The organism is Burkholderia sp. 572 (genome assembly GCF_040545135.1).
Classification (GTDB): Bacteria; Pseudomonadota; Gammaproteobacteria; order Burkholderiales; family Burkholderiaceae; genus Burkholderia; species Burkholderia cepacia.
The window spans coordinates 1-56590 of record NZ_JBEPLH010000035.1 but is presented as its reverse complement, the minus strand read 5'-3'; the positions used below and the strand labels follow the sequence as shown (position 1 = coordinate 56590).

52 protein-coding genes and 1 pseudogene (1 of these 53 cut by a window edge) are annotated in these 56590 nt (G+C 60.2%); 22 read left to right on the top strand and 31 right to left on the bottom strand.

Annotated features, from left to right (window positions below; all coding sequences use genetic code 11):
- On the bottom strand, nt 1–1216 hold the 5' portion of the coding sequence (locus ABIC51_RS37825) for a glycoside hydrolase family 28 protein (protein ID WP_146254969.1). Its footprint begins 161 nt before the window's first position; only the first 1216 of its 1377 coding nucleotides appear in the window; it begins with the start codon at nt 1214–1216; the stop codon falls past the left edge of the window.
- A 971-nt stretch (nt 1217–2187) separates the two neighbouring features.
- Between ABIC51_RS37825 and ABIC51_RS37820 the strand changes: the two genes are divergently transcribed.
- The 4 genes from ABIC51_RS37820 (at nt 2188) to ABIC51_RS37805 (ending at nt 6943) form a co-directional block, all read left to right on the top strand.
- Nucleotides 2188–3195, top strand: a complete 1008-nt coding sequence (locus ABIC51_RS37820) for a helix-turn-helix domain-containing protein (RefSeq protein ID WP_011548510.1) — start codon at nt 2188–2190, stop codon at nt 3193–3195.
- Between the two features lie 78 nt (nt 3196–3273).
- Nucleotides 3274–4212 carry a SphA family protein gene (locus ABIC51_RS37815; RefSeq protein ID WP_011695176.1) on the top strand — a complete coding sequence of 313 codons (939 nt, stop codon included), beginning with the start codon at nt 3274–3276 and terminating at the stop codon, nt 4210–4212.
- 22 nt (nt 4213–4234) lie between these two features.
- The gene (locus ABIC51_RS37810) at nt 4235–5464 is read left to right on the top strand and encodes an MFS transporter (RefSeq protein WP_124675962.1); all 1230 of its coding nucleotides are present in this window, start codon (nt 4235–4237) and stop codon (nt 5462–5464) included.
- Between the two features lie 36 nt (nt 5465–5500).
- Complete coding sequence (locus ABIC51_RS37805; RefSeq protein ID WP_146254968.1) at nt 5501–6943, top strand: amidase; 1443 nt, start codon at nt 5501–5503, stop codon at nt 6941–6943.
- Between the two features lie 503 nt (nt 6944–7446).
- Here the strand turns inward: ABIC51_RS37805 and ABIC51_RS37800 are convergent.
- The 3 genes from ABIC51_RS37800 to ABIC51_RS37790 form a co-directional block, all read right to left on the bottom strand.
- Entirely contained in the window at nt 7447–8319 is an 873-nt protein-coding gene (locus tag ABIC51_RS37800) for a fumarylacetoacetate hydrolase family protein (RefSeq protein WP_354007000.1), read from the bottom strand.
- A gap of 144 nt (nt 8320–8463) precedes the next feature.
- On the bottom strand, nt 8464–9234 hold the full coding sequence (locus tag ABIC51_RS37795) for an SDR family NAD(P)-dependent oxidoreductase (RefSeq protein WP_146254966.1): 771 nt from the start codon (nt 9232–9234) through the stop codon (nt 8464–8466).
- A gap of 145 nt (nt 9235–9379) precedes the next feature.
- Nucleotides 9380–9934 carry an OsmC family protein gene (locus ABIC51_RS37790; RefSeq protein WP_011695172.1) on the bottom strand — a complete coding sequence of 185 codons (555 nt, stop codon included), beginning with the start codon at nt 9932–9934 and terminating at the stop codon, nt 9380–9382.
- A gap of 358 nt (nt 9935–10292) precedes the next feature.
- On the opposite strand from ABIC51_RS37790, the gene ABIC51_RS37785 reads away from it, so the two are divergent.
- From ABIC51_RS37785 to ABIC51_RS37760, 6 genes are all read left to right on the top strand, one after another.
- Nucleotides 10293–10856 (top strand): TetR/AcrR family transcriptional regulator, encoded by a 564-nt coding sequence (locus ABIC51_RS37785; RefSeq protein ID WP_011695171.1) that lies wholly within the window; start codon nt 10293–10295, stop codon nt 10854–10856.
- Between the two features lie 126 nt (nt 10857–10982).
- The gene (locus ABIC51_RS37780) at nt 10983–11324 is read left to right on the top strand and encodes a carboxymuconolactone decarboxylase family protein (RefSeq protein WP_011548518.1); all 342 of its coding nucleotides are present in this window, start codon (nt 10983–10985) and stop codon (nt 11322–11324) included.
- Between the two features lie 69 nt (nt 11325–11393).
- Nucleotides 11394–12074, top strand: a complete 681-nt coding sequence (locus ABIC51_RS37775) for a DsbA family oxidoreductase (RefSeq protein ID WP_146254965.1) — start codon at nt 11394–11396, stop codon at nt 12072–12074.
- 152 nt (nt 12075–12226) lie between these two features.
- Nucleotides 12227–13336 (top strand): alkene reductase, encoded by a 1110-nt coding sequence (locus ABIC51_RS37770; RefSeq protein ID WP_146254964.1) that lies wholly within the window; start codon nt 12227–12229, stop codon nt 13334–13336.
- Between the two features lie 380 nt (nt 13337–13716).
- A complete protein-coding gene (locus ABIC51_RS37765) occupies nt 13717–14925 on the top strand; it encodes a MalY/PatB family protein (RefSeq protein WP_354006999.1) in 1209 nt (402 codons plus the stop codon).
- A 58-nt stretch (nt 14926–14983) separates the two neighbouring features.
- Nucleotides 14984–15202, top strand: coding sequence for a tautomerase family protein (locus tag ABIC51_RS37760; RefSeq protein WP_047902686.1), 219 nt, complete (start codon nt 14984–14986; stop codon nt 15200–15202).
- A gap of 86 nt (nt 15203–15288) precedes the next feature.
- On the opposite strand, the gene ABIC51_RS37755 is transcribed toward ABIC51_RS37760, so the two are convergent.
- The 6 genes from ABIC51_RS37755 to ABIC51_RS37730 form a co-directional block, all read right to left on the bottom strand.
- The gene (locus ABIC51_RS37755) at nt 15289–15474 is read right to left on the bottom strand and encodes a hypothetical protein (protein WP_354006998.1); all 186 of its coding nucleotides are present in this window, start codon (nt 15472–15474) and stop codon (nt 15289–15291) included.
- 230 nt (nt 15475–15704) lie between these two features.
- Nucleotides 15705–16598: a TraB/GumN family protein gene (locus tag ABIC51_RS37750; protein ID WP_165940678.1), complete on the bottom strand. Its 894-nt coding sequence runs from the start codon at nt 16596–16598 to the stop codon at nt 15705–15707.
- A gap of 53 nt (nt 16599–16651) precedes the next feature.
- Nucleotides 16652–17308: a GAD-like domain-containing protein gene (locus ABIC51_RS37745; RefSeq protein ID WP_234044167.1), complete on the bottom strand. Its 657-nt coding sequence runs from the start codon at nt 17306–17308 to the stop codon at nt 16652–16654.
- Between the two features lie 24 nt (nt 17309–17332).
- The gene (locus ABIC51_RS37740; RefSeq protein ID WP_354006997.1) at nt 17333–18718 is read right to left on the bottom strand and encodes a polymorphic toxin type 15 domain-containing protein; all 1386 of its coding nucleotides are present in this window, start codon (nt 18716–18718) and stop codon (nt 17333–17335) included.
- A complete protein-coding gene (locus tag ABIC51_RS37735) occupies nt 18711–20132 on the bottom strand; it encodes a DUF2169 family type VI secretion system accessory protein (RefSeq protein WP_354006996.1) in 1422 nt (473 codons plus the stop codon). Before ABIC51_RS37735 ends, ABIC51_RS37740 begins: the two co-directional genes overlap by 8 nt.
- A gap of 4 nt (nt 20133–20136) precedes the next feature.
- On the bottom strand, nt 20137–22248 hold the full coding sequence (locus ABIC51_RS37730) for a type VI secretion system Vgr family protein (RefSeq protein WP_354006995.1): 2112 nt from the start codon (nt 22246–22248) through the stop codon (nt 20137–20139).
- A gap of 133 nt (nt 22249–22381) precedes the next feature.
- Here ABIC51_RS37730 and tssF point away from each other — a divergent pair, with 133 nt between their 5' ends.
- Complete coding sequence (tssF, locus tag ABIC51_RS37725; protein ID WP_354006994.1) at nt 22382–24259, top strand: type VI secretion system baseplate subunit TssF; 1878 nt, start codon at nt 22382–22384, stop codon at nt 24257–24259.
- On the opposite strand, the gene ABIC51_RS37720 is transcribed toward tssF, so the two are convergent.
- From ABIC51_RS37720 to ABIC51_RS37635, 18 genes are all read right to left on the bottom strand, one after another.
- Nucleotides 24260–24832, bottom strand: coding sequence for a hypothetical protein (locus tag ABIC51_RS37720; RefSeq protein WP_323632168.1), 573 nt, complete (start codon nt 24830–24832; stop codon nt 24260–24262).
- 20 nt (nt 24833–24852) lie between these two features.
- Entirely contained in the window at nt 24853–25230 is a 378-nt protein-coding gene (locus tag ABIC51_RS37715) for a DUF3592 domain-containing protein (protein WP_323632169.1), read from the bottom strand.
- Between the two features lie 300 nt (nt 25231–25530).
- Complete coding sequence (locus ABIC51_RS37710; protein WP_354006993.1) at nt 25531–26388, bottom strand: DUF4238 domain-containing protein; 858 nt, start codon at nt 26386–26388, stop codon at nt 25531–25533.
- 111 nt (nt 26389–26499) lie between these two features.
- Nucleotides 26500–27192, bottom strand: coding sequence for an AlbA family DNA-binding domain-containing protein (locus tag ABIC51_RS37705; protein ID WP_354006992.1), 693 nt, complete (start codon nt 27190–27192; stop codon nt 26500–26502).
- Entirely contained in the window at nt 27189–29045 is a 1857-nt protein-coding gene (locus tag ABIC51_RS37700; protein WP_354006991.1) for a site-specific integrase, read from the bottom strand. Before ABIC51_RS37700 ends, ABIC51_RS37705 begins: the two co-directional genes overlap by 4 nt.
- A 3-nt stretch (nt 29046–29048) precedes the next feature.
- Nucleotides 29049–29477 (bottom strand): hypothetical protein, encoded by a 429-nt coding sequence (locus ABIC51_RS37695; RefSeq protein WP_354006990.1) that lies wholly within the window; start codon nt 29475–29477, stop codon nt 29049–29051.
- 24 nt (nt 29478–29501) lie between these two features.
- Nucleotides 29502–29837, bottom strand: a complete 336-nt coding sequence (locus ABIC51_RS37690; protein ID WP_354006989.1) for a hypothetical protein — start codon at nt 29835–29837, stop codon at nt 29502–29504.
- Between the two features lie 37 nt (nt 29838–29874).
- Nucleotides 29875–30561, bottom strand: a complete 687-nt coding sequence (locus tag ABIC51_RS37685) for a hypothetical protein (protein ID WP_354006988.1) — start codon at nt 30559–30561, stop codon at nt 29875–29877.
- Between the two features lie 9 nt (nt 30562–30570).
- On the bottom strand, nt 30571–30825 hold the full coding sequence (locus ABIC51_RS37680; protein ID WP_354006987.1) for a hypothetical protein: 255 nt from the start codon (nt 30823–30825) through the stop codon (nt 30571–30573).
- A 118-nt stretch (nt 30826–30943) separates the two neighbouring features.
- Nucleotides 30944–31321: a hypothetical protein gene (locus ABIC51_RS37675; protein ID WP_354006986.1), complete on the bottom strand. Its 378-nt coding sequence runs from the start codon at nt 31319–31321 to the stop codon at nt 30944–30946.
- Nucleotides 31318–32058, bottom strand: a complete 741-nt coding sequence (locus ABIC51_RS37670; protein WP_354006985.1) for a hypothetical protein — start codon at nt 32056–32058, stop codon at nt 31318–31320. Before ABIC51_RS37670 ends, ABIC51_RS37675 begins: the two co-directional genes overlap by 4 nt.
- A 14-nt stretch (nt 32059–32072) precedes the next feature.
- Nucleotides 32073–33158: a hypothetical protein gene (locus ABIC51_RS37665; RefSeq protein WP_354006984.1), complete on the bottom strand. Its 1086-nt coding sequence runs from the start codon at nt 33156–33158 to the stop codon at nt 32073–32075.
- A 27-nt stretch (nt 33159–33185) separates the two neighbouring features.
- Nucleotides 33186–33527, bottom strand: a complete 342-nt coding sequence (locus tag ABIC51_RS37660; RefSeq protein WP_354006983.1) for a hypothetical protein — start codon at nt 33525–33527, stop codon at nt 33186–33188.
- 264 nt (nt 33528–33791) lie between these two features.
- Entirely contained in the window at nt 33792–34313 is a 522-nt protein-coding gene (locus ABIC51_RS37655; protein WP_354006982.1) for a hypothetical protein, read from the bottom strand.
- Between the two features lie 23 nt (nt 34314–34336).
- On the bottom strand, nt 34337–34543 hold the full coding sequence (locus ABIC51_RS37650; protein WP_354006981.1) for a hypothetical protein: 207 nt from the start codon (nt 34541–34543) through the stop codon (nt 34337–34339).
- Between the two features lie 26 nt (nt 34544–34569).
- On the bottom strand, nt 34570–35277 hold the full coding sequence (locus ABIC51_RS37645; protein WP_481193001.1) for a hypothetical protein: 708 nt from the start codon (nt 35275–35277) through the stop codon (nt 34570–34572).
- A 207-nt stretch (nt 35278–35484) separates the two neighbouring features.
- Nucleotides 35485–35973, bottom strand: a complete 489-nt coding sequence (locus tag ABIC51_RS37640) for a GNAT family N-acetyltransferase (RefSeq protein WP_354006979.1) — start codon at nt 35971–35973, stop codon at nt 35485–35487.
- On the bottom strand, nt 35970–36239 hold the full coding sequence (locus tag ABIC51_RS37635; RefSeq protein ID WP_354006978.1) for a type II toxin-antitoxin system TacA family antitoxin: 270 nt from the start codon (nt 36237–36239) through the stop codon (nt 35970–35972). Before ABIC51_RS37635 ends, ABIC51_RS37640 begins: the two co-directional genes overlap by 4 nt.
- Before the next feature lie 334 nt (nt 36240–36573).
- Between ABIC51_RS37635 and ABIC51_RS37630 the strand changes: the two genes are divergently transcribed.
- Together ABIC51_RS37630 and ABIC51_RS37625 are read left to right on the top strand one after the other, a co-directional pair.
- Nucleotides 36574–37029: a hypothetical protein gene (locus ABIC51_RS37630; protein WP_354006977.1), complete on the top strand. Its 456-nt coding sequence runs from the start codon at nt 36574–36576 to the stop codon at nt 37027–37029.
- Between the two features lie 48 nt (nt 37030–37077).
- Nucleotides 37078–37497, top strand: coding sequence for a type II toxin-antitoxin system VapC family toxin (locus ABIC51_RS37625; protein WP_354006976.1), 420 nt, complete (start codon nt 37078–37080; stop codon nt 37495–37497).
- A gap of 1021 nt (nt 37498–38518) precedes the next feature.
- Here ABIC51_RS37625 and ABIC51_RS37620 read toward each other — a convergent pair.
- Together ABIC51_RS37620 and ABIC51_RS37615 are read right to left on the bottom strand one after the other, a co-directional pair.
- Entirely contained in the window at nt 38519–39487 is a 969-nt protein-coding gene (locus tag ABIC51_RS37620; protein WP_354006975.1) for a ParB/RepB/Spo0J family partition protein, read from the bottom strand.
- Nucleotides 39484–40692: a ParA family protein gene (locus ABIC51_RS37615; protein ID WP_060280506.1), complete on the bottom strand. Its 1209-nt coding sequence runs from the start codon at nt 40690–40692 to the stop codon at nt 39484–39486. The genes ABIC51_RS37620 and ABIC51_RS37615 overlap by 4 nt, the downstream gene beginning before the upstream one ends.
- Before the next feature lie 823 nt (nt 40693–41515).
- Here ABIC51_RS37615 and ABIC51_RS37610 point away from each other — a divergent pair.
- Complete coding sequence (locus tag ABIC51_RS37610; protein WP_354006974.1) at nt 41516–42898, top strand: replication initiation protein; 1383 nt, start codon at nt 41516–41518, stop codon at nt 42896–42898.
- Nucleotides 42899–43146: 248 nt separating this feature from the next.
- Here the strand turns inward: ABIC51_RS37610 and ABIC51_RS37605 are convergent, their stop codons facing one another.
- Nucleotides 43147–45282: a site-specific integrase gene (locus ABIC51_RS37605; RefSeq protein ID WP_354006973.1), complete on the bottom strand. Its 2136-nt coding sequence runs from the start codon at nt 45280–45282 to the stop codon at nt 43147–43149.
- A gap of 688 nt (nt 45283–45970) precedes the next feature.
- On the opposite strand from ABIC51_RS37605, the gene ABIC51_RS37600 reads away from it, so the two are divergent.
- From ABIC51_RS37600 to ABIC51_RS37565, 8 genes and pseudogenes are all read left to right on the top strand, one after another.
- The gene (locus ABIC51_RS37600) at nt 45971–46249 is read left to right on the top strand and encodes an HU family DNA-binding protein (RefSeq protein WP_027791979.1); all 279 of its coding nucleotides are present in this window, start codon (nt 45971–45973) and stop codon (nt 46247–46249) included.
- Entirely contained in the window at nt 46246–47400 is a 1155-nt protein-coding gene (locus tag ABIC51_RS37595) for a PDDEXK nuclease domain-containing protein (RefSeq protein ID WP_027791978.1), read from the top strand. Before ABIC51_RS37600 ends, ABIC51_RS37595 begins: the two co-directional genes overlap by 4 nt.
- A 103-nt stretch (nt 47401–47503) precedes the next feature.
- Nucleotides 47504–47932 carry a hypothetical protein gene (locus ABIC51_RS37590; RefSeq protein ID WP_080982102.1) on the top strand — a complete coding sequence of 143 codons (429 nt, stop codon included), beginning with the start codon at nt 47504–47506 and terminating at the stop codon, nt 47930–47932.
- A 279-nt stretch (nt 47933–48211) separates the two neighbouring features.
- Nucleotides 48212–49063, top strand: coding sequence for an FRG domain-containing protein (locus ABIC51_RS37585; RefSeq protein ID WP_049098169.1), 852 nt, complete (start codon nt 48212–48214; stop codon nt 49061–49063).
- A 14-nt stretch (nt 49064–49077) separates the two neighbouring features.
- Nucleotides 49078–49303 (top strand): annotated as a pseudogene (locus tag ABIC51_RS37580) (integrase); the annotation flags it as partial.
- Nucleotides 49304–49399: 96 nt separating this feature from the next.
- On the top strand, nt 49400–53179 hold the full coding sequence (locus ABIC51_RS37575; RefSeq protein ID WP_334054298.1) for a tetratricopeptide repeat protein: 3780 nt from the start codon (nt 49400–49402) through the stop codon (nt 53177–53179).
- Between the two features lie 1265 nt (nt 53180–54444).
- The gene (locus tag ABIC51_RS37570; RefSeq protein ID WP_124919379.1) at nt 54445–55050 is read left to right on the top strand and encodes a hypothetical protein; all 606 of its coding nucleotides are present in this window, start codon (nt 54445–54447) and stop codon (nt 55048–55050) included.
- Between the two features lie 11 nt (nt 55051–55061).
- Nucleotides 55062–56590, top strand: a 1529-nt coding sequence (locus ABIC51_RS37565) for a hypothetical protein (protein ID WP_354006972.1), incomplete at its 3' end; no start/stop codon positions are given.

Sequence of the window (56590 nt, the reverse complement as noted above, 5' to 3'; positions counted from 1 at the left end):
TGATCTGGCTATTGGTGATGCGGATTCCCGTGTCGCCCGATTTTGGCACGCCCATCAGGCTGTTCGAGAGCCCGATGATGGCGCCTTGCTGCTTGGTGGCGGTGGCGATCACGTTGTCGATGGTGACGTTGGCGATGATCGGCAGGGCGCCGCCGGTGCCTGAGGCGTAGGCGTAGGTGAACAGGAAGGGCTGCTGGACGTTGCGCATGCAGGTGTTCCGGTAGGTCACGCCGGTGGTGGCACCGCTGTCCTTGGCGGTCTGGTCGGTCTTGATCCGGTAGCCGTAGTCGGTGCCGCTGAACTGCATCGTGTCGACCGTCACCTGCGAGACGCCGGGCTTGGCGAGCGTGGTGCCGGCCGCCTCCTGGCCGCCGATCGAGATGCCATGACCACCGCCCACCACGCAATGGCTGACGTTGACGCTCGAGGTGGCCGCCCCGCCCGCGTTTGACTTGATGGCGATATCGTCGTCGCCGGTGTCGAGCAGACAGTTCTTGATGGTCGCCGTCTGGGTGCCGATGATGTCGATCGCGTCGGTGTTCGGCGCGAGATCGTCACCGCTGGCATTGCGGTTCGGATTCGCGTAGATCCACACGCCGTCGATCGTGACGTTCTTCGAGCCCGATTCAATCACCAGTTGCTCCTTCGGCGAGTTGCGGATGATCAGTGCGCTGCCGGTAGCATTGGACGAACTCGGGAAGGCCACGATCGACTGCGATTTGCCGGCATCGGTGAAGTTCGAGCCAATCTGCAGGTTTGAGCCGGTGATGGCGATCAGTTTGGGCCGGGCCGTATTGTTCTGCCCGACTGCGGCAGGCCAGTAGTCCTGTCCGTCGCCGTCGATCGCGCCGGTGCCGGTAATGGTCAGGTTGCTCAGATTGCTGCCGGTCAGCATTGCGCCGCTCGAGGGCTGCGCGGGCGAGCCCTTCAGCGTGAAGCCCTTCTCCAACTTCAGCACGATATTGCTGGCGAGATTCACGCTGGTGATGACCGCCGTCGAGATGCCGTTGTTGCTGGCCAGGTCGACCAGGCCCGGACTGCTGCTGGTGCCGCTGGCGGCGCACTGTTGGATGGCGTTCTGCAGATTCGTGGTGTTGGTGCTGGCCGAACTGCTCCACTGCGGCGTGCAGGTGGCCGCTTGCGCGGACGCTTGCACGGCGAGCGCGGCCAAGGCGGAGAGCATTAGGACGAGGCGCGTGCTGCTTTTGCCTTTCATTGGTTTTCCTTGTATTTAAAATAAGAGAGCGAAATAGGTGCAGCCGGCAAGCAGTGGGGGGGGTAACCTATGAGTCGCAATTCGCCGCCGGACGAACCTCGGCCGGGACACAACACGTATCCCAGGATACTGCTCAGGGCCTCGGATTTTTCTCGAATCCCTGCGCACTAACACGGATCGGTGACCATAATGATCCTCAGTTGAGAACGTCGGCAAAGTGATGGCACTGACGGGAGTGCGAGCAGCAATCACAATGGCGCCTCTGTTTATGCGATAACCAGGCGTCAAACAAGTTGCATCTCCCGGCGGCCCCTCATGTACAAAGCAATTTATGACATATGGCTTTCAAATTCACTTAATTATACGCTGCATAGTCATTGACGTGCATCCAGCAACCGCAGATTTTTGATCAAACAATAAATAAAAGATGCAATAGCTCTAAATCAAATATCGACTCTCCAGTCGCGCCCTCATTCTCGCCGCACTAGCAAAATTCCGGAGTTCTTTTTGAAATTCATCGATCAAACTCTTACGCGAATATTAATATTCGTCGTTTTTTGTAATTATTTTGAAAATTTAGGTCTCTCTTCTGTATGCACTAGTAATAACTGCATAGACATACGATCGGTTATGTCGTCAGCCCGAGACTCTCCCGGTACTCAATCTCACTGAGTGCGCCATGCGAGAACTTGACCGAACCAAGGTGATGCTGATCGCCGAGATGGGTTGGAAACCCGGGCGTGCAGCGTAACGGATCGGTCTGAGCGTTCGCCAAGTCAACCCGCTGATGCGGCGCTATCAGGAAGTCGATGACGGAGGCTGGCTCGTGAATTCGCCGCCGACGTCGTCAGCCGAAGGTCTGCCAGCCGCGAGCGCGTCGGGCACGTCCGGCCTCGGGGTAAAGACGCATTGTCACCGATTTATGGTGTGCGCACTGTCAGCACTGGTCTTCGTCCATCGCCCAACCTGCCATGCCGTACACCCCGTTGCCGCCCGCGACAACCGGCGACTCTTCGACCGACGGGATGCCGTTCATCCGGCGCTTCACCTGCAATGACGTCGACAGCCTCGCCGAATGCACGCACGGCTGGTCGATCCACCTCGATCAGCTCTCGCCTGGGCCTTTCCAGGGTACCGTCCATGCGATCCGCCTCGACGAGATGCAGCTCCTGAGGGAACGCGTGAATCGCTCGCTGCTGAAACGCGGCGACCAGTGCGCCGGTAGCACGTCGTTCAGCATCCCGCTGGAAACCTCAGGCACCGGATACTGCGGCGGCTCACCGCTGCGCGACAAAGCGCTGCTTGTCTCCAGCGGCACATCGCTGCCGGAGTTGCGCACCCCGGACCACCAGGACGTCGTATTGCTGACTGTCCCAACCGATACGCTTCGCAGGCTGGTATGGCTCGGCGATAACGATGGCGAAGCCGGCGGAACGCCGTCTAGCGAAACCAGCATCGCGCGCGTGCCGGTGGCCCGCTACGAAGCGTTGAAATCCTTGCTGGTAGCGGGTTTCAGCGCTGCAGACACGTCGGAGCAGCGCCTTGCGCGTCTGCAGACGCGCAAGGCGCTGCGCGACACTATTCTGATCGAACTCGTCGACGCGCTTGAAGCGGCCGGCCGACCCGTTCGGCTCGATCCATCCGCGCGGCGTCGCATCGTCGACCGCGTGCGCGAGCTCGTGATCTCGCAGCCCGGCGTTCCACTGACCGTGCTCGACGTATGCCGTGCGGTGGGCGCGAGCCGGCGCAAGCTGCAGTACTGCTTCGAGGAAATCCTCGGCACGCATCCTGCGTGGTACTTGCGTGTGGTACGGCTCAACGCGGTGCGTCGCGAACTGCGCGAACATTCCCCGGCGAGCGCTTCGGTCAGCGACGTCGCGTGCCGCTGGGGCTTCTGGCACCTGAGCCGATTCGCGTCGCACTACCGGGAACTGTTCGGCGAACTGCCGTCCGATACGCTCAAACGCCCCCCACGATAATTACCAAAAGCGGATAACGCGCCGGATTTTGACGTTCCTAGACTCCGTACACATTTCAACTGTACGGGAAACGGCACGATGAAAGTCCTCAGACGCCCGCATGGCGTGCGGCACTGTCGCACACGCACCACCGTCGTCGCGATCGGCACATTGGCGGCAACGCTCGCATGTCAGAGCGCTGGCGCGCTTGAAAACGACGGCCCGATCACGCCGTTCGGCGTGTTCGATTTCGGCGCAGGGATGACGCCGCCGCCCACGCCCAACGGCACGCTCGCCACACGCTTCGCGTACTATTCGACGCACACGATGCGCAACGGCGGCAATGCCGACTTCTCATTAACAGCCGCGTCGTGGAGCCTCGCATACATCAGAATGACAAACGCGAGGCTGTTCGGCGCGAACGTCGGCTTCGGCGCGATCGTGCCGTTCCTGAATCTGAACGGGCACGTGAACGTACCGACGCCCGCGGGAACGCTCGCAATGTCGGCCGATCCGACCAATATCGGCGATGCGGATTTCCAGCCGCTGATTCTCGCGTGGACTTTGCCTAATCTGTTCGTCAACGTCGCACTCCAAGTGCAGGCGCCAACGGGAGCCTATCGGTCCACTCGACTTTTCAATCCTGGCGTCAACCACTGGACCTTCTCGCCGATCATCGGCGCAACGTACATCACCGACAGCGGATTCGAAATCTCGACCAGCATCGAGGTCGATCAGAACACGACGAACCGTGCAACGAACTATCGAAGCGGCACCGGGTTCCGCCAGGAATTCGCGCTCGGACAGCACATCGGCCCGTTCACCGCCGGCCTCGGCGGCTACATCGAGCGGCAACTGAGCAACGACCACGGCCCGAATGTCGACGGCAACCGCGCGCACGTGAACGCGCTGGGCCCCGCGATCAGCTATGTCGAACCGGGAAAGCCGGCGGTATGGCTGCACGTTTACAAGGAATTCGGTGCGCAAAACCACGCGCAGGGGTACCAAATCGCGCTGCGTGCCGCGCTGTCGTTCTGATGTTCTGATTCGGGAGCAGTCGATGAATCCGCTTTCTTCCACGCATACCGCGCCATATTCACGTGCCGCTAGGCAAGCCGGCGCCAGCCAGGGTGCTGTGCTGCTGCTCGGCAGCAGTCTCACCGTAATGGGCGCAGTCATGATCGCGCCGATCCTGCCGAAACTCGCGGCGGACTTCGTGCCAGCCAACCCGCGCCTCGCCGCACTCGTGCCGCTCGTCGCGACGGGCCCCGCCCTTGCGATCGCGCTGTGTGCGCCGCTCGCCGGCTGGCTTGCCGATCGCGTCGGACGCAAGATGCTGCTTTTGCTAGCAACGCTCGTGTACGGGCTGGTCGGCGCTGCGCCGGCATGGCTCGACAGTTTCACCGCGATCCTCGTCTGCCGGTTCGCGCTCGGCGCCGCGGAAGCGTGCGTGATGACGTGCTGCACGACGTTAATCGGCGACTACTGGCACGGTGAACAACGGGTGCGCTACGTGAACCGGCAGGTCGTCACGATCGGTGTCGTCGGCACGATTTTTTTCGTGCTTGGCGGCGCGGCCGGCGAGCACGCATGGCGCTATCCGTTCTATCTTTACCTGCTGCCGATCCTGCTCATACCTGCGATTGCCGCCCTGCTGTGGGAGCCGCTGCGTCATGGTCGGCCCGCCGAGCCGGGCGACGGCGGCACGCCACTGTCCGGCGGCAAGCTCGCGTCGACGCTCGCCATTGGCTATCTGCTGATCTGCGTCGGAATGGTCAGTTCCTTCGTGGTCCCGGTGCAGATGCCGCAGCTGATGATCGACATCGGGCAGCACTCGTCGACGATGATCGGTGCGGTCTCGGGTATCGGTTTGCTATCGACGCTGGCCGGCTCCATCGCATGGCCATGGTTGCGCGACGCGCTCGGCCGGCGCTTCGTCAATGTCGCGCTCCTTGTGCTGCTTGCTGTGGGTCTGTATCTGCTTGCGAGCGCCAATACGGTGCCGGCCATCGTCGTGGCGGTCGTGATTCACGGCTTCGGCGGCGGCATGCTGGTCCCAAACGCAATCCTGCCGCTGATGCGCAGGCTATCGCTCGCGATTCGTGGCCGCGCCCTGGGCGGTTTCACAGCCGCGCTCTATTTGGGCCAGTTCCTCAGCCCGTTGGTCGTGCTCGGATGTGCACAGGCGTTCGGCGGACTGCGTCCCGCAATCGTCTCCATCGCGTCCGGTACAGCCGCCACGGCACTGCTGTGGTTGCTGCCGGCATTTCGTAGCCGCGGCGACGATTGATCCACTCCCATTGTCTTGTTCTCGAACGATAGACCTATGAAAGATTTCCAAACGCTCATCGCCACGCATGATGGCATCGCGCTCGCGGCGCTCGTTCGCGAGAAAGAAGTAACGCCGACGGAACTGCTGGACGCCGTCCTCGCCAGACTCGACGCGATCAACCCCTCGCTGAATGCCGTCGCAGAGCGCCTCGACGAAACGGCCAGACTAGCCGCATCGACCATCACTGGCCACGAGAGCGTACTTGCCGGTGTCCCGACACTCATCAAGGACCTTTTCATGCCGGTGCGCGGCGCACGCATGGCGAACGGATCGTTCCTGTTCGGCGACTACCGGCCCGACTTCGACGGCGAACTCGTGGGGCGCCTACGGCGCGCGGGCATACCGATCGCTGGAACCTCGCTGTCGCCCGAACTGGGCACGTCGTTTTGCACCTCGTCAGCGCGTTTCGGCGTCACACGCAATCCGTGGAATCCGCATGTGAGCGCCGGCGGATCGAGCGGCGCCGCGGCAGCGCTTGTCGCCGCACGCGTGCTGCCGTTCGCGCACGGCAACGACGGCGGTGGCTCGCTGAGGGTGCCCGCGTCCTGCTGCGGCGTGTTCGGATTGAAGCCGACACGCGGTCGAACGCCGAATGGCCCGATGATCGGCGAAGGATGGGCCGGCATGGCCATCAACCACGCGATCACGCGCTCGGTTCGCGACAGCGCCGCCCTGCTGGACCTGACTGCGGGCGCCGATACCGGCGCGCCCTATGCGGCGCCATGCCAACCGGAGACGTTTCTCGCGGCCACGCAGCGCGATCCGCGGCCGCTAAAAATCGCCGTGATCGAGCAAGCGCCACCGTGGCCGCTTCATCCGGCCTGCCGACCCGCACTCGCACATACCGTCGCGTTGCTGCGCTCGCTCGGACACCACGTCGAGCCGCTCGATAGTCCGGTCGATTCGGAGGCGTTCTATGACCGTGTATTCACGATCATCGGCGCACAAACGCGTGCGCTGGTCGACATGATAGGCAACCAGCGCGGACTTCCGGTGCGCGACGGCGAAATCGAGGCCCGCACCCGTATCATCCTGCGGGAGAAAGGCAATGCAAGCGGCGCCGAATACGCGAGCGCCGTCGACTGGATCCATGCATTGGGCCGGACGTTCGGCCGGTTGATGGAGCGCTACGACGTGCTGCTAACGCCGACGCTCGCAATGCCGCCGCTTGCGCCGGCCGAACTTGCGACCGCGGACGACACGCAGTCGTTGAGCGAAGTCATCGATCGAGCGCATCGGTTTTCTCCGTTCACGGCATGGTTCAACGCGACCGGTCAGCCCGCGATGTCGGTGCCGCTTTACTGGGACGAGCAAGGCCTGCCGATCGGCAGCCATTTCGCGGGGGCGTTCGGCGCAGAGTCGCTGCTGTTCTCGCTCGCCGCGCAGCTTGAGCGCGCTGCACCGTGGGCGGATCGGATCCCCCCGCTTAGCGTTTGACTGACGGTCCGGTGAACTTCCTGGCTGCAGGCGACTGAGCGCACGGGCGCGTTTGACCAGAGAGGAAGCAGACACCCCGAACGTCGTGTCGGGGTGTCCCGATATTCAATGTTGTACGCGCAGGCTTTCGCGTTTCCAGTTCTTGAACGTATAGAGTGTCATCGTCGCATTCTGGAGATCGCCCTTGGAATCAAATCGCGTTTTACCGATCAAGCTCTTGTAGTCGATCTTTCAGATACGGGAGGCACTTCGCCAAGCCGGACGAGCCAGCAGACTTCTTTGCGTCGACGGGTAATCATCCTTCGCCTGCGACTAAATCACCAGCATAACCGCATCGGACGTCCCACTTAAAATCTCAGAAGACTGTCCGAACGTGACAGGCACCTCTATCTGTTGTCACGCTCACGATCACGGCACCCTACGCGTGCGTCCGCCTCTCCTCGCATGTAGAGAACCTGCCTGACAACGCCTGCGAGCCGGGCGCAGGGCACCATGCTCGTCAGTCAAGCGTCGCGCCGGACCATCCCCACGTACGCGACCGGGTTGCGCAACACGCCGAGCCGCTCGATCTCGACTTCGCACACGTCTCCGGCTTTCATCCAGAGCTGCGGTTCGCGCGCCATCCCGATACCGGCAGGCGTGCCCGTGACGATCACATCGCCGGCCTGCAGCGTCATCACGTCACTCAGCAGCACGACCAGCGTCTCGACATCGAAAATCATGTCCGACGTCGATGCCTCCTGCACGACCGCACCGTTCAAGCGCGTCTGGATCTTCAGCCCCTTGCAGCCGCGCGGCAGTTCGTCGGCCGTGACGAACCACGGCCCGAATGCCCCCGTCCCGTCGAAGTTCTTACCCATCGTCCATTGCGGCGTGCGGAACTGGTAATCACGCAGCGTGGCGTCGTTGAAAATCGAATAGCCGGCAACATGATCGAGCGCCCGCTCGCGCACGATGCTGCGTCCGCCCTTGCCGATCACCGCCACTAGTTCGCCCTCGTAGTCGAGTTGGGACGATTGCGCCGGCAGCGCGATCGGGTCGCCATGGCCGATCAGGCTCGACGCAAACCGCGCGAACACGGTCGGATAGGCCTGCTTCGCAAACCCGGTCTCGGTCGAGTGGTCGAGGTAGTTCAATCCGACACAGACGATCTTGCCGGACCGTCCGAACGGCGGCAGCAAGCGCACCGCCTCGAGATCGACCGGCGCGCCGCGCGCGAGAAGCGCGCCCACTTCGGCAAGATCAGCGCCGTGCGCCAGCAACGCATCCAGATCGCCCGGATAGGCGGTGTCCTCGGCGGTCAGCCCGAACCATCGCCCGCCGTGCTCCACCGCGATGCCGCGGTGCCCACCCTTTTTATAGACTGCAAATCGCATCGCACACTCCTTGCTCGCCGTCCATGAAGTCGTCGACTACGCCTTCAATGTCCTGTTGGACCACCGCTGGAGGCAGCGGTAGCCCCTCCTTCATCACGTTTCCGTCGCCCATGTACTGCTAGCGCGCGCACATCCAAACAGCCATCATTTGCGCACCGCAATCACCCCCGCATCCACATTCCAGATGGCACCGGTTACCCACGAGGTCTTGTCTGAAAGAAGGAAGACGATCGTGTTTGCAACGTCTTCGGGCGTACCAACGCGTCCGAGCGGATGAAACGACTCCAGCGCTTTCATCGCACCGGCAATGTCTTCCTTCGCCATGAAGCCTTCATAAATCGACGTCTGTACGATCGCCGGCGAGACAGCATTCACTCGGATACCCGCATCGGCAAGTTCAATCGCGAGATTGCGCGTGAGCGCGTGCAGACCTGCTTTTGCCATGGAATACGCCGATGCCGCGGAGTCGCCCAGCGCTACCTGGGCTCCGATCGACCCGACGTTCACGATAGCGCCTTGGAGCTTCGCAGCGAGCATGTTCCTGACCACGTCCCGCGTAATGAAGAAAGTGGCACGATTGAGCGACAGGTACATGTCGTAATCAGATTCTTCGTGGTCGATGAAGGCCTTCGGAGCAAAGATGCCCGCAGAATTCACCAGAAGCGAAATATCTTTGTGATTCGCGTTGATCTCCGAGCGAATGGCGTTCATGCCTTCCTCTGTCATGAGGTTCGCCGCAATCACGGAGACCGGACCGAGCCCGCTCAGTTCGGCACGGACCGCTTCAGCTTTGTCTTTCCTGTTTCCCGTCAAGACGACGCTACCGCCGCTTTTCAGCACTTGTTTGGCCGTTGCGAGCCCGATACCGCTGGTGCCACCGACGACAAGAAGTTTCTTACCGGAAAAATCGTTCATTTTGGCTTCCTTAATTTAAATGTCTGGATCAGTTCCGCATGCGCGGCCGCGCCAACGCGGACATTACTCGTCTTGCCGCGTCCATGAATCAGCTCGCCTCGCGGAGAACGCAGAACGCGGCCGGTATCGCAAGCACCTCCGCTGGTTAGCCTTCGCGGACTTCGAGAGTCGAGACCATGCGGATCGCCTTCGAGAAATTCGCGAGGTTGACCGAAGTTTTCGTCACGACCCGGTGCAACTCCTCGACACGCTCGCGCGAAGCGTCCGTGTGCAGGCGAACGACATAGCTCACTTCGTCGTATCCCGGGTTCACGCTCTCGTCGAGCCCGAGGAAACCGCGCAAGTCCAGCTCACCATCGGTCTCGATTTCCAGACTGTGGACAGTGATCCCCATCGCGGCGGCGTTGACCACGTATCCGACCGTCAAACAAGCGTTGAGCGCGGCCATGAGCAGCTCTTGCGGATTAGGCGCGCTATTCATGCCCAAAAGCTGGGTGGGTTCGTCCGCTGCGATTTCGAAATGCCGCTGGTGAGTCACCCCGCCCAGCTCATAGTGGCTGACAGTCGCCACGGAACGCGTCTGGTGTTCCCATTTCGTCTTGACGTTGAAGCGCGCGTTTCGCTTCGTGGGGTCCGTGGCGACTTCTTGCGCGAATTGCTGCAAAGCCGGCACATCGATTCCGTTCGGGTGGGTAGTCATCTGCTGGTCCTCCTAGGAGCGCTCTCGCGCAGGGAAAAGTTCAAACACGCGGCAAGCCTACCATCTAGTTGGTAGCTTCACAAGGGCATTTCTCGTCCTTGTAGTCGTGACGCTCCTTCGAGATTGATCGGACGAATTTGCGGCGCTGCCCGCTCAATGAAAAAATGCACGAGGTCGGTTAGTGCAATTGGGGACACGTTCCTCTACCATCTGCTTGCGGGGCGTCCCTGCAAGGTTGGCCCGCTGCGAAGACGAGATGCGCCGTCATGCTTGACAAAAAACCAACTAGTAGGTAGATTGCGCTTGCAGTGATTCGCTGGGTTCGTTCAATTGAAGATGGCAGTGTGCCGGAGGATGCATGGCAGTAGGTACGCGCGACGCGTTGGTTCAAGCTGCAGAAGGCCTGATGCGCTCGAGGGGTTATGCCGCCTTCAGTTATGCGGATCTGGCCGAAACCGTTGGCATCCGGAAGGCAAGCATTCACCATCACTTCCCGACGAAGGAAGATCTGGGCGTTGCGATTGTGGAAGCCTATGTCGCGAGAGTGGTGGAAGCGTTCGAGCGAATCGACCGCGAGAATGAGGACTTCTGGGGCCGCTTGAACGGATTTTTCGATACCTTTCGCGCCAGCAGTGATGGAAGCCTGCTCCCGCTCTGCGGTGCGCTTGCCGCCGAGATGGCTGCTTTGCCGCCCGAACTGCAGAAGCTCACGCACCGGTTTTTCGAGCTGCAACTGCGCTGGCTGACCAGGGTCATCGACAAGGGCATCAGCGACGGCGAGATCCCCGCCGGTGTGGGGAGCTGCCAGAAGGCGTATCAGGTATTGAGCGTTCTAGAGGGAGCCAGCTTTGTCGAGTGGGCCATGAAGAACGGCGAAACGCTCGACCGCGGCATCATTCGACTCATCGTCTCCGCAGCATAAAAAGAGGATCGCTTCCCCAAACGATTCATCGTTGCACCCAGCGCCAGAGCCGTTTTCCGCGTGAACATGGCTCTTTTATTTGAGTATTTACCCTACCAACTAGTTGGTTGTTATTTGGAGAAAACCATGGAAAACTGGACTGAAACAATCGGCGCCGTCACCCGTCGCGTGCATGAACTCGCACGGTACACCCCGGACACGCTCAAAGGCGTTGGTTTGCTCGGTGCCGCCGGCGCCAAGACAAATCATCTCGACGCAAAGACGCGAGAGCTGATTGCGTTGGCAGTCGCTGTCACAACACGCTGCGACGGCTGCATCGCTTTTCACGCGGCAGAAGCCAACAAGCTTGGTGTGACGAAGGAAGAAGTCGCAGAAGCACTTGGTGTCGCCATCAATCTCAATGCCGGCGCCGCTGTGGTCTATAGCACTCATGTCCTCGACGCGCTGGACCATCTCGGTCGCGAGTAAATGTCCTACCCGGCGCTGCCGCTGCGAGCGGAGCGCCACGAGGCAGCAATTTCTAGCTGAGGATGAAACATGAAGCGGGTCAATGTAGAAGTGTGGTCGGACTTTGTCTGCCCCTGGTGCTGGATCGCAAAACGACGCCTGGAAAAAGCGATAGAAGGCGTGACGCAGCACGTCGACGTGGTCGTGACACACAAGTCCTACCGTCTTGCGCGAGGCATGGTTCCGACCGGCTTTACAGACGCGCTTTATGCCAAGTTCGGAAACGCGACAGCAGCGCAAAGAATGATGGATGCGGTGTGCTCGGCCGGAGCCCAGGAAGGTCTGAACTACCGATTCGAGACCATGCGCTTTGGCGATACGAGCGACGCGCACCTACTCGTCAAAAGTGTCCAAACGTCCGAAGACAAACAACGGATGATCGAAGCGATCTACCGGGCCGCGACGACCGACGGGATTGACATCTTCGATAGAGCCGCGCTCATCGACCTTGCGAAGAGCATCGGCATTTCTGCTGCGTCGCTCTCCTTCGACGATCGCGAGATGGTGTCCGAAATCGCGCGAGATGAAGCAGAGGCAAATCGAATCGCAAATGGCGTTCCGCTGTTTGTCTTCAACAACCGAACGTACCTCTCGGGCGCACGTGAAGTCGCCGTGTTCGAAAAAGCGTTGTTCGACTCCGCCGAGAACGTACTGGACGAAAGCGAAGACACCGGAGGCATGAGCTGCAGCATTGACGGGTGCGCTCACTAGGCAGGCAGCCCCCCATTCACAAGGTATCGATTCTTTCCGGACTGACCGAAATGCGCGTGAAGCAGATTCCCGGCTGTTAGATAGCCATCCGTTTCATTTCGCATTTAACCCGACACTCACCAGCGCCCTGGCGCACCTACATTTTGAGCAACATGATGAGTAAATTGTTTACGCCCTACGATCTCTCCGGGACGCAGCTCGCCAACCGCGTCGTCATGGCACCGATGACGCGCACGCGTACGCCCGATAACATTCCCAACGATCTCACCGCGCTCTACTACGCGCAGCGTGCTTCCGCCGGCTTGATCATCACCGAAGGTCTTCCGGTGTCCGAAGAGGGCCGAGGCTATCTGTATACGCCGGGTCTGTACACCGACGAGCAGACGGAAGGATGGCGGAAGGTCACCGACGCCGTGCACAAAAAGGGCGGCAAAATCTTTGCCCAGCTCTGGCACGTTGGCCGGCTGTCCCACGTTTCCATCCAGCCTGGCAATGCGGCTCCGGTGTCGTCGGGCGAAGTGCCGGCGACCACGACCATGGTCTACGCGTGGGTAGAACCCGGCAAGGAGGGCCCGGTCTTCCCGAGTGTGCCGCGTGCGCTGACCACGGACGAAGTGCAACGTGTCACTCAGGACTTCGTTGCATCCGCGCGTCGGGCGATGGACGCAGGCTTCGACGGCGTGGAAGTGATGGCGGCCAATGCCTTCCTGTTCGACCAGTTCCTGAGCAGCGCGCTGAACACCCGCACCGACCAATATGGCGGTTCCATCGCTAATCGTCAGCGCTTTTTGCTGGAGACGATCGACGCCCTGGCGGACGCCATTGGCGGTGAAAAGGTGGGCGTGCGGGTCTCGCCGTTCGGGCGCATCTACGATATGGAGGCCTTCGAAGGGGAAGCGGATGCGTGGGCGAGCATGGCCTCTGCCTTGAACGAAAGGAAGCTGGCGTTCGTGCACCTGAACTATCAGACGACCATTTCGGCAGCAGGTACTCCGGATGGCTTTGGTGCGGCCTTCCGCAAGGCCTACCAAGGCACGCTGATCGGCGCCGGCGGCTTCACGCAAGAGCTCGCCGAAGCCGAACTGGCGAAGGGAGAACTTGACCTGATCGCGTTCGGCACGGCCTTCATTTCCAACCCCGATTTGGTGGAGCGGATGAAGAACGGTTGGCCGCTCACGGAGCCCGATCGGTCGACCTTCTATGGCGTCATTGGTGCCAAGGGCTACACCGATTATCCGAATTTCGAGCAAGAAACCGCGTAATCGGACTGAAATGCCGACGCATCATTCCGGTCCCCGACATAAACGCGAGATGAGGTACGGCGGGCTCGGACTGCTTGCATGGGAAGTCTCCGAATCAACTTTTCCAAGTCGTTCGAAGTGCTTCCCATCGGCATTTAATAGCATCAGAAGATCTGGCGAAACTTGGCCGTCCGACCATGATCCGGACCGGCCGACGCGTCGCCTCAGGTTGCATGCCACATTCAGACTCCCCATCGACGTCAATGCAGGCCTTCGAAGCTGTTGCGCGTCATGGGACCGAAAGGTCAAGCGGATATGCCGTCGTCCGTCGGTGCGATAGACCAACAGCTGCATCGCGCGAGGCTCGTTGAACGCTTGATCTCGTACATGGAGAATCCAGTATGGGCTATAACTTTGATCGCTCGATCTCCCGCCGCAACACAAATGCAATGGCGGAGGAGGGTTTCGCGAATTATCTGTTCGGAGCGGATGCACCTGCACTTGCACTCGAGGTGCCGAGAGAAGAGCTGATATCGATGTGGGTCGCCGACATGCAATTCGCCGCCCCCGAAGCCGCCATCGACGCCATTACCGAGCGCCTCAAACATCCCATCTTCGGCTACACGGCGGACCTGGACGAGCAGCTCTATCAGGCTTTCCGCTCCTGGTGTGCGCAACGATACAGCTGGCATTTCGCTCGCGAGGAAATGCAGGTCTCACTCGGCGTCATACCTGCCCTCTTCGCGCTCGTAGAATATGTGTGCCGCCCTGGCGACAAAGTGCTTAGTCTGACGCCGGCCTATGGATACTTCAAACACGCGGCGCTTCAGCGCGATCGCGAATTCGTGACGTCGCGCATGCTCGCATCCGACGACGGCAAGTACTCGATCGACTTTGAGGACTTCGAAGCGAAAGTTAGCGATCCGGCGGTGAAGCTCTTTTTCCTCTGCCACCCTCACAATCCGACCGGCCGGATCTGGACAAGCGACGAGCTGCGCCGAATGGGTGAACTCTGCATCGCAAACGGTGTGAAGATTGTTTCTGACGAGATCCATTGCGACTTGCTAAGAACCGGAAATGCACACACGCCGTTGGCGAAGTTGTTCCCGGGTAGCCCGGACATCATCACGTGCATGGCCGTTAGCAAGACGTTCAATCTGGCAGGAATGATGATCGCGACCGTCATCATCCCGGATCCGGAATTGCGCTCGGAATGGAAACGGCGCCACTACCCGTTCGTGAACCCGCTCAGTCTCGCCGCCGCCATCGGTGCGTACCGCGATGGCGCTCCGTGGTTGGATGCGCTGCGGCTGTATCTGGACGAGAACTTCGCCCTGACTCAACACTTTCTGAGCGATCACTTGCCAAAAGCAAAATTTCGCGTTCCGGAAGCGACTTATCTGGCGTGGATCGACCTACGTACCTATTTCGACGATTCAGTCAACCTCACGCGTTTCTTTCTTGAAAAATCAGGCGTCGTTCTGGAAGGCGGAGAGATGTTCGTCGAGAACGGCGACCGCAGAGTGCGACTCAATCTTGCGTGTCCGCGGGCGCAGCTTCAGCTGTCCCTCGAACGAATCCGAGATGCAATTGTGAAGCAATGCCATTGAATCAAGCAGACGTAAGGCAAGACAGCTTCATCAATTCAAACGAACCCAAGGAACACTTATGCCGCTCATTAACGTAAAAGTCATCGAAGGCGTTTTCTCCGCAGCCGACAAGGAAAAGATCATTTCTACCCTTACCGACGCCATGGTGTCGATCGAGGGCGAAAACATGCGGCCCGTTACCTGGGTCATCGTTGAAGAAGTAAAGAGCGGTGACTGGGGCATTGCCGGCAACGCACTAACAACCGAGAGGGTTAAGGCACTGGCCGCAGGCCTGTAACTGGCTGGCACTGAACGGGCTCCAGCGGCAGTGAAGCGACCATCGCTTATGCCGTTGGAGCCCTTTTTCATTGCTTCCACGGCATGCTACCTAAAACGCGCAGCCAGCGCGATTGATCGAGTGGGCCAGGTCACCGCTCCGAATTTCAACAGCCGCCCAGTGCGAAAGTGAGCATGACGACAAGAGGCGCCTGAGATCACAACAACCAATCCGCCGATCTTTGCGGCGGCTTGCGCGTCAAACGGCAGCGGCAGGTCGGGCGTGATCGTCATGCGGGCTTGCTGCGTGATTTTCGCCTCGGTCGCTACACTGCTACAGCGATGGTGAGAACCCCACAGCCGAGAACGGATCGTAGGTCGACACCGGATGCGAACATGCCAGAAGGTTCCATGGGGACGCCCTCCCGTTTATAAGCACTCGAAACTACTTTACATAACAGATACTAACGTCGGAACTGGTTTGCATTTTCAACGTGCTGCGTTTTTCTGGACCGGGCCAAGCCTTAAGGTGTATCGCTAATGGCCACACTTGGCCAATCTATCGCGTCGACCTTGTAACCTCGTTCACGCAGGAGCGTGATCAGCCCAGATGGCCCAGGAAAATGCATCGCGCCCACCACGACGACGGCATGGCCGTCCTTGAGGATTGCGTCGAGACGGGGAAGCCATTCGACGTTTCGTTCGTCAACCATGTACCTCGTGAAGACCGTCGCCGCGGCCGGTGAACCGAGGGACTCGAGGACCTGAATGCGAATGGCGTCGTAGTCGCCGACGTTCAACGCGTCACGGGTCTGCTCCAACACTGTTTTCGGATCGTGCGCGAGCGCCCACCTGAACCCGCTGACGTCGAAGCTGGCCGGTACCTTTCTACGCTGCAGTTCGACCCAGTCAGCATCCTCCAAGACCTCTGGGTGCAGAGCAAGTGCGACGGGGGCAATACTGTTCAGATAAGCGTCCCGCGACGTTGCATGACGTGGTAGCGAGCAAATGGTGTACGCGAGGCCGTTCGACTCATGCGGAGTCGGCTCTTGGAGCAAGTTCCGAGCAAAAGTCTCCGTCAGTCCGGCACAATTGGCCCGCCGCAGATAAATATTGATCTCAGCGTCAGTTAGCGATTTCGCCCAGTGCTGCGCAGTACCGGATCCTGAAGACGTGTCGGCCGGCAAGGTCGAAAACCCGCTGTGCTCGATGACATAGTGGCGGGCCCCAGCAAAGATCGACGGTGACGGTTGGTTCAGGCCCTCCACTGGCACGTGTAGAGAGCCGACAAGAATGCTGGACTGACCATTAGGCGCCGTTACTCGCAGTACCGGGACGCTGGGGGTCACGGCCGTCGCGACGGTGGAGGCAGCCACCATGACCACGGCAATGGTATGGCCTACGAATTTTTTAAGCATGCTCGTTGTTTGGGATCGTTGACATACCATGCGTCATTTCCGCTATTTTCCTGCTACAGCAATCCCGCACCGCGAGCGTCTTGGGCAATGTCGCGCATAACTTGCAGTTCCGTCACCTGAGACAAAATGTCCAGATGGACATGCGCATCGAGTTTTTGAAGGCGCTCGAGCGCCGGTGTCCCGCCGAGCGCGAGCGCGGGGACGAACCCGTACATCGTGGTGTGATCGAGAGGCCCCAGCTTGTCTAGTGCACGCTCAAAGAGGGGCGCCTCTTCGCTATCCAGCAGATCAAACATCTCTTTGCTGCATGTACTAAAAAAGAGCTGGATAGTGAGGTCCGGGCCGTCCTCTTCGAACTCTTCCTCGTCAAAGGACGGAAAGATCATGCCATACGGGGTTTTGACTTTCAGAGACTGCCCGGTCTTCTCGCCCCACAGGATCAATCCACCAAAGGCCGTACGCGCAATGACGTAATACGCATCGCGCTCCATGAATTCCGTCTCGCCGATCCACGCTTCCAACTCGTCTTCCCATTCGTCCGGGTCGACCGTCCAGAGCAAGCCGTTGGCATAGCCGCACCACCCGTACTCCTGCCAGTATTCCAGTAGCTTGTTCGGCAACTTGCCCCGGAATTTCTCGATTTTTTCAGAGGGAACGTCGCGTCGATCTATTGCTGGCCCGAATCCCTTGTACCCCAAGAAATTCTCCATGAAATTATCCATTGCGCTTCCTCACTATTGGCATCGCTTAAGCTTAGCGTTCATTTTAGTACCCCCCCGCTCTGCCTCAGGGACTTTTTTCGCCGCATCGTCAAGCTCAGCTACGCGATCCTTCCACTGCGATCCGATGGACGAGTTGACGCCGCGATCACCCATCATGGTGACGGCATCCTTGCCACCTGCGATCATGTCTGGATTATGCAACGCAGCCAGCGTGCTCATCCGATCTGCCGCCATTGCTTGGGCCTGTTTCGTGGCGCCCTCGCCGGTGATACCCTGCTTGCTCAACGCCTTTTCAAACTTGGCGGTCAACTCGGCTGAGTACGCAGCTCTCGCCTCGGCCTGCGCGGCGCCAGTGCCTGCCCGACCGATCTGCTGATAGCGCGCTCGCCCTTCGAGATACTCTTTCACGCTCAGGTCGTTCAAGCCCTTTTCCTGCTCGAGCAGCTGACGGTCATACTCTTTCGGGTCGCCCTTCGCGTTCTTCTTGAAGCACTTCACCAAGTGCTCTTTCATCCGCTTCAGCTTGACCTTCAGGCCGTCTTTGCCCTTCTCTGCCGCCTCGCCTTCCTCTTTCAACTTCCGGAGTCGTTCCGCTTCCGCCTGGGCTTTCTTGGCCTCTTCGGCCTCCTTCGCCAATTTAGCCGCCTTCGCCGCCTCTTCAGCCTCTTTCGCCACCTTGGCCGCTTTCGCTGCTTCTTCCGCAACGTGCGCGCCCTTGGCGAGACCGACCGCACCTTTCGCAAGCTTGCCGGCCGTGGTCACCACTTTCCCACCAGGAATCATGCTCGCGGCAGATAGTCCTGCCTCGACCATATTCCCCTCAGCGGCGTAGATCCCGGCATCCACCGCCCCGCTCACGACGGAGAGGCCTGGCACAAAGCTCGCGACGCCTAGCACGCCGTGTACCCACGGACTCGCCGCACCCCACCAACCCTCTTCCTTGGGTGTCTCCGGATTGACCGGTGGATTGCTGCTGGCGCTCGGCTTGCCCCCTGCGATCGATGCGCTCGGGGCAGACTGAGTCACGTAGATGCCCGGGCAATTCCCGCTATTGAGCGTGCACGGATCTCCTTCGCGAATGACCGGCTTGCCCGTGATGCGAACCGTGCTCGAACCCTTAACCGGCTTCACCTCACCACTCACCGTCCCGCTCTTCACACCGTTACAGGATCCTGCGGCATCCCCTTTGCAGCTCGGCTGGGTGCTCTGACTGAGCACGTAAGCCGGATCGCCGTTGAATCGGACGTTCGGCACCGTACCCATGCTACTCGACAGGTCCTCGGTCACTGGGTAGGGCAACGGGGGTGTGCTGCTGCCGACTGGTGTTTTGTTGATTGACGGCGCGGTTGAAACCGCCTTGAACGAACTGTTCTTTCGAGCCCCGAGGTGATCAGCCATACGCCCTCCCCTCGCCTTGCGAGCTCGCCGACGCCATCAGGTCGACGTCGCTACGCTCGAGCATGCGCAGTTCGACGGCACGCACGCCAGGTTGCTTGGCCAGTGTTGCTCGCCACACGCACGACACTACGCGTTGATCAGGATCGATCAGCACGGTATCGAGTCGCGCCTCCAACTCCCCGATACTCCCGTTTTCGAACCGCACCAGCACAAACGGCAGGTGGCCGGGAAGAGTCAATGTCAACGTGACATTGCCAGAGGCGTCCTTCGTGGCACGGGGCGTAGCCGGCGCGCACAAATTCACCAGTTCGATCTGCTCATCGCCTCGCAGCACATCCACCTGCTGATCCGGCCAGGCCGCATTCCAGACGGCAAAATCAAAATCCTTCGGCAAGGACGCGTTGCTTTCGATGAACGCGCGATCGATGGTGCCAACCAGCTTGGCGCGTTCGGGATGCCCTTTCGGTCGAATACCGAGCCCGGCGACGAGCGGCGCCGTATCAGCAAGTTTTCCGACTCGCCCCGTATCGAAGTCGGCCACGGTAATGGGCTGCGCCGCATATTCGATTTGCGGCGCAGCGACAACGTTGATACCTGTCGCCTCCAGATACCAGTCGCGTACGAACCCCTGTCCCGAGACGTTGGCTGAAAACGCATCATGGGCGACCGGGGCATTGGGCGCGTCGGGGTGGGTATCCGCCTGGTCAGGCGTCAATCGTTGCTTCTTTGCGACCCGCTCGGCCGCCTTGCTGCCGATCTCGATACGACATTGGCCGCCGAACGCATGCTCTAAGTTAACCTGAATATCGCGTGCTGGCAGCGGAGACGTTAATTGCCATGCCGGCAGGCGGAAGATGCCCAGAGAGCCAATTTTGAGCAGCGCGGCCGCGAGACGTCGCAACCCCGTCCGCCGAACGAAGTGACGCTCCCCCGTCACAACGAGCGTCTTGTCGATCAGGCGTTCACCTTGCGGTAGCGCCTTCTTTGCTCGCTCGACCTCCGCTTTCCACGCACTGATCGCCTCTGGCGAAGCGGGCATTAACGGATTGAGTCCATGCGGCTCCAGCGGCAATGGCACGGGCGAACCCGGTCGACTCACCCCAAGCCGTACGTCGAACTTATTTGGAGCGCGCCCGTCCGGCCCCCTGGGCGGATAGGCCGTCGCGTTGACGATCACGTCGCACCGCGGCTTGTACTGGCACAAGTCCGATTCCTGTCGAACACTGCCCTGCATGTCCGGACCAAAGAATTCGTCTGCCTCACACAACGGTTGTTGCACGTCAGAGAAAAAGAGGTCGCGCGAGTCGTTCCATGTCAGGGTCTGCCGCAAGACCACGACATGAAATTCCTGCTCACGCGCATCAACACCAGCGAAGGCCAGCGCTGGAAAGGGAGTGTGGTTGATGAACTCCATCGGATCAGTTCACGTCCACGTCTTTGCCGTTGATTTCGATCGGACCAGAGCCTTCTATGAGCAGCTTCACGCCCTTAAGGGTAATGTTGCCGTCCTCGTCCATGCGAAAGGTCGACTTGCCGACCGTAACCTCGAACACCTTGCCGGCCTTGATCGTATAGGACTGCCCCACCATCGACGTCTTGGACAAGCCCACTTCTTCGGCACTGGCCAACCCAGCAGTCGTGTTGACTGCGCCAGCGACCGTGACCTGATATCCACCGCCAACGGTCAGTGCCTTCGCGAGCCCAACCGTCTCGGTCGAGGTGAGCGCGATCACGAGGTTCTCCATCCCGTGGATGGTCTCGTTCCGATTGCCGCCGACCGTCAGCGTCTCGTTATTGCCGACGCGCTCGGTACGATCCACACCGATCGTGATCGTCTCATTGTTGTCGACGGTTTCGGTTCGATCATGCTTCACGTGCACCGTTTCGTCGTGGTCGATATTCTTCGTGCGATCGTTGCCGACCCAGTGCGACTCGTCGTGCTCGACCTCGAGGCGCTGATCCTTTTCGGCGTGCAACCAGACTTCTTCCGAGCCCTTCTTGTCCTCGAAGCGTATGGCGTTGGCGGTGTTGACGTTCCCGGTCTTGGTCGATCGCGTGAGAATCCCACTTTGCGTCGCGTTCCCCGGCAAAACCCACGGCGGCATGTTGGCTGAGTTGTATACGCTCGAGATGATCAGGGGCCTGTCCGGGCTACCGTCGAGGAAAATTACGACGACCTCGTCACCGATCCGCGGGATCTGGATCATGCCGAAGCCCCGCCCTGCCCACGGCTGCCCGACCCGCACCCAGCACGAGCTACCTTGATCGCGCTTGCCAAGCCGATCCCAGTGGAATTGCACTTTCACACGACCCAGGTTGTCGGTATAGATTTCCTCTCCCTGAGGCCCGACGACGACGGCAGTTTGAGGGCCGATGATCGATGGCCGCTCGATCGTAAACGCCGGGCGATACGGGATCTTCTTGCGGATGCAGACGAAGCTGCACTGGTACGTCGCGCCACCTTCGCTGGCCTGGTAGTTGTTCGTGCCACTGTGCGTGACCGTCGTCAGCAGGAACTGGCGATCCTCCGCCTTCGAGGTGCAATGGTCGTAGTGGTCATCGAGTTCGAAGTACCGGCCCGGCGACAGCCGCCGGCTCGTGCTCGTGCCGATAAAAACCTTGCTGTGAGCAGCGAGCGCTTGCGTCCTGAAACGCGTCAACGCTTCGCCGCGATCGCTGTCCGGAAAGCCGTGCTCGCCCAGGTAATCGTAGACTTCGTACGGCGGCACTTCGCCTTGGTCCACTTCCGTGCCACCCGAGACAAACCGCCGCGCGTGCGGCACCTTGTAGTCGAATGTCTTCAATCCGACGCTGCTCGATTCAAGTTGCCGGCTCGCCTGGAACGACGTGACGACCGCAAAACTGTCGAGTGCCTCGCCTTTCGTGTATTGCAGCGTGGGGCTGCGGCCGCTGATCGACTTCGCGGCGATCGAGTTGTCCGAGATGACCAGTTTGTGACCGTCTTTCGCATGCTCGAAAAAGAAGAACAGCCCGTCTTCCTGCATCAGCCGCTCAACGAACTCGAGGTCGGTTTCGCGGTATTGCGTGCAGTAGCTGCGATTCTTCGTCGCTTTCGACAGCCGGAACTCAAACGACGCAATCTTGCCGTACTCACGAAAGACCTTCGCGAGAATCGCCTCTGTGTTTTCTTCCTGAAAAATGCGGATGTCGCGGCTGCGCGAAAGCATCCACAGCCATGGCACGAGTGTCGCGCTATAAATCGTGAAGCTACCGTCGTGATCGAGATGACTGAAGTTCGCGACGTAGCCGTGGAAATACCGTTCTTCCGAGCTCGCCAGCGCGTCGGTGAGCTGTAACGTAATTGTCACTGGCTGGCCGATCAACTTCTTCAGTTCGATATTCGGGTCTTGCGAAGCAAGCCGAACGTGAAACTCGAAATTTTGCGATAAGCCTTCATTGCCTTGAAAATCGACCAGCACGAGATCCGACCGCCCTTTCATTGGCGTCTGAATGGTGAACAGTCGGTTGCTCTGTAGCCCAAAGAAACCCGGAATATCTGACAGTTGCATGGCGCCCTCGGAACCCCGCATAGGAACGGCAGGATATTATTCGTCGGTGGATTTTAAACTGCCTGCCCCCGGAAGGATCAAGTTTTGCGTTTCTTGAACCTTGCATATGGGGACGGAGCTGTATGGAAGGTGAATGGATAACCTGCTACCCCACTACGAATACGAGGTTGGCCTGCTGTTACGCGGCATCACCGAATTTGCTCAGCGCTATCCGAAAATCGGCGCGCGGCTTGGGATCGCAAATGGGCAAGGCGATCTGCATGTCGACCGGATGGTCCAGACGTTCGCGCTGCTGGCCGCCCGTGTCGATGCGAAGCTTGAGGACACCTATCCGGAGTTCACGGAATCGCTACTCGAAGTGTTGTACCCGGAGTACTTGCGGACGCTGCCTGCGTGTGCAATCGCGCAATTCGACCCGACAGATCTCTTCGGTCAGTTGACGACGCCGCTCTCGATGCCCCGCGGCACCTTGCTCGACGCCAATGCGGCGCCGTGCCGGTTTCAAACCACGTACGACGTGAAACTGTCGCCTTTGCGGATTGACTCTGCGCGCTACGCGCCGGCCACACTGGCGCCGTCCGTGGTCCAGCTGCCCGACAAGGTGGCAGGCATCCTCTCGATTACGTTCGCGAGCGAGTCGGCGACCGAGACCTTCGATGACGCAATTCCGCATGGCTCTGTCCGCGTTCATCTGACCGGCGATCGACCTCGAGTTGCCGCGCTCGCCGATGCACTGTTGCTGCAGGCCGGAGCAGCATTCGTCGAAGTCGAGCAAAGTGGTCGGTGGTCGAAATTATCTAAGATCCCGATCGAATCGGTGGGCTTCGACGAGAATGAACGGCTGATTCCGAAAGAATCGGTGCCGACCTCGGACGCGTACCAGGTTCTGCTCGAATCGTTCGCCTTCCCTGAGAAGTTCGACTTCATCGACATCGATCTCGGGCGGATGCGTCGCGCTGCGCGTGCGCCGACGGCAAAGCGCCTCACGTTGCACGTCGCGATCCAAAGCGCGCGGCTGCAGGCGGCCACCGCGGCGACCTTGACCGACCTGGACGCGAGTGCATTCCGATTGTTCTGCACGCCCGTCATCAACCTATTTAAGCGCAATGCGACGCCGATCCAGTTGACGGGCGCTGACAATGCGTACCCGGTCGTGCCCGAGCCGCTGGAAACCGGTGCCCCGCTCAACGTGTATTCGATCGACGCCGTCCATCTGGGCGACCGGGCTGAAGCTGAACAGGACAAGGACGCGCCGTCGCCAAGGGATCTCGCGCGCACGACCGTGCTGCCGTACCGAGCCTTCAGTCATGGGCGCCCGGCCGATTCCTCGATCGTATACTGGACCGCGTTTCGCGCCCCCCACTCGGCGGCAGGACCGGCGCGCTCGTCGCTTCTGCTCTCGCTGGTCGGTCTGGACGGCGGTAGTGTCCTGCCGAAGCATCCACAGATCGAGGTCAACGTGACGGCCACCAACGGCGACCAGCCGTCTCGGTTGCCGATCGGCGCGCCGGACAGCGACCTGCTACATGAGGGCGCAGCGCTGACCTGCCCGATCCGGCTGCTCACGCGGCCGACGCTGCCGAGCACCTTGCCGCGCGGGCACGACTCGCTTTGGCGAGTCGTTGCGGGCATGTCCCTGCATCCGTTTGACCTGACGCAAACCGGCCTGAAGGCATTCAAAGACTTTTTGCGGTTGCACGCTCCGCGCGCAAACATCGTCGCGCAACGCAGCATCGATGCGATCATGGGCTTAGATTACGCGCCGGCGATCAGGTGGATGCCGCTCGACAACCAATTTCCGTCGTTCGTGCGGGGAGTTGAAGTCGTGGTATCACTGGACGAAGGCATGTTGCGCGACGTCTCGCTGCACGTATTCGCGAGAACGCTCGACACGCTGTTCGCTCCGTACGCGCCGACGAACAGCTATGTCGAATTAGTCATTCGCTCGTCGCAGACGTCCGGTGAACTGCTGCGATGTCCTGCGCGGCCGGGAACGCGCCCGCTGATCTAGTCAATGCAGGTAGCCGACGAGAATGCCGGCGCCAGCACCCGCTTGCAAGCCAACGGTAGTGCCGCCCATGACGAGAATCGCCGGCGCGTGCGCGATGGCGATCTCGGCGAGCCAGGACATCGCGGGATTCGACAACCCTAGCGCGAGCTGCGCGGAATTGATTCCAAGGATCATGGCCGATCCGGCCTTACCGTATCCGATGCCTACACCGCCGTCGAGATACACCGTGGCACCCTGGAAATCGGACTCGGCAAGTTCAGTGCCCTGAAACGCGGGCGCCATGTAGATAAGCCCCGCGCTGTCGAAGGACTTGGCTGAGCCTGCGCCTCCGACTTCACGCCCGGCGATCTTGGGGATCTTGATCTCCGGCAAGGAAAATCGCGGGAGCTTGATCTTCGGGACACGAAGCCCGAAACCAATGCCGACACCCACGCCTCCATAGTAGAAGTCTGTTTCTTTGCCGGCGGGATCAGCGAGAACGATAGTGCCACCCGAGGCGACGACGAACTCGATGCTGACGCCGCCCGTGGCACCCGTCTTGTAGCTCCAGTTGCTGGGTCTCAGAATTGACACGGCCGATCCTCTCAGTGCTGTTATTTTTTGGGCGGGAGATTCATCAACGCGAAGAGAATGAATCCGACGCCGAATATGGCCGCCATCAGCGTCCAGTTCCACACAGCGCCAAGCTTGTCGATTGTGGCAGTCCGTGCCGGCGCCTCCGGCTGATACAGCACCGTGACCTTGTCGCCGACCTTGGTGCCGTAGATCATTCCGCCCTGCGGATACGATATACGTTCACCAGTTTTCGTCACGAATTCGATCTGAGGGTGGCTTCCGCCGGCATTGAGGCTGACGACCTCACCGGGGACCGCGATCGCCGTCTGCAGGAAACCTCGGGTAGACCATCCGATGATCGCCGCAATAATGAGAAAAGCGACGCCGATCGCTATGCCTGCAGTAGCCTTGAACATGTGCCCTCTCGATCTCTCACATTTCCAGCCCGAATCTCGTCGGCCTGCTTGCGAAGGATTTTAGCGCACTGCCCTCCGTAGAAAGCGCCCTCGCCTCACAGGTTGTCAACGGGAGGCAGAGGCGAGGGCTACCCCTATGGCCTTCGCGGCAGCCCTCTGGGTCACGGGAGGTTCGGTTTTGCCCATCACCAAGCGAGCATAAGCGCTGGGCACTCTCTCAAGACTTGATGGCATCGTAGCAGAGCACTTCGCGCCGTCGACCTCGTTTGACGATTTTTCATCGTCGCCGAACAGGGGCGGTCAGTTGTTTCGAGCGAGCACGCAATCGTCAGGGAAGAGATTGAGGCGGGACCGCAATCGCGAATGCATAAATTTATGTTCGCTGTAGTCGACGAAGCAGCGGGTCCAATCATGTGCGATCACGAATCTGCGGCTATGAGCCAACGCCGTCAAGTTGATGACCTTCATCACGTTCGGCCGTGCAACGTCGATGTCGGACGCACCGAGTAAGGCCAGAGTCGGCGTCAGGGGAATATAGAAATTCGCCGGAGTATCGGGCACCAGAAATTCCCCCGCGTCCGGGCTCGCGCGGCACAAGCGCCACTTCAACGCACCCTGCTCCCTCATGGCCACCATGATCCCATGTTCAATATGAAGCCCAGTGGCCTGACGACTCGGTATCGAATTCTCTTCGTCAATGTAGAGCGTATGCCACGCCTCCAGGCGCTCCTTAAAATCCCGGGTCAGGTCTGGAGTACCGCGGCCGGCATTGAACTTGACTGCAGGTTCCGGACTATCAGCGTACCTTGCTCGCCCTTGCCAGAGTGCGTAGAACCGAGTGATCAGCCGGTGATTCAAACTCAGCCACCGCGTGTCACCCTTTATCAGCCGCTCGGCGAGGGACTGGAAATCACATTCGATGCTTGCACCAAAGCCCCCTTCGGCCCGCTGATCCCACACGTGGTTGGCACAAAAGAGCTTGTTCCCGGCATCGACGTTGTAGATGACCTTCTTTGCAGCGAGACTGAGCGCCGACAAGCCCGTTTTCGGATTGCGGAACCGCTCAATGCTTGCTCGCGGGAAAATGTGCTGGTTTCGCGTCAGCTTGTAAGGGTTACCCTGCTGAACGGGCTCTGGCTTGTGCTTGGTTTGTTCCATGGTTGGTCGACAATCGTGTACGCGGCCAAGTGTGGCGCGTCAGTTTGGCGTGGCGGCAACCTCGCGCGACGTTTCGGTGAGCTCCTTTTCGGCCGGTCGACGACGCCCACTTCAAGGTTCGGGACGGAGAATCAGCATCGGCCTGTGTTCCCGCTCGTCGTGGCTAATCGAAACCCGCTCGAGCGGTTCGGAGATTGCCCAAGCAGGCGCGCCGGCGGCATACACGATTAGACGCACACGATGGGCGTCGCATCCTACTACTCGCCCTTCGCTCTGGTACCGAGCTCCCGGCGCAGGCATTGGACTATGGAAGCGTCGGCCGATCGCTTCAACCGTAAAGGGCTGATCTCTCATTCGCAGAATTGCGCCTGCCTTTTCGTTACGGCTCGCAATAAGCTCGTCGAATTGCTCGGCCGACGCATTGACCGACTCCGAGCCTACTCGCACGTACGCGGGTCCAGTGAAATGGGGACGTTCGTTACTCCCACTGACAACGACAGCCACGACCGTCTTGTCGTCGACCGTGAAGGCGTGGGACTCGTAGCATCGGATCGGTGGAAAGCAGTCCTCCGCTGCTTCGCGCACGCGCTTCTGGAGGCTGTCGGAGTTAGCTACGCCCGTGATCACCCCGTTCTTGTCCGCGACACCGATAAATAGAATCCCGACGTCATTCTGTTGAAGCGTGTTCGCAAAGGCACTCAGCGTCTGCCGCAATTCCGCTGGCCTTACGCCTTCTGATTTGCGCTCGACCTGTTGGTCTTCGTGGTCAACTAGGCGTTGCCGCAGTTCGGCATCGGTCATCATCGATGTTCCCCGTTGTCGCGAGCCAAACGTGCATGATATTTCGCTGCCTCTCGACGCATCCTGGCTTCCTCCGGTGACACATAAATTGACGTCGTACCGAGCGACGCGTGTCCGAGCGTGCGCTGCACGACCTCGAGCGCGACGCCGGCGGCCAGCATCTGGGTGCCGACCGTGTGCCGGAACGCGTGCGGCGACGTGCTCGATAGCTTGCGGCGCTCGGCCTCGCGCAGATCCGGCATAAATTCGAGCAGCTGCCCGATCGCCCATTGCGTGAGCCCGCGCGCACCGCGCACAGAATAGCCGCCACCGGTTGTGACGCCGGCGCTCTCTTCCTCGCAATCGACGGGTTCGCCGAATTTCTTGCGCGCACGCGGCGTCGGCGGGATGACCAGCGGCGCCACCAGGGGCAACCCGGGCGGCTTCGCCGCGGCCGCCGCGTCGAGATCCTGGCCGCGATCACGCCAGTGCGCACGCAGCGCGTCGACGCACTCGTCGCTGATCGGCACGTAGCGTTGCTTGTTGCCCTTCCCGATCACCTCAAGCAACCAGCTGGCCGGCGCGTCGTCATCCGCCGGCATCCAGACGAGTCCCGTACGCGTCGCCGCGGCCGCCTCGGCGACCCGCAGGCCGCCATCCCCCATCAGCAGCAGCAACGCACGCGCGGCGCGCCAGCGCGGCCCGCTCGGACCCTGCAGCTGACTCCGTTCGGCCAGCGTTGCGCGCACTCGCGTCCAGAGGTCGAGCGGTAGCGCCCGCTCCACCTGCAGCTTACGCACGCGCCTGACGACGCTCGGATCGGAGACCGCCGCCCAAGGATTGCCAGCCAAGTATCGCACCGCCACCAGCCAAGTGAATGCCGCGCGGATCGCGCGTACCGCGTAGCGCTGGCTTTCCGGAGACAGGCCGCCGGGCGCGAACGGCCGCCACTGGCGACTCGTGCGCGCGACCGGCGGCCCCGTAAAGCGCTCGCCCGGCGCGGCGAGAAATGCCTTGTACGCTTCGCAATCCTCGACCCGCATTGACGACAGCGCGACGCCGCGTTCCGCCACGCACCACAGCACGAGGCGCTCGAGCTCCTTCCTGTAGACCCGCTGCGTCGCGGCCCGATCGTCGTATCGGTGCAGGTACGCGCGTATCGCATCCAGATCGTGCTCAGCGCCCAAATACGCGAACACGGGTGCCCGGTTGGCACCGTGAGCGCCGGACAGCGCGTCGGGCAGAGCGAGGCGCTCGAGCGGGGCCAGCTGTCCGGCGCTGGCGGTGACGCTTGCCGCAGTCGGCGCGAGCGCGTCGCCGGCGTCGACGTCGACCTCGACGGCCGCGCCGATCGACGACGCGTGACGCCTCAACCAGGCGGCCAGCACGCGGGCACGACCGACGCCGATACGGGGCACCGATCGCCACCACTGGCCGCCGCGGCGGTTCACGAAGGCGACGAGCTCCCCGAGCGTGCGGATCCCCTCGCCTTCCAGGCGCGCGGCGATGAGCGGCCGGAACCAGCGACCGACAGGGTGATCGCCCTGCGGCTGCGCGACCGCCCACTGCCCGGCCACCTGCTCGATCAGCTGCAGCGACACAGGCGTCAGGCGCGGCTCGCCGTATTTCTCGATCGCCGCCTGCAGGTGGGATTTCAATACGGGCGAACCGTCGCGCAGTGCGGCCGCGACCAGGTCGTCGCGCATCGTGCGCAGCAGCTGCGCGACGTCGACCGGCTCATCCGCATCGCGGTCGAAGTACAGCCGCTCGATCGTCTCGATTGGCAGGCCTTTCACGCGCGCGCGCAGCGCCGTGAATTCGGTGCGGCAGTAGCTGCGCAACGGCATCTGGGCCAGCTGCTGGGGGCGGTTCGCCATGGTTCAGCCTGCAGGAATGGGTGATGCGATCGTGTCGGCCGTTGTGACGCGCTGAAGCCGCTCGAACGCGGCGACATAGCGATGCATCGGTACCGCGGCCAGCTGCGCGTCCAGACGCGCGAGCGCATGCTCGACCGCGGCGCGCTCGAGGTCGCTCAGCGCACCCGGACCGCCGCGCTCGGCGCGGTCGATGCAGTTGTGGATTGCCGCCTCGGCGCGCCGACATGGTGCCGGAACCGCCTGATCGAGGAAGTACGCGAGGTAGATCGCATTCAGCAGCGTCGCCAGCTGCGCGACGTCGGCGTGCGCATCGCGCAGCGCCGCGAGCGCCAGGTGGTGCTTCAGCTGGATCCGGCGCAGCTCAGCGGCCGGGATCGGCAGCAGCTGCGCACGGGTCAGCGGCCTGCGAGTACGGGAGGTAGCTTTTCTCATCAGCTTTCATGACTCAGCGAGTCGTCACTCGACCAGCGCGGGTCGAGTGACCCCGAAGGCGTCGGCCCAGCTTTCGTCCGTGACTTTGTCTAGCGTGGCAATCGCCACCGCGCGCGACGCGTCGATGCTCGACGCCTCACTCTTCGGCACGTGCATGCCTGTCAGCACGTCGGAAACCGCATAGCAAAGGACATCATCGTGCCCGACGATCGCATGGACGGCCCATGTCCGTCCGCGGTGCTGGAACGGTATACGGATCACTTCGACATCGCCCGTCCGCATGGCGAGCGAGAACACCACGCCCTGGACATACTGCGGCGCCGGCCTGGCCGGCGGCTTTTTGCTAGTGGTACGAGCCATGACGTCAACTCCAAATCGGAATGGGATGTTCGATCAATTACGCGCGGTGGCTGCTGCTTCGCTTTCGCGCTGCAATATCCTGAGGCGATATCAACCCGTCGTCGGAGAACGCCCAGCCGACAAATCCGACCAGCGATATCGCTTGAAGCGAGAACAATTCGCTACCGTAATCCAATTGCCGCCCGTGCAGCACTTGGTGCCTGCTCAGAAAGCCGGGCCGTGGCTTTGCCATTGGGTGGCTCTCCATCAGCGCCGATAGAAACGTGATCCCGTGATGGCGCTCGGGGTTCTTTTCGATCCAGCCTGCAATTTCTGGGCGGTTTTGATGAACATTGAACAACGACTTACCTGTGTCGTCCCTCCCTATCCCTTCGGCTGTTGCCAGCATGAGCGGAATGCATGCCAGATAGCGGCCTTCTCTGTGGAGTTCGAAAGCCTCGCTGACAATATCGGCACGCGGCGGATAGTCGTGGGCGATCCGGCGTTGGATGTCACCGAGGAGCGCGCGAGTCGATTCGGACATCAATGTGTCCAGCTCGGCAACGTTGGAACCGCAGTTCTCGATTTCCTCGAACAGCCGAGCTTCCGACTCCGGTTGAATGAACCAGTTGTGTACAGACGCGTGTCGGATCGCCCGCTCGTGTGCGCCAAAAAACGAGTTCCACCCCTGGCCACCGGTGAGAATCCATTCGGTTTTCGTCAATATATCGCGCGGATCAATCATGTTGTTTTCCTATGCTCCGAGGCGCGTGCTTCGCGCCGCATTTCGAATTCGCGACGCTGCCCTCTTCGGTGTATCGTTGATGCCCGTCCAATCGTGGTGCCACCAAGCAATCAGCTCGGCCGCGATGCCGATCGTACGTGCTGCTACGACGTCGCGAATTTCGTCCGCAACCTCTTCCCACCATGCTGAACCTTCAGCGTCGCTGGCACTGGGATCTATTGCCTGTCGATAGATCTCCTTAGCCATATCGAGCGTGATTTGCATCGCGTTATCCTTTTCCGTTTGCCGTCGAGCTACATGGGAACATACAAGGCGTCGTAGCAGATTTTCAAACCGCGTCACTGGAGGGCTCGAGCCGCAGCATGACGCTTGCACTTTCAATTCAAATGTTGCCCTCTGCTTCGTCGAGCAGTTTGATTGGGCCTGCATTCCACGCCCGCCACACATTGCCGTAGACGACGTCAACCAGTCGGTCAAAGGTGTCTCCAAATTGGCCTCGCATGACCTGGATTGCGCGGCACGCCGCGATCATCTGGATGTGCCATACGAATCGCGACGTGTCGTTGTCGTACTCGGCCCATTTCGCGCGGTCGCTCAAGTCATCGAGAATCCCCTGCACCTCCCTCTCCAGTGCATCGAGTCCTGGACCACGTGGGTTCGGCTCAAGCTTCCGGGCGACCCGAATCTCGGCGAGGGCACTCCATAGCCAAACTTGGGCGTCGGTCCGATCCTGTTCGATATTCCACGGGTCACGGGTCATCGCGAGTGTCCTCCCTGGCCGATCGCTTGTCGCAGGCGCGCAGTCCACTTCCGCCGCGCGGCATGAAAGCAAATCCGCATCGGCACCTGGGCGCACCGTTGCTTGGCCAGTAGGTAGCGCGCAAACGCCCCTACCCGCCAAATCGGTGGCCGCTTCCTACCCGCGATCGCCTGTTCGTGAATGTTTCGCTCAATATCGCGCTCGTACTGACTGAGTTGTCGACGCGGAAGACCGAACTGTCGCCGGAGTACGTTGGCGAGTGCGAGCGCACGATCCGCGACGTCATATGCGCGGCGCTCAATGAGCTCGATCGCGTAGCTGGGACCATAGAACTCCGAGTCGTACCACTCGCCAACCTGCCGGTTCACTGCCGCGATCTCGCGCTGCAGGTCGCGGTAGCTCGCTTCTTGCGACAAGTGCCGCGCCCCCTGGCCGGTCGTCGCCATTTCGACCAGTTCGGGCAGAGCAAACTCAAAGTGTTCGGGCTGGCTCTCTGGTGAGATCTGTGCGATCGCAAAGGCATTCTCGTTGATCAGTTGTCGACAGCGATAGGCGTACGCTTCGAGCTGCTCGGCATTGTCGAGTGCCCGGCGGCCACTGTCCGTCAGGGCGATCACGCGCGCCCGATAGACGTCGAGCCCCCACTTCCCGACCGCGCCGACGATGCCGAGCACCCCCAGCAACGTCGCGCCGGTGAACAGGCCGTTGTGATCCGACTTTTCGGGTTCGCTGGCCATCGCAGAGATCTCCGTCAAAACCCGTATTGATCGTCGCCCCAGCGCCGCAGCACCCGGTAGTCGTGCTCGGGCAGCACGATCAGGCCCGCCTCGGCCGCCTCCAGCACGCGCTCCATCTGCCCGCTCAGGATCAGGTTCCCGTGCAGACCGTAGAAGTACCAGGAGAAGCGATGGCCGATGCGCTCGTCGAACTGCGTCAGCTTCCCGTACAGGCTGTACACGTCCAGCTTCGCGGTGTTCTTCAGCGCCGCGGTCTTGCGCGTGTGGGTCCAGCGCGGTATGAAATCCATCGCGCGGCCGGTACGCGGATCGGTGTAGTCCTCGGTGCTGAAAACCCAGCGCTGACAGACGCGCTCGCCCGCCTGGCCGGCGCTTGACGCAGCCCAGTCGTCGAAGAAGCGGCGGCCGCGCCATTGTTGGTTGTCGTAGCCCGGCGTGAGCTCGCGCACACTGACCACCCGCGATTCGCCCGTGTCGAGGTTCCGCTCGACCAACTCCTGATCGCCGTCGCGCTGCCGGCGCTCGTTATGAGTCGTCTCGGCAAGCGCCGCAAAGTGCTTCATGTCGATCACCGCCTCGAGCCGATAGCGCGGCGATCCGAGCGTGCGTCGCTCGAAGCGAGCGACCGGCATGTCGTGCCAGCCGGACTGCAATTCATGCACATCCGGCACGCGCCACGGCGTGCTGCGCGGAAACACCTCGCGCTCGACGAATTCCTGTTCTTCCCAGATCTCGAGCTGCACGAAATTGTCCTGGTCACCGCCACGGTCAAACACGAAGCAGTGCAACAGCGGCTGGACCTCGACCAATTGGTAGCCGGAATCCCGGTGCGCGAGCAACACGTCCTCCACCGAGCCGCCGTGCGCGTCGAGCTGGGCGTCGATCCACGCGTGATAGTCGGCTGCGATCTCGCGGCCGTCTGCATCGATCACGCGGGCCGGCCGTTCAGAGAACTCGTCGCGTGTGACCGCGTAGCGCGCGCCGCGATAGTCGGTGCGGGTCGCAAACGTGGTCAGCAGCGCGGCGTGCTTCGACGTGACCGGGGTTGCCGCGACGACCGTCGCGAGCACGTCGGTGTGCAGTTCGTATTCTTTGCGCATTGCGCGCTCCTGTCAGAGTGAGTCGGGTTACCAGCCAATCTGCCGGGCCAGGTAGTCGGGATCGACGGCGAGCCAGAGCGTATGGGGCTCGCGTTCGGCGCCGGCACGCAACAGAACCTCGACGCCCTTTTTCCCCCACTTCGTGCGGGGCGTGATGCCGACAACTTGATCGGTGCGCAAGAAGTGCGGCCCGCTGTCGTCGACGATCCGAACGGCGATCGGCTTGGTCGCGCCGATCCGGTGATGGACCTTGCCGGCCACGATCACGTAGCGAAACGGGTCATCGCTGCTCGTGCCGGGGAACAACCGCTGCGCGTCGGCCAGCTGCGAATCGGACAACTCGTCGTAGGTCGTGATGATCTCGGTCATGGTCTCGCTCTCTCGATCCTTGTCGGCGGGCAGGTGCTCGCGGGAGCAGTCGCGCGCGGTAAGTCTGCCGAATGCCCGCCCCTCTCGGGGCGGGCGGGGTTGTCAGTGGAGCATCGGTCCGAACAGCAGGCCCAGCTTGACGCTCCAGTACAGCAGTTGGACGCCGGCGGCTGCGCAGTTCAGCCAGAGAGTCACCGTTTCGCGTTTCATCGGGGCACACCCTTTTCCAGTTAATGTGCCCCGTATAGGTGTTCAAACTGATGATTACCGCGACGCAGACGCATTATTTCGCGGAAACCGAGTCACCCCTCTAATTGTGCGATTTCCCGTCACCGTGTCGCCGTGTTCTCGCCCATCGCTGCCGCGTCGAACGCGGCTTGGTATCTGGGCGCCAGCACATCCCAGCTGTCCGGATAGTCGGCAGGAAGCGCCGACCGCAATCGGGTATAGAGCGCCTCGCCCGAAGTGGCCGCCGATACGTCGTGTGCGCCACGCGGGAGGACCGCGCCAACATCTCGGTTCACCCGATGCGTGCTCGGTCCCATCGATTTCGCGCAGCAATGCACGGGCGGCCGCCAGCTCGCCGTAGACATGTTCCATCGCAGCGGACCAACCATGTGCGAAGGCCGGCTTCCCGATCTCGCCGTAGCCCACGGTTTCCGGCACCCCTGCCTTCACGGCCTCGAGCACGCAGCGCAGCTCGTTGAGCACGCCGCTATGGGTGTAGAGGCCCGCGCGGCTCAGCTGAGCATCTGCGTTGGCGATCGCTTCGGTTTTGGCGTTCATTGTGATCTCCGGTATCGGGGCGTTCAGGCGGCAGCGACCTTCGCGGCGCACGCTTCGGCCAGCGCGCGAGCATCGGTCGCCCACGGGGTCGCGCCGGCCTCCTCGGCCGCGTTGCGCAGGAAGTGCGCGGCGTCCTGCCAGTCGCCGGCGGACACGGCTTTCCACGCCAAGCGGCAGCGCGTCACCTGGTCGTCGGGTGCGTCCAGCAGCAGGTCGTAGGCAGTTTTCATCGTCGCTCCTGGTGCAGGCGTTTCGGTCAGCGGCGCGGCGCGCGCTGCTCGAGGTGGATCACGTTCGACCGCGCAAACGTCACGCGCTCCGGAATGAAGAAGCCGCGGTATTCGTCGCCGGCGTCGGCCGCGCCGACAAATTCCGTCACATACGCACCGTAGCTCGCTTCGTCGGCGAGGCCATCGTGCACGCGATCCAGGCACACGGTCGCGCGCAGGCGCGGGCCGTCGACCGGCTGCAGCTCGACCACGTCGCCTCGCTCGATCGTGTCGCGCGGGCGATCGCGCAGCGCGTCGCAACCGCGCGTCATCGGGTCCGGCGCCGGCGCGAAGTCGCTCGGATAGCGATAGCCCCAGGCGCGGCGCAGCAGCGGCCAGGCGTTGGTCGGTATCGGCGCTTCGCCCGCCTCCCAGCGCTGCACCTGACGCGGCAGCACGCCCAACAGCGCGGCGGCCTGCGCCTGGGTGCGCCGGCCACGCAAGCGCAGGGCCTTGAAGGCAGCTGCGGTCGGCGCCGGTGCCGCGTCGGCCGGATGCGTCGCGCCGGGGCCGGGTGGGTCGCCGGCGAACCCGGGCGGCAGGCCGTCGAGCGTCACGCCCCCGTCCCACTCGAGCGCGACGATCGCACCGCACTGGGGGCACGCCATGCCCTCGCCTTCGCGTGAGTCATCGGGTCGGCGCGTCTCGCCACGGTGGCCGCAGGCCGGGCATCGGTACACGTACAACACCGACATGAAGCCTCCTGAACAGAACCCGTCTTAAAGACGTATGAACCAGCATAGCACGTCTTAAAGACGTGTCAAGGACCCGTTGTAAAGCGCCCTCCGGGGTTTTCGAGAATTAAACGCAATGCCGATAAGCAGAGTTATCGGCATTGACGGTGCGCTTCAAAAACCCGGCCGCAACCGGGTTAACATCGACGCATAATGCGGCGACCACGCCTACTTTATCGTCGCCAACGGCAAAAACAACGCCAACGGATCGTGCGTGAGGGACTGGAAGCCAAAGTGTCCATAGAACGCCGCAGCGCCCTCGTCCTTCGCGTCGACGGTCAAAGCGACGGCCGGGATCTCCGAGCTGGCGGCCCGTCGCAGGGCATTGACCAGCAATGCCGCACCCAGTCCCCTCCCGCGATACCGGCGATCGACGGCCAGCCGGCCCATGCGCACCGCCGGGATTGCGGGATAGCGCGGCAGCTTGCGCGCCACCTCCCGGGGCAAATCGGCCAACGCGATGCTAGCGGCCGACAGCGTGTAGTAGCCCACGACGACATTGCTATCGAGCATCACAAAGCACGCGGCCACTCGACGCCGAACGTCCTGCGTCACCGTTTCGCGCAAGTAGCGGTCGAGCGCCGCCGTGCCACATTCAAAATCGGTGCGATTATGGGCCGCGCCGAGCACGGCCACCGTCAGCTGCGGACCGGTCATTCGTTACGCAGCAGTTGGTCGTGACGATCGAGTGCACGCTGCAATGCGTCCGTGGGCTTGGCGGGCGACAGAATCGCCGCGACGAAGCGCTCCGAATCCGCCACCGACAGACGAATCACTTCCGCATCGGAAATGGCACGTTGCGCGGCTTCGCGCGCGGCGGAGACGACGAAGTCCGACATCGTGCGGCCCTGGATTTCGGCGGCCCGACGGATCACCGACAGCACGTCGGTCTCGACGCGCGCTTCAAAGCGGGTAGTAGCCATAGGGTGTTACCTCCTCGCGTCACTGTACGGAAAATTGCCGGGCACGTCAAGATGTACGGAAAATTGCCGGGTTGATTCAGGGTGACGGAATGGAACCGGCATTCGCCAATGCGTTCATCCCGTGAAGCGGCTGCCGGATGCAGCCTCACGGACAGTTGGGTGAGCCGTCGCCGCGGAGTGAGGCACGCAGCCCGGGGCCACTATGCGATGGGCATGCCACCATCAAACGCCCATCTGATAAGCAGAGTTATCAGATGTGCCATTTCTTGGCCCGGCTCGACGGCCGAAACTCCGTGTTGTATAAAGATATATCTTCATACAGCACGGTTGGACCATGACGTTCTTCACGCCGGCCGATCACGACGACGCCGTGCAGGCCATGCTCGACCACCCCGACGTCGGCAGCCGCCACCTGCGCGGCCTGATGAGCGGCATCAAGCGTCGCGCGCGGGCGCGCACGGTGATCGCGTTCGTGCAGGCGATCGCCCCACCCCCGCCGGACGTGACCATCACCACCACGCGGCAGCTGATGCGCGTGCTGTTCGGCCACGCGGTGTCGGTCAACGACCTGCACCGCCACTTCGCCACGCCCGGCCGCCGCGCGAACGACCGGGCCGACCCCGAGGCGCTCTCCGCCTGGCTGACGGATCACCGGGAGCGGCTGGCGGCCGACGCCGAGGAGCAGATGGCCGCGCTCGAGCTCGCCTGGCAGCGGTTCAGGGCCGCGGCGGCAGATGCGGCCGGCGAGATCCGCACCGTCAGCCGGCGCGAATGGCGCGGCGTCAGGTAGCGGGTTACCGCCTATGCTGTATCGCGATATATCTCTCTACAGCACTGAATGGTTGATGAAAAAGGCGGCCGGGGTCGGGTTCTGGTACGGTGGCCGACCAATGACGACCTCAACCAGGTCGCATGCATATGTGAACTGTTCTCGGCCTCGGCGGTGCAACCCGAAGCGTTCTACGAGCCTGTGACCGTGATGCTCGGGTTCGAATGGGTGCTGCGGTCAAGCTACCGATTCGAGCGCCCGCAAATCTTGACAGCGCTCACGGCGCTGCTTGAAACGCGGGAACTGAGCTTTGAGGAGAAAGGCGCGCTCGAACGTGCACTGCACCTGTATCGCGAACACGGCGGAGATTTCGCTGACTGCCTGCACTTCGGTCAGGCCGGCGCCGCGAGCCGGGTGCCGTTGCTTACGTTCGACCAGCGGGCGACACGCTGCCCCGGCGCCCAAAACCTCGATCCGCGGCTCAAGTAGCTACACAATGTCCCGGCGGAGAGGTGCTGTGGGTCAACTATGGCTGAGCTGGATTGTCACCACCGCGTCAAGAATGTTGACGTTCTCCAAGCCCTCGCAGCCCCCTCGCCATGAACGCCGAAGCAGCCCCAACCGAGACCCTCCATCTTCTAGATTGCAATGTCGTCTCGCTTATCAAAAAAGCGAACAGCGGCGAAGAGCACTTTGACAAGAGGAGCTTGGCTGCGCTCGAGAACCTTCGCGCGATCGACTTACCGCAACATGCTTTCGTGCCCGCTACTTTCCATCATGGAAGGAGAGGGCCGACGGGATGGCGAAGACCGACGGTTAGGCTTTGTCGACGAACAGGAGGCGCTAGCGAAGGAAACTTTCGCGGTCGCCTGGTTCTCCAAGGATGCACCAGTCGACTCGGAATACCTTCGCCGGTTTCGCGCGAGCTTCGTCTTTCGCACATGCGTGAAAGGAAGCCATTGGGATGAAAGGGTTGCTTTCTACAGTGAAGCCATTTCGCTTGTTGAGGATAGGGTCGCCAAAACCAGATGTAGAGCGATCGACCAAGGTTCAATTCCGCACGCTAGATGAAGGTCTTGAGGAAGTACTTGGGTGCATGAAGTTCGCCGACTGTCGGATTGCTCTGACTGGTCAACTGCGTATGAAGATTCGCTATCTGCCAGGATTGTTCCTGAGCTTGCCGTGTCTGATGTCGTAGCTATGTTGGCGCGCCTGACGGGTGAGGCCGGCATTCTCGGGCTCACCTGCGCGCGAACGAGAGAAGCAGGCAGCCATAGCCAAGCCATGGAGGTTGAGGTCCGATCGCGTGTCCCTATTAGGGACACGCGCTATCTCGCAGTTTCGTTACATCTATCCAAGCACCCTCGGCCCGTGAGTGTCCCTAATAGAGACACCGCATTAAGGTTTCCCTTCGCGACAGCGATGCTTACGACTGTCGCCTGTCCGTGTCCCTAGTAGGGACACGAAAAAAGCCCGCGCACGGCGGGCTTGATGTGCTATCAGGAACGAATCACTCGTTCGGCGCGAACAGTTGCGCGATCAGGGCCCGGATTTGCTCTTCTTTCTCCGCAGTGAGCATCCCCGCTTTAATCTTGACCGTGAATCCGCCCGCGTCCTTGGTAATCGAACCCGCCTGGTTTTTTCCAGCAAAAATCTTTTCGATATTTCGATCGCTCATGGCCCCGGCCTTGCCGTCGCTCTCGATCGCGTGCTTGATCGTCTTCGCAAGCTTGGTTTGATCGAGGTCGCCGGCAACTACCTGCGACCACAACTCTTGGGTAATTTCGAATGCCCGGCCTTCGCGGTTGCGCAGCACGGAAACGACTTGCTCCGCCGCATTGGCGCCGAGCAGTCGCGGTTGGATATCCAAGTCCTTGACGACGAATCCGGGCAAATCAGCGAAGGCCAAATAGCGGTAGAGCTCCGATCGCGAGATGCCGAGTGCCTCAGCCATGCGCTTGCGGTTCGGAAACTCTTTCTCCGTTTCGCGGATCGAGCGGGAAACCTCGTAGTCCGTAAGGCCGTCGCGCACCACGTTCTCGACCAAGGCCAGCATCGCCATGTCTTCGTCGGAGAGGTCGACAATCACAACTTTGATCGTGTCCTTCCCGATCATCTTGTGCGCACGCCAGCGACGCTCGCCGGCGACAATCTGGTAGCCGGATGCCGCTCGACGTACAACGATCGGCTGGATTAGCCCAGCTTCTCGAATCGATTCTGCGAGTTCAGTTAGTTTCGCTTCGTTGAATACGCGTCGCGGTTGCCACGGGTTCGGAACAATTTCCGCGATCGGCAACTCAGACGAACCGCTGCCTTTCTCGAGCTCCAGTACGCGCTTCTGCACGGTAGCGAGAGCAGCGGCCATACCCGGTGCCGTGCGCGGTGACGCCGGCTTATCCGGTTGCTGCTCGAGCGGGATGTCTTTCGCGGGGCGTAGGTCCGCGGTCTTGCTCATCATGCGTTCACGCAAGCTGCTCATGCTTCAGCCCTCCATTGCGTCACGTATTGGTCGTCGATCCACTTGCAGTAATCCATCAATGGTTGCTTCACTCGTGCCAAGGTTTTCGTAACGCCGTCAGAGCGCGACAAATCAAAGACTGTCGAGAACGCGAGTGCACCATTGCTCATCACGGAACTCGCTGGAATTTCCGTCGTTGCGAGCCAATCGCCGTACGCGCGCTGTGCCCATGACCGAACTACCGGCGCCGATGACGTGGTGCCGTAATCGACTTTCGAAAGCAGCACCGAGATGAAATCGTAGGTCTTGTCGACCTCGTGCTCGACGAAACCGGCCGCAACCTCGGAGAACAGCGACCAGAAGGATACGGACGAAATGAAGTCAAGGCTCTCAGGAACCAGCGGCATCACCATCGCGTCCGCTGCCATCAGGCCGTTGAGTGTCATGTACGACAGCGACGGCGCGGTGTCGAGGATGATGTAGTCGTAATGCGCGCGCAGCGGTTCAATCCCCCGACGCAACACCGACCAAAATTCGTATTCGGGATTTTCCTTCTGCGCCGTCGGCAAATGGAACTCGGCGTCATGCAGATAGTTGTGGGACGGGATCACGTCGAGGCCGTCCCAATACGTGGTCTGGACCTTCGCGCCCAAGCCGCCTTCGATCGCCGGATCGTAAATGAACGGGAGCACCGTGTCCTCCCATGTCACGTCCTTCTCGGCATAGAGGCCACAGAGCTCCGATAAGGACGCTTGCGGATCCAGATCGATAACCAGGACGCGTCGGCCACGCAGGCTCAAGCCTTGCGCGATGCACATCGTGGTTGTCGTCTTACACGACCCCCCTTTGAAGTTGGCCGTGATCAACACGCGGCCGCGGTGGTGGCCTTGGCCAGTAACGAGCGCCGTCTGGTGGACGTTCGATACCTGCTGCACCCAGGTGCGCGCCTCCGCAAGCGTGAAAATTCGAGACCGCCCCGTGCCGTGGGCTTCACCCGGCGGCAAACTGCCGCCTTCCTTTGTTGCTAGGTAATTAATCTTCTGACGATCGATGCCGCACATGTCGGTCAATTCACCGATTGTGAAGACCGGCGCAGTCTTACGCGGTCGCGGGGCTAAGATTTGATCGCGAAGCTCGTCGGTCATGACGGACAGTCGCTTGGCGAACTCCCCGAGTTGGGAGAGTTTCACGTGCCGCTCGACGGCCGGCAACTCGCTCATTTTCATTGGACGGTTCCTCTTAAATTCGACGGTGAGGTGATTTTTCCACGCTTGCCGTACATTTATACGGTTTTAATTATTCCAGCGACGAACCGTAGAATACCCGCCTCATCCCGGAATAGCTACTTCAATCGTGTGAGGATCCGCATTTCGACGTTTACGTACCACATATACAGGTGGATCAAGGCTCTAGCACGGGCGGGCATGTACATCACGCCAACGATCCTCATTAAAGGTGAGGTGAAATGTGTTCAGATTCAGGACTCAACCGCTCAGCGAGCCGCCGATTCTTCACAAATTGCCTCACCTTGCTCAACCCTGAAGCGAGAATGGCGAGGCGCCTTCAGGCAACTCCCACATTTCACCTCACCATGGAAGGAGTGTGATAAAGGGCTAGAAGCCTAAGGTCCCGGGCCAACAGCAGTACTCCATTAAATACGGAACTCCTCCTGGGCAAAGCGCGTTGAGTATTCGCGACGAGGCTTTCTTACAAACGTGGGTGGTTCGTTTTTTAAAAGATAAACCCACAAACCACAAACAGGCCGAGCACAGTCTTTTAAAATCATGCGCTTACGGAAGAAAGGTGAGGGATTTTGTGTCGAAGGCGCTGTGGATTGAGCGGCAAGGTGAGCGATTGTCCCCGGAGAGGTGAGGAAAAATGGCATCGAAGGTGAGGTCTTTTGGCTGAGAGGTGAAGTGAATGGGCCGAAAGGTGAGGTGATCTGTGTGCATCACAGGCGGAAGGTGAGGTGGGTTGTGTTGACAGTTCACCTTGAGGTCGGTACCTTACGGATCGATATGACAAATCCATAACGGGAGCGGAGGTCGCATGGCGGAAACAGGGCAAATGGCAACGTCCCGTCAGCTAGCGCTGGCCCTGTTCGATGACGCGCAGGCTGAAGGTCTGGCCGTAGAGAACGCCCGCTCCGACATCGGTTTTTCGCGTAACAACGTCCTCATCCGAATCGTTGACTTAGGTGTGGCCGCGCGACGCCTGATCGATGCAGCCTACTTCATTGTCGCCTACGACGATCGACCGCGTGACCTCTACGACGTTGAGCTGGACTACTTCAAGTGGCTCATGCGTTACTCGAGCCGGAACAACACGCACCTGGAGCAGGTGATCACCGAAGCGCAAAAGGCACTGATTCAGGCGACCGCCGCCGTCGGGGAAGACGGTGAACGTCCCTTTGGGTCTACACAGTTGATTGGCCGCATCTCTTACCAGGGGGGACGTTTCCAGTTCCGCGTGCCGCCCGATCTGATCGGAATCATCCGAGGGCCGGGCAAGTCCCATTGGCTGAGCTTGCGCATCACGTCGTTGTTCACGCTCTCGTACGCGCGCGTGATGTACGACAACCTCCTGCCGATCGCTGACGATGGGATTACCGACTGGATCCCGCTCGACGAGTTGCGGGGATGGCAGGGTGAGATGGGCGCCAACGCTCAAGTGTTCAAGTATTTCAAGCGCGACTGGCTTGAACCAGCCGTGCAGCAGATCAACGAGGTCTCTGACCTTGCGATTACGTACGAGACACGCACCGTGCAGGGCTCGCGCAAGATTGGTAGTCTGCGGTTCCGAATCACCCGTAAGGATCTGGCTGAACGCGTGCTGCACACGCACGAGCATGCCCAGGCGATCTACCAAACCCTGAAGCAGGAGTTTGGTCTTTCCACCGCGCAGTTCAACCAGATCGCTGGCGACCGCGACACCTACACTGATGAACGCTTGGAACAGGCGATCGACCGCACTCGGTTCAGTCTGAAGATCGGGAAGGTAACGAAGAGCCCGGCCGGATTTTTCATGAAGGCGCTCAAAGAAGGGTGGGTCGTCTCCGATGCTGAGCGAGAGATGGTGCAAGTTCAGCAGACCCTCGTGCTACGCGAGAAGCAAGACGCCGAGGCCAAGGTACAGGTCCAAACGCGCATGGCGTTGCAGACCGCTGCTCAGGAAGTCAATGCCAAGGAACGGATGGGAGACGAGGTGCGCCAAGGGTGGGAGGCGTACGAAGCCGCATCGCCCGAGCAGCGCGACGATTGGCGTCGTCAATATAGGCGAACGCCTGCTGCGAAGCTGACGATGCGTCGGTTGAGTATTGACCCAATGGCAGATCTGACTGCCGTGATTTTCGAGATGCATCCGGCGCTGAAGGACGCCTTTGCTGGCTACGTGTTCACGCAAACGAAGTCCTTTAGAGCCAAGGCCCTTTAAGGATTGGAGCTGAGTTCTCCCTATGGGGACGCCCTTCATTTGTAGACATAGGGCGGTTCGGGTGCGAAGGTGTTTGTAAGAGGGGCTTACGAAGCCGACCGTTAGTTGCGTATTGCCCGATCTGAGTCAACAAAACTCCCGCGTTGTCGTCGCCAGAGATCCGAGCTGCTCGTTCAGGTCGGCGGTTTTGCTCACGATTAGATGGCCTATCTTTCGGGGTTCTCTCTTTTCGTGCTTCACCACTGACCTCAAGCACTGGCACGTCGCAGGAACGACTCCGCCTCCCGGTACTGCCGACCGAGTTCGGCAGTCGCGTAGATCGACGTGGTATCGAGGGAGTCGTGGCCGGCAAAATTTCGCGCACTCTCGAGGCTCATGCCATTGGCCAGTGCATGCGATACGAACGTGTGACGCAGCCAGTGCGGGCTGGCCGCGCTGAAGGCCCGCGCATGGGGCGAGTCCTCGCGCAGGGCCGCGGTAGTCGCCATCGCGAAAAACTGCCTAACCGTCTTATAAAGTTGAATCGGATGAATCGGCCCGGCTTGCCGCGCGCGCGCGGCAAGCTCAGGCGCCGGATCGGTTTTACTCGCCTTCGCTGCGCGCCGGATCCGGCCGATCTCGGCATTCGACAGCAGCGCCGGGATCAACGGCGTGGCGGCCGGGCAGGCGAGGGGATCGCGCGGCAGGCCACGCGATTCCAGATAATCACCCATCAAGTCCAGCACCGCCGGCACCAACGGCACGAAGCGTTCCTTCGCGCGCTTGCCGACCACGCGCAGCAACCGGATCGTCCCCAATTCCGGTCCGGCGTAGCGCTCCTGCACGTCGTCCGTGAAGGCGCCACATAACTCGGCGCGCCGTAGCCCGGTGCTGTACGCAAAGCTCAGCACGAAGCGCATGCGTGTCGCGGCGGCCGTGTCCGGCATCGCGTCGAGCACGCGCATCGCGAAGCGCCAGGCGTCGGCGGTCAAGCCGCGCTCGATCTGCAGGCGCGATTTCGCGGCCACGCGCCGCTCGTTGCCGGCGGCGTCGTGCGTCGACCCGGTGAACACGCGAACCTTCGCGAAGGCGTTGTGATCCAGGTACTGCGCGTCGACCAGCTCACCAAAGAATTTCTTCAGCGCGGACAGCGCGTCCTGGCGGCTCTTGAGCGATAGCGGCCCGCGGAACGGACGCCATTCAAGCGCATCGCGTGGTGCCGTGCCCTCCATCACCCACTGGGCGGCCGGCTGTGGATCGACCAGGAAGCCGTTGATGTAGTCGCGCACATCATCGGTGTCGAGGCTCGACAGGGCCTTGCGCTTCACGAAGATCGCCCAAAGCAGCAGGCGCTCCGCTTCGGTGCGATAGCGCTGACGTGTATGCGGGTTCTCGTAGTCGGCGAGCCAGAAATCGATCGCCTCGCGGTCGTTGTTGGCGCGGCTGTTGTTCTTGACCAGATTGCGGTGGGTGCCGTGCGAGCCGTCCAGTTCGGGCGGCAGCAAGAAGCGCTCGAGCGGCACGATCGCGGTGACGGGGCCGGCGACGGCGAGCCGGGGCGCAGGCAGGGTGCACTCGGACGGGTGGGTTTGCGCGCCGGCGGCCAGCTGCAGGCCGGCGACGTCGCCGTAGTGGGCGAGCCACGCGGTGATGCGGCGCGCGCCGACTTCGCCCAGGCGCGGCACACGCCGGTACCAGCGGTAGCCGAGCGCGTTAATCGTCTCGACCAGCTTGCCGATCGTGGTGAGGCCGACGTCGGCCAGACGGAGCGCGACGACGGTGTCGAACCAGCCGAGCACGTGGTGCTCGGGGCGCGGATCCTCGACCACCAGCCGCGCGAGCGCCTCGAGCGCCGCCATCTGGCGCGCGCGCAGGCGGGCGTTGCGCTGCTGCCGACGCAGGGTTGCGCCGGCGTCGGCAGCAGCGCCGGCATGCCGGGCGGCGAACAGGTCGAGCAGCTCTTTCTCGGTATAGAAACCGTCCGGATCGTGCTCGGCGGCGAAGTCCTCCAGCGACGGCGCTGCCTGCGCCGGGGCGTCGGCCGCCGGCGTCGCGGCGAGGGCGGCCGGCCGGATCGCGAGGAGGCGCGCGGTCGCAAAATCCTGCCGCTTGCGTGCGGCGGCGACGAAGGCCGTCACGAGCCAGGTTCGCGTGGCGGTGGCCTTGCGCGCGTCGCGGCCGAATTCGAGGTACTGGTCGGCCAGCTCGGCCAGATCCAGTCCTTCCAGATAGCCGCGGAAGAACGCGAGGTGCTGCAGGCCGATGCGGCGCTGGGCGGCGGCCTCGCGGCGGGCTGCGCGCGAGCGCGACTCGCGGCGCGCGGCCGGCGTGGTCGCGCGCCGCGGCGTGGCCGGCAGCTCGCGGAACTCGACATCGAGCACGTCTGGATCGTCGGCGGTCGTCATGGGTGGCTTCGAGGGAATACGGAAAGCGTGTTGTTTGATACGTGTCCTGCGACGCGGCCGCGTCAGCTCGGCGTCGGCTTCTGCCGGGCCTGCCGGGCAGCGAGCCGTGCCGATGGCCGGCGGCCGGCCGGCGAGCCTTGCCGGACAAGCGTGAGCGCCAGGTGCGCTCAGAAAAGGGGCGAATCGGCCAATAAAGTGAAGGGTAACATAGTAAGGGCTATGTTACCCTTTATTTCGGGACCCCTGCATTCATGTCGCTGAATCCATCGCTCACACAACTGAAGTTGAGTCTAGGCCCGGCTGCCGGTGGCGGGCAGACGGGAGGCAGGAGACGCGGCACGAACCGATGCCGTGGTCCGCGCAGGTCGGCCGGGCAGATTCGGCTGGAGAAACAGTCAGGTTGTGTGACACCGGAAGCCGGACCATGTAGTCTGCGCGAGTGATGACACCCGCACCGGCCCGCTAGTTGTGTGAGCGCTGGCCGGGCGAAAAACGTTCGCGATTGCTCTTGGCGAGCGTGGCTGCGACAGGTGTAAGCCGGAGTTTATTGGTGGGCTGCCCGCCGCAGGCAGTGGTGGGGACGGATGCCAGTGAGTTGGAGGGTATTGCTGCACTGATCGCCAGCGATTTGCGTGTGTGCAGCGGGATGAGGTAGGGTGCAGCTTTGACTTTGTTGCCGAGGCTGTTCATGAACAAGCAGGAACTCATTGACGCGGTCGCAGCGGGCGCGGGCGTCAGCAAAACCGACGCGAGCAAAACCGTCCAGGCGGTCCTGGACGCGATCACGGACGTGGTGAGTCGCGGCGAATCGGTACAGCTGATCGGTTTCGGCGCGTTTTCGCAGGGGCAGCGAGCCGCCCGCACGGGACGTAATCCGACGACGGGCGCGGAGATTGCCATCCCGGCCGCGAATACTGTGAAGTTCACCGCTGGCAAGGCGTTCAAGGACGTGGTGAACGCACTGTGACGCAGCGTGATGTCGGGCAGGCCGCTTATGCGGGACTACACCGTGAAATTGCCGATATAGTCGCGTCGGCGCGCGAAGCGACGGCTCGCACGGTGAACGCCCTGATGACGGCGACATATTGGGAGATCGGGCGACGAATCGTTGAGTTCGAGCAGGGCGGGGAGGAACGGGCCGCTTATGGCGAGGCGGTGATCCGCCGTTTGGGCGCCGATCTGTCAGAGCGATTCGGTCGCGGCTTCGGATGGCGCAATCTCGCACAGATGCGCGCCTTTTACTTGACGTGGCCTGCGGATCGGATTGTGCAGACACTGTCTGCACAATCCACGCCCGCCCGGATTGTCCCGACAGCGTCTGCAAAATCAACCAAGGCGGCGGTGAAGGCGCCGCCGGGCGTGGCGTTTGAGCTAAATTCTATCGCTCAGGCTTTTCCGTTGCCCTGGTCCGCCTACGTTCGCCTCCTCGCGGTGAAAACGCAAGCTGCTCGCGACTTTTACGAGGCTGAAGCGTTGCGTGAGGGCTGGTCTGTGCGACAGCTTGACCGTCAGATCAGCAGTCAGCTCTATGAGCGGCTGGTGCTGTCACGCAACAAGGCGTCCTTGCTCGGAAAGGTGGCTGTAGCGCAACCCGGCGATCTTCTATCGCCTGAGGAAGCGATCCGCGATCCGTTCGTCCTCGAATTTCTTGACATGAAGGACGAATATTCGGAGTCGGATCTCGAAGCGGCCTTGATCCAGCACTTGGCGGATTTCCTCCTCGAGCTCGGCGATGACTTTGCGTTCATAGGTCGGCAACGGCGTCTACGGATCGATGACACCTGGTTTCGAGTCGATCTCGTGTTTTTTCACCGGCGCTTGCGATGCCTGCTCATTATCGATTTGAAGGTCGGGCGCTTCAGCTATGCGGACGCGGGGCAGATGCATCTCTACCTCAACTACGCGCGTGAACATTGGATGAAGCCCGGCGAAAACCCCCCGGTTGGCTTGATTCTGTGTGCTGAAAAAGGCGCGGCCGAGGCGCATTATGCACTCGACAACTTACCGAACAAGATACTCGCAGCGGAGTATCAGACGGTCCTCCCGGATGAGGCCACATTCGCGCGAGAATTGGAACGTACCAGGATCGAACTAGAGCGCCGGGGCCGCAAGGCGTGACTTCCCGTCCGAGGTTCCGAAGTGCTTAAACACGCGCGGATCGGCGAATACGATGAAGCGGTCGCCCGATAAAATTTGATGTTGCTGGCACGGCAATCAAGCTATGCGAAAACACTCTACCGTGCGCCGACGGCCACTGACGAAGGCGCAACTACTACCTCTTCCGGTTGACCAAGTCCGTCGTCTTTCTCTCAAGCACCACCTCGCACTTGCGCTGCTTTGCGGCGGCAGTGGTGATATCGAGTCGATCGCCACGCTGTCCAATATACTCGCGCTCGCGCTCTATTTGCGTTCCGACGGCGAAGCGGAACTGTATCGCTCCGCGGATTTCGCACTCAACCAATGCATTGCGCGGGCAGAGCGGGGTGGCAAGTGGACTTTTACAGACGCGGAACGGACTGCACTCGAAGCGTTGCTTCGTGTTCATGATAAGCAACTTGCTGCGGTGCCGGTCCATCGCTATCTTGAAGCACTGGAGCAGGTGCAGCATGTTGGCACGCCTTCCTTTAACTTGCCGATCGAATCGGACTGATGCTGAACGTTTTCTGCCTGTCGTGGCGAATACGCCGGCGGTTGATATGCACGGGTAAATCTGTGAGTTGGCGCAGCCAATGCGTGATCCGTGTGTGGACCTCGTAGTCGACAGTTTCTACGTAGAAACTCTAGCAAGTGAGTCAGGGCGTGTGTAGTTGTGTCGTCAAAGGGCACCGCGATACTCTTTGTCTAAGTGGTTCTATTCCGTGGCGGGATCTAGTGGAATAAAAGGGCATTAGGATGACGGTACCCTGACCCACGAACAAAGGACTCACCGATGAGCACCTCATCCAGTCTCGATCCGAATCTCCGCGATGCCCAATGTGTCGGGGAAGCGACTGACCTCGTGAGCTTTCTACAACACGTCGACAAGTGGCTTGCCAGCGTCGACGTGATCAGCCTCGATTTCCCACTGTTTCGCGGCCAGGAGGTGGAGTCGTGGCGGCTTGTGCCCGCAATTGGACGCGCACCATACCAACTGCGGTTGCGGCCCAACACCGAGCAACGCATGCTCGACGAGTTCAAGCAGCGTGCCCTGCCTCACGTCGAATCGACCGTGGACTTGACGAACGCCGACTGGCTTGCGATCGCGCAACACCACGCGATGCCCACCCGCTTGCTGGATTGGTCGGGGAGTGCGTTGTCGGCCCTCTGGTTCGCAGTAAAAAAACCGGCCGTCGAGCAACCGTGCGAGTACCGTTCGTGTGAAAGCGAGGAGGGCCGTGGCGTGTGGCCGGGCGCCGTGTGGATGTTGCCCGTCGTGCACGACGACCTGATCTCGCCCGAGGAGAGCAAAGATCCGCTCCGACTCGGCCGAACGCGGTTGCTGAAGCCGCGCCATGTCTCTCGCCGTATCGCTGCCCAGGACGGCTGGTTCACGGTGCATCGCGGGAAGCAAAGTGGCCTCGACACGAGATACTTCGCGCTCGACACCAACCCCGGGTTTCGTGACCGACTGCGATACATCCGCATTCCAGGCGAGGCATTTGGCACTATCCGCGGGCAGCTTCAGCGGGCCGGCATCAATCGCGGCGTGTTGTTCCCGGACCTCGACGGGGTCGCCGGCCGCATCACGGATGACATCCTGTATCCCGCCGATCAACCATCGCCCGGCGCTAGCAATTTCTGAGGAGTCACGATCCCGTGGCCAATCGCCCCCAGCAGCTCGACCTACCAGTGCCGCGCACCTACACGCGTACCGAGTTCACCGTGCTGCGCGCGCGTGAAAAGTCTGCCGATCGCCGCGATCGCGCGGCTCTACTTCGACCTGGACGAGCACGAACCGCTCGAGGTCGAGCGCCTGTTGCGCACCATGCGTGACGACCTGGTGTCGATCGCGCTGCGCGAGGGCTCGCCGGTGCTCGTCGAACAGCAACGGATGTGCCAGGAGGCGGCGAAGTATCACGCGTGACTGGCAGCGCGACGCGGCGAGTAGCGGCAAAGCAATGCGGGCAGAGATCAAAACATGAAAACGAATACGAATACGAAAAAACAGACACGTCGACCGGGAAAGTCTTCACAACGCAAGTCCTCTACCGAAGGAATGGCCAAATCGGCCGCGAGTTCAGCGTCGACTGGAGGGCAGGGAGTCACATTCGAAAATCGTGCCCAGGCTGTCAAGCTGATCCACATGTGTTTAGGTGCGCCTTCCCCGGGAATTGCTGAAGGGTGGGTCATCGCAGAACTGCGCTTCCAGGCACGCGCGCATGGACCGCAAACGGACGATCTGGTTTGCACAGTCGAGAACTCGGCGGGTCACCGGCATCGCGTGTTCTTCCAAATGAAATCAGGACTGACCGCAAGACGGTCGACCAAAGCTTTCCAAGATGCAGTCGGGGGGGCTTGGCTTGACTATCAGCAACCGGAGCTGTTCTCAAGAGGCAAGGATCGCATCGTTATCGTTCATGATGCCGACGGGCGTCATCACATGAGCGGTGCGACCGCAGTTGCGAAGGCGGCAAGCCTGTCGCTGTCGAGTCGAGAGTGGCTCGAAAAAATCGATGCGGTCGGGGTTAGCAATGCACTGAAGCGAAACGCCGTCTCTGCATTCAAAACCGTTGTCGCGAGTTTTGCGCGAAGACCGATTGACGACGAGGAACTCTACACGTTCCTTCAACATGTGAGCTTCCTCGCGCATGACTTAAAGGAAGACGGCACTCCCGAGCACGTGCAACTCGTCAACCTGATTCGCTCGAGTTTGCTGTCCAGTGGCTACACTGCCGATCCCAATCACGTCTGGTCGAAGTTTGTGACATCGTGTATGTCACTCAATGCGAGCGCAGGCGGGATAGCGCTCGATTCCTTGGCCGAGGTGATTGGCGATGACCTCGCTCGCGCGTTCAAGATCATCCGCGACGCAAGCGCTCAACAATACACTCTCGGCGCGCATGCTGGTGCGTGGAATCACGGCACTTCTCCCGTTGGCGTGGCAGTCGGTATCTCAACGGCGACGCTACCGACGGGCAATACGGGAGGTCAAAGTGCGATTCCTGCCTCGCGCGAATCATCCGAAAACAAGCTCATCTCCCGACAGCTCGATCAACTCAATACTCGAATTCGGGAAGGCCGGTACCGAGATGCGCTGAATGACCTCGGAAAGCTCGGCGAGGATCTGGAACCGTTCGATGCGCATCAGCGCGCGCGTTGGTACCTCATGCGCGGGACATGCCGCTTCAATCTCGACCGTGACCAGGACGCCGCGGCTGATTTTCTAAAGGCAGCTGCCTTGTGCGATGACGACGACAAGCTCGCCGCTGCACGGGTGCGCGGTTTGTTGCTAGCGAACGATTTCGCGGCGGCGGAAAAGGCTGGCCACGAGGCGCTCGAGCGATTCCCGCAGTCGCTTTCGGTCTGGTTAATCGCCAAAAACGCGGAATTGGTGCGAGGCGGGTCGCTAGCGGAGGACGCGATTCCTTGTGAGTACCGCCAAGAGGCCGACGCGTTTCAACTGGTTGCCTTTAGCCGCTACCGAGCCGGAGATATCAATGGAGCAGCCGCGGCAGCTCGAAAGGCGTTGGACCTTCAAGACGTAAGCTTCTTCAACAGGGATAGGGCGCTGGGATATACGCTTGAGTGGGTGGCGGCTAGTCCGCTCAACATCGCCTTTCGCATGCTTGACACGGCGGAGTTGAATGCGCTGGGCGACGTAGCAGCGGCGTTCGAGCCGCGGCACGAAAAGCTGTGGACGGTCCAGTCAACAGCGACACTGAAAGCGACGGTGGTCAACCTTGGCTACGTCTATGTCCTTTTGAAGCGGACCAACGACGCCTTAGATCTGCTGCGTGAGGCGCGCGCGAGATCGATAGACGGGTCGGAATTTATCCGTTTGGAGATCGAGGCCCATCGCGGCGGTGGTGATATCGACCGCGCTTTGGAGGTTGGGCTGTCCTCACTCCACGCGATGCCCGCCGATGCCCTGGTCACATTCGCTCAGACATGTGCAAATGTAGGAAAACTCGAACCGATTGAGCGAGCAATCGAGGCTGCGGCTAACTTGCCGACCGATTGCGAACGCGCGGTCGAATCGATCAGAGTATTGCTGTGGCAAGCGCTTGCGAAGGACGGACGTCACGATGAGGTTATGAAACAGCTAGAAGCCCAGGACCTATCGACATCGACGTCTATTGCTGCGATTGCGGTCGGATCGGACATGCTTCGTCGCGCCGGCCGCTTGGAGCGGGCAGATAGTCTGCTCGCCCGCGCGGCCACACTCGTGAACCAAACGGGCGTAGAGCAGGAGCGCTATATGTTAGCGATGGCCTATTTCCAAGCTGGACGATTTGAGGAATGTGCCGAGATATACGCTGCGATGCTAAGGTCCGGGGTGCACAGTGAGCTTCATAGCGATCTGCTATTTTGCTACATGCGCCTCGGTGCGTATGCGAAGGCCCGGCAACTTCTCGACTCCCTTCACGAGAGCTGGATCGAAAACGACGGTGCGCGGCACTTGGCCATGGAACTCGGTCAGGAAGTCGGCGATTGGGCGTTGCTCAAGCAGCTCTCATTGGTTCAACTGAGGCACTACCCCGGCCAAGCGATGAGTTGGTTGTTTCGGCTGACCACGGCCGCTCGGGACTCGGATGGGGAGCTTTTGTCCGTGCTGGATCAAATTCCCGAGTTGCTCGAAGGCACCTCTCGAGAGTTGACACAAATTGCCACATGTGAAATGAGTCATGGATTCGAGGAACGCGGCCTCCGACGTCTCTATCGCATGCGCCGGTTGAATATGGCGGACGTCGATGTGGCGGCAGCGCACTTGGCCGGCCATCTCGCCGTACACAAAGCGCTGCCGCACCTCGAAGTTAGTCGACCCGTGATCGAGGAGGGGACTTACTTTACGGTGGTCGACAATGCGGGGCGACCCTTTACCCGAGCTGTCGATCCTATCGGGTTCGACGGACTTCCAGATGCCGACGAATTCCGTTCCGCGTCATCAACGGACGTTGCCCCTTTTATTGGCGCAATTGTTGGAAGCGAGGTCGCCGTTGCTCAAACATTCGATGAGCCGAAGGTGTTCAAGGTAGTGACGATCGGATCGGCGTATCGTCGCCTGCTCGACACCACCCATGAAATGCTGAAGGGCTCAATTACCCAGTCATCCTACGTTTCGGTAATCAACCTGCCCGAAGACGAACACGGGGCTCTGGATTTTTCCCAGTTGAAGGCGCAGCTCCACCGAAGCTCGGAAGTCGGTCGACAAATCATGGAGGGGTATCGAAAGGCTCCTTTTACTATCGGAGGGGTGTGCCGAATGATGGGGCGCGGCGTTGTCGACGCAGTCTGTGGATGGCCCAACCAAGAAGCAAAGTTGGATGTCGGCGGTGGCTCGGAGGCACATCGTGCCGAAGCGGAAAGTTTGTTGTCTCGGAGCGATGCGGGTTATGTCATTGATGCCGCGACTTTGATCGAACTGGGGCGGCTCGACTGCCTACACGCATTGTCGAGCCTCCCGAAGCTATATTGTTCGACGAAGACCTATGGGCTTCTACGTGATGAGCTTGAGGAGTCACAGCGCGTGCGCGCCTCAGGTACCGCGATCGAACACAATGGCGAACTGGCGATCGTCGAAGTGACTGAGCAAGACTGGGGTCGACGCACCGCAATGTTGCAGGACGTGGTTGACGCGATCGATACGTACTGTGAAGTTCGACCGTCATACGGCCCGGCAGATTGGCACCGAGCCCCACAGGGGTTTCGCGACGTCATTTCGACCGAGGAGGCGGCAACTGTAGGCGTTCATTATTAGCGCTAGCCGTGTTCAGAAACGTTGCTAGCGGAAATTCTCAAAGAAGCCTCGGCGAACAGGGACTTTTTGAAGCTTTCTGGCGGCTGCTTGGCCGTTGCGTTTCTGCAACAGAAACTTGGCCAATGTTCACTAACGTTGCTAGCACGTTGCACGTGTCGCGTGGATTGATAGGGATCCATATGGCTTCGATCGAAGAGCGGGCCGCTCGAGCAGCGAAGATTGCGTCCGTGCTTCGACTGCTTGGCAACGGCGTGCTTTCCCGGCAGCAGGCTGAACGAGCAGCACAGCTATTAGGCGTTCACTGCACCACCGTATATCGCCTGCGTCGACGTTTCCTCGCAGATCCGGTCGCCAGCACATTAGAGCCAAGGCAGCCGGGTAGGGCGACCGGGGGCAGACTGCATCACGGTGGAAGAGGGAGTGGCTCGATCCGTCAGCCGACTACTGTCGGGTGCACCACAGCCTGCTCGAGACTGTTCCGCAATCGATTTTCGCCAGAGCTCCGAATTTCGACGCCGCGCTGCGGGCGATATCACGTTATCGATGCCCACCGCTTAGGTTGAGCAAAACACTACGCTAGCAGTATTAGTGAACATTGCTAGCGCTCTGTTGAGCACGGCTAGCATTGATTGTGAACTCCTACAGCAACCTCCGGAGCCGTTGAATTACAAAGGTTGCCTTCGAGTCCAATAATTACAAATAACCTTCTATTCCGATGTATCTCGAAAATCACGAATTCTTAAACATAGAAAACTACCAGGAATTAATCGGTTTAAACGTCGTGACCATGTCTTTCAAATACCACCTATTTTTCTAACGAAAGGCAAAATGAAATATTATGTAACGTAAACGTTACGGGATGTTTCGTATGAGGCGTTGCTGCTGGCGGCGCCTGCTGATAAATTGATCGGATCAATCAGTAGAAAATTCGGCGTTCCGCTCACTTTCGATTAATGGATGGTGTAGCGCTTGAGGATATTTGGTGTCGTTGATAATGCTTCGATTGGCAATAATGTAGTAGTGATTGTTTCTGGTGTGGTGTTGAAAATTGATCTGCGGGACGAATCCTGCGGAAGTTGAGAATGAATTCACGGGCTCCGAGCTCAGTGCGGAGCTGATGAGGAAATTTTTAGGCTCATTTTGCAATTGAAACTGATTGCGCTCCCGTGAATCAATGTCGCTAAATTCTTGGTTGGTGTAGATGCTTGCTTAAAAGCGTTAATTTCCGAAAATTTATATAAGATCATCAGAAATTATTGAATAATATGAAATACAGCCAAATAAAAATTTCCCTTTCAATCTTCGGGGTGATGCTTGTGATATTCGGGTTTCAACAAGATGCTCGAAGTCAAAATTTAGCCGACGAAAGATCGCCCCTGTCTCGAATCCATGAGGTGGCTGATCAAGCAGATCTTTCCAATCAATCTCTCTTTTCTCGAATTATCGGCATGAAGATGGAAAGTGGGCAAGTGATCATTGCTCCATTTTCTTTCGAACGATGTGGAGTGGCATCGCCTCCAGAGCGACCGGTGACTATTCGGCAATTTATTTACCATGATGTGCCATGGTTTTTGGATTCGAGTAAAAATGGGAGACTGCCTTGTTCTGCAAACTATGTTGAGAAACTGGGCAATGACAATCGGATTGAAGCGGTTTCCGCAAAAATTTCCATTGATACGACGAAGATTTGCATTACACAGTCAGACATTGTGCAAAACTTCCAATCGTCGAGCAAGAGCTCAGAATATGTGCCATCGGGATTTGCATATCGCTATCTCGGAAAGGGTGGAGTAAATGTCTGGTTCCTGTCCTCCCTGAATAACATGGCATCAAAGTGCACTGAAACGATACTTTTTCAGCAAAATTTTTAAGGGGTTTGCAAATGAGTCAAATCAATGGAACTGAGGCGATTTGGGGTGGAAATCCTCCCTCTCAGGCCGTTTTGAACATGATAAATAGTAGTTCGATACTGGTGGGATCGATTAATAAATATGATTCGGACATTGCGGCAGGAACCGTTGCGCCGATCGGAGCATATTTGCCGGCGAATTATTTGAATAATCCATTTTCCAATGGAAAGGAAACGATTGTTAATCCTAACAATCAGGTGCAAATTCTTCTTGGATTGAAGATTTCTAATCCGCAAGATACCAGCCCGGCCGACTACGTCTCCGCTCTTACCTGGGAAATGGGGAAGTATGCAAATTTCACTACTGGTCAAAGCTTATATAATTCTATTGCGAACTTAAATCCAGGTGATCAAAATTATGGAAATGCAGCCGCAGTTGTAGGTATGGCAACTGAAAATATGTCGGCTGCTTATAGTTATCAAGTCCAGCAACAAATCAAGGCGGCGACCGGAAGTGCTTTTACTATTGATGGCGATGGGTCTGGATACGCAAACGGTCGAATTCAGCAAGCACTTGATAGTGCTTGGAGTAGTCAAAACTTACAAAATGCTTCCTCGGCAGACGCTTTTTCTGCGCTGACTCAGGCGGCTTCCAGTGTGATGGGGACTTTCCCGGCCGTCAGTGGACAGAGTTATCCTGAGTTTTACCAAGCAAGTCCTGGTGCCCTCCAGGATGAATACGGCCGCGCCAGTCTTGATGGAATCAAAACCAATCCCCCCGATCCAGACAATGGATTGGTGGTTAATTATTCGAATGGAAATTTGTCTTCGGCCACAATTTCATTTGCTTCGGGCAATTCTGAAATAATGACTTTCGCTGGGAGTCAAGTTAGTTCGGCACTATACAAGGACGAGAACGGGAATGTCATATCGAACATTTCTTACGTACATAATTCGGATGGCAGCTATTCGGCAACGATGACGGATGGCACCGGCGCTGTAGTATCAACGCAGCAGTTCTCAAGTAACGGCTCAGAGGTCGAAACTGTTACGAACGTCAGCACTCCAGTTGATGTGAGCGCATCTGGTGTCACTTTAACCACCAACGCCAATACGATCGACGTGAACGGAGCAGACTACGACACGACGATCCTCAATGGCGGCCACGTAATCAACGCCCAAGCTGGCGATACTTTCCAGCTTACCGGCGTCGGTTACAGCGTGAACTTGTCGGCAACCGGCGCTGCATCGACAGTGACGTTCGAGGCAAATTCAGGGGGCACAGTCAACGGCTCGAACGCTGCGATTAACGGTCAGGGCAACGATACGTTCACGGTGAACGGATCGAATGATTTTATTGCGAATGGAACGAACAGCTCGACGGTTATTAACGGCAGCAACGATACGTTGGCCTCTCTGGGAAGTGGTAGTGCAGTCAGTGTTCAAGGACAAGGCGATGCTATCGACGGATCAGGTAGCACGATTTACGGCAAAGACAGCGACTCCATTACCGTGAACGGTTCAGGTGACACGGTCACGGACGGAGCGAACAGCTCGACGGT

What these genes read in the sequence shown, in the direction of transcription:
- ABIC51_RS37820 (WP_011548510.1), top strand. Translation starts at nt 2,188, where the DNA reads ATGCCGTACACCCCGTTGCCGCCCGCGACAACCGGCGACTCTTCGACC.
- ABIC51_RS37815 (WP_011695176.1), top strand. Translation starts at nt 3,274, where the DNA reads ATGAAAGTCCTCAGACGCCCGCATGGCGTGCGGCACTGTCGCACACGC.
- ABIC51_RS37810 (WP_124675962.1), top strand. Translation starts at nt 4,235, where the DNA reads ATGAATCCGCTTTCTTCCACGCATACCGCGCCATATTCACGTGCCGCT.
- ABIC51_RS37805 (WP_146254968.1), top strand. Translation starts at nt 5,501, where the DNA reads ATGAAAGATTTCCAAACGCTCATCGCCACGCATGATGGCATCGCGCTC.
- ABIC51_RS37800 (WP_354007000.1), bottom strand. Translation starts at nt 8,319, where the DNA reads ATGCGATTTGCAGTCTATAAAAAGGGTGGGCACCGCGGCATCGCGGTG.
- ABIC51_RS37795 (WP_146254966.1), bottom strand. Translation starts at nt 9,234, where the DNA reads ATGAACGATTTTTCCGGTAAGAAACTTCTTGTCGTCGGTGGCACCAGC.
- ABIC51_RS37790 (WP_011695172.1), bottom strand. Translation starts at nt 9,934, where the DNA reads ATGACTACCCACCCGAACGGAATCGATGTGCCGGCTTTGCAGCAATTC.
- ABIC51_RS37785 (WP_011695171.1), top strand. Translation starts at nt 10,293, where the DNA reads ATGGCAGTAGGTACGCGCGACGCGTTGGTTCAAGCTGCAGAAGGCCTG.
- ABIC51_RS37780 (WP_011548518.1), top strand. Translation starts at nt 10,983, where the DNA reads ATGGAAAACTGGACTGAAACAATCGGCGCCGTCACCCGTCGCGTGCAT.
- ABIC51_RS37775 (WP_146254965.1), top strand. Translation starts at nt 11,394, where the DNA reads ATGAAGCGGGTCAATGTAGAAGTGTGGTCGGACTTTGTCTGCCCCTGG.
- ABIC51_RS37770 (WP_146254964.1), top strand. Translation starts at nt 12,227, where the DNA reads ATGATGAGTAAATTGTTTACGCCCTACGATCTCTCCGGGACGCAGCTC.
- ABIC51_RS37765 (WP_354006999.1), top strand. Translation starts at nt 13,717, where the DNA reads ATGGGCTATAACTTTGATCGCTCGATCTCCCGCCGCAACACAAATGCA.
- ABIC51_RS37760 (WP_047902686.1), top strand. Translation starts at nt 14,984, where the DNA reads ATGCCGCTCATTAACGTAAAAGTCATCGAAGGCGTTTTCTCCGCAGCC.
- ABIC51_RS37755 (WP_354006998.1), bottom strand. Translation starts at nt 15,474, where the DNA reads ATGACGATCACGCCCGACCTGCCGCTGCCGTTTGACGCGCAAGCCGCC.
- ABIC51_RS37750 (WP_165940678.1), bottom strand. Translation starts at nt 16,598, where the DNA reads ATGCTTAAAAAATTCGTAGGCCATACCATTGCCGTGGTCATGGTGGCT.
- ABIC51_RS37745 (WP_234044167.1), bottom strand. Translation starts at nt 17,308, where the DNA reads ATGGAGAATTTCTTGGGGTACAAGGGATTCGGGCCAGCAATAGATCGA.
- ABIC51_RS37740 (WP_354006997.1), bottom strand. Translation starts at nt 18,718, where the DNA reads ATGGCTGATCACCTCGGGGCTCGAAAGAACAGTTCGTTCAAGGCGGTT.
- ABIC51_RS37735 (WP_354006996.1), bottom strand. Translation starts at nt 20,132, where the DNA reads ATGGAGTTCATCAACCACACTCCCTTTCCAGCGCTGGCCTTCGCTGGT.
- ABIC51_RS37730 (WP_354006995.1), bottom strand. Translation starts at nt 22,248, where the DNA reads ATGCAACTGTCAGATATTCCGGGTTTCTTTGGGCTACAGAGCAACCGA.
- tssF (WP_354006994.1), top strand. Translation starts at nt 22,382, where the DNA reads ATGGATAACCTGCTACCCCACTACGAATACGAGGTTGGCCTGCTGTTA.
- ABIC51_RS37715 (WP_323632169.1), bottom strand. Translation starts at nt 25,230, where the DNA reads ATGTTCAAGGCTACTGCAGGCATAGCGATCGGCGTCGCTTTTCTCATT.
- ABIC51_RS37710 (WP_354006993.1), bottom strand. Translation starts at nt 26,388, where the DNA reads ATGGAACAAACCAAGCACAAGCCAGAGCCCGTTCAGCAGGGTAACCCT.
- ABIC51_RS37705 (WP_354006992.1), bottom strand. Translation starts at nt 27,192, where the DNA reads ATGATGACCGATGCCGAACTGCGGCAACGCCTAGTTGACCACGAAGAC.
- ABIC51_RS37700 (WP_354006991.1), bottom strand. Translation starts at nt 29,045, where the DNA reads ATGGCGAACCGCCCCCAGCAGCTGGCCCAGATGCCGTTGCGCAGCTAC.
- ABIC51_RS37695 (WP_354006990.1), bottom strand. Translation starts at nt 29,477, where the DNA reads ATGAGAAAAGCTACCTCCCGTACTCGCAGGCCGCTGACCCGTGCGCAG.
- ABIC51_RS37690 (WP_354006989.1), bottom strand. Translation starts at nt 29,837, where the DNA reads ATGGCTCGTACCACTAGCAAAAAGCCGCCGGCCAGGCCGGCGCCGCAG.
- ABIC51_RS37685 (WP_354006988.1), bottom strand. Translation starts at nt 30,561, where the DNA reads ATGATTGATCCGCGCGATATATTGACGAAAACCGAATGGATTCTCACC.
- ABIC51_RS37680 (WP_354006987.1), bottom strand. Translation starts at nt 30,825, where the DNA reads ATGCAAATCACGCTCGATATGGCTAAGGAGATCTATCGACAGGCAATA.
- ABIC51_RS37675 (WP_354006986.1), bottom strand. Translation starts at nt 31,321, where the DNA reads ATGACCCGTGACCCGTGGAATATCGAACAGGATCGGACCGACGCCCAA.
- ABIC51_RS37670 (WP_354006985.1), bottom strand. Translation starts at nt 32,058, where the DNA reads ATGGCCAGCGAACCCGAAAAGTCGGATCACAACGGCCTGTTCACCGGC.
- ABIC51_RS37665 (WP_354006984.1), bottom strand. Translation starts at nt 33,158, where the DNA reads ATGCGCAAAGAATACGAACTGCACACCGACGTGCTCGCGACGGTCGTC.
- ABIC51_RS37660 (WP_354006983.1), bottom strand. Translation starts at nt 33,527, where the DNA reads ATGACCGAGATCATCACGACCTACGACGAGTTGTCCGATTCGCAGCTG.
- ABIC51_RS37655 (WP_354006982.1), bottom strand. Translation starts at nt 34,313, where the DNA reads ATGAACGCCAAAACCGAAGCGATCGCCAACGCAGATGCTCAGCTGAGC.
- ABIC51_RS37650 (WP_354006981.1), bottom strand. Translation starts at nt 34,543, where the DNA reads ATGAAAACTGCCTACGACCTGCTGCTGGACGCACCCGACGACCAGGTG.
- ABIC51_RS37645 (WP_481193001.1), bottom strand. Translation starts at nt 35,277, where the DNA reads ATGTCGGTGTTGTACGTGTACCGATGCCCGGCCTGCGGCCACCGTGGC.
- ABIC51_RS37640 (WP_354006979.1), bottom strand. Translation starts at nt 35,973, where the DNA reads ATGACCGGTCCGCAGCTGACGGTGGCCGTGCTCGGCGCGGCCCATAAT.
- ABIC51_RS37635 (WP_354006978.1), bottom strand. Translation starts at nt 36,239, where the DNA reads ATGGCTACTACCCGCTTTGAAGCGCGCGTCGAGACCGACGTGCTGTCG.
- ABIC51_RS37630 (WP_354006977.1), top strand. Translation starts at nt 36,574, where the DNA reads ATGACGTTCTTCACGCCGGCCGATCACGACGACGCCGTGCAGGCCATG.
- ABIC51_RS37625 (WP_354006976.1), top strand. Translation starts at nt 37,078, where the DNA reads ATGGTTGATGAAAAAGGCGGCCGGGGTCGGGTTCTGGTACGGTGGCCG.
- ABIC51_RS37620 (WP_354006975.1), bottom strand. Translation starts at nt 39,487, where the DNA reads ATGAGCAGCTTGCGTGAACGCATGATGAGCAAGACCGCGGACCTACGC.
- ABIC51_RS37615 (WP_060280506.1), bottom strand. Translation starts at nt 40,692, where the DNA reads ATGAAAATGAGCGAGTTGCCGGCCGTCGAGCGGCACGTGAAACTCTCC.
- ABIC51_RS37610 (WP_354006974.1), top strand. Translation starts at nt 41,516, where the DNA reads ATGGCGGAAACAGGGCAAATGGCAACGTCCCGTCAGCTAGCGCTGGCC.
- ABIC51_RS37605 (WP_354006973.1), bottom strand. Translation starts at nt 45,282, where the DNA reads ATGACGACCGCCGACGATCCAGACGTGCTCGATGTCGAGTTCCGCGAG.
- ABIC51_RS37600 (WP_027791979.1), top strand. Translation starts at nt 45,971, where the DNA reads ATGAACAAGCAGGAACTCATTGACGCGGTCGCAGCGGGCGCGGGCGTC.
- ABIC51_RS37590 (WP_080982102.1), top strand. Translation starts at nt 47,504, where the DNA reads ATGCGAAAACACTCTACCGTGCGCCGACGGCCACTGACGAAGGCGCAA.
- ABIC51_RS37585 (WP_049098169.1), top strand. Translation starts at nt 48,212, where the DNA reads ATGAGCACCTCATCCAGTCTCGATCCGAATCTCCGCGATGCCCAATGT.
- ABIC51_RS37575 (WP_334054298.1), top strand. Translation starts at nt 49,400, where the DNA reads ATGAAAACGAATACGAATACGAAAAAACAGACACGTCGACCGGGAAAG.
- ABIC51_RS37570 (WP_124919379.1), top strand. Translation starts at nt 54,445, where the DNA reads ATGAAATACAGCCAAATAAAAATTTCCCTTTCAATCTTCGGGGTGATG.